General features: G+C 58.0%; 61 protein-coding genes (2 of these 61 cut by a window edge). 44 read left to right on the top strand and 17 right to left on the bottom strand.

Annotation, left to right across the window (positions count from 1 at the left end; translation table 11 throughout):
- The 8 genes from B058_RS17280 to B058_RS0108640 form a co-directional block, all read right to left on the bottom strand.
- Positions 1-227, bottom strand: partial view of a 6-pyruvoyl trahydropterin synthase family protein gene (locus B058_RS17280; protein WP_018508073.1) — the start only. It extends 973 nt beyond the left edge of the window; only the first 227 of its 1,200 coding nucleotides appear in the window; its start codon is at positions 225-227; its stop codon lies off the left edge, out of view.
- 38 nt (positions 228-265) lie between these two features.
- Positions 266-778 (bottom strand): formaldehyde-activating enzyme, encoded by a 513-nt coding sequence (fae, locus tag B058_RS0108610; RefSeq protein WP_018508074.1) that lies wholly within the window; start codon positions 776-778, stop codon positions 266-268.
- 109 nt (positions 779-887) lie between these two features.
- The gene (locus tag B058_RS0108615) at positions 888-1,796 is read right to left on the bottom strand and encodes a triphosphoribosyl-dephospho-CoA synthase (protein WP_018508075.1); all 909 of its coding nucleotides are present in this window, start codon (positions 1,794-1,796) and stop codon (positions 888-890) included.
- Positions 1,793-2,704, bottom strand: coding sequence for an ATP-grasp domain-containing protein (locus B058_RS0108620; RefSeq protein WP_018508076.1), 912 nt, complete (start codon positions 2,702-2,704; stop codon positions 1,793-1,795). The genes B058_RS0108615 and B058_RS0108620 overlap by 4 nt, the downstream gene beginning before the upstream one ends.
- Positions 2,701-3,666, bottom strand: coding sequence for a methenyltetrahydromethanopterin cyclohydrolase (gene mch, locus B058_RS0108625; protein ID WP_018508077.1), 966 nt, complete (start codon positions 3,664-3,666; stop codon positions 2,701-2,703). Before mch ends, B058_RS0108620 begins: the two co-directional genes overlap by 4 nt.
- A gap of 11 nt (positions 3,667-3,677) precedes the next feature.
- Positions 3,678-4,859 (bottom strand): ATP-grasp domain-containing protein, encoded by a 1,182-nt coding sequence (locus B058_RS16710; protein ID WP_018508078.1) that lies wholly within the window; start codon positions 4,857-4,859, stop codon positions 3,678-3,680.
- Positions 4,849-5,751: an NAD(P)-dependent methylenetetrahydromethanopterin dehydrogenase gene (locus tag B058_RS0108635; protein WP_018508079.1), complete on the bottom strand. Its 903-nt coding sequence runs from the start codon at positions 5,749-5,751 to the stop codon at positions 4,849-4,851. The genes B058_RS16710 and B058_RS0108635 overlap by 11 nt, the downstream gene beginning before the upstream one ends.
- A gap of 21 nt (positions 5,752-5,772) precedes the next feature.
- Entirely contained in the window at positions 5,773-6,759 is a 987-nt protein-coding gene (locus B058_RS0108640) for a beta-ribofuranosylaminobenzene 5'-phosphate synthase family protein (protein WP_040723888.1), read from the bottom strand.
- Between the two features lie 402 nt (positions 6,760-7,161).
- Here B058_RS0108640 and B058_RS0108645 point away from each other — a divergent pair, with 402 nt between their 5' ends.
- The 28 genes from B058_RS0108645 (at position 7,162) to B058_RS0108780 (ending at position 35,037) form a co-directional block, all read left to right on the top strand.
- Positions 7,162-8,292, top strand: a complete 1,131-nt coding sequence (locus tag B058_RS0108645) for a hypothetical protein (RefSeq protein WP_018508081.1) — start codon at positions 7,162-7,164, stop codon at positions 8,290-8,292.
- Positions 8,279-9,943, top strand: a complete 1,665-nt coding sequence (locus B058_RS0108650) for a formylmethanofuran dehydrogenase subunit A (protein ID WP_018508082.1) — start codon at positions 8,279-8,281, stop codon at positions 9,941-9,943. Before B058_RS0108645 ends, B058_RS0108650 begins: the two co-directional genes overlap by 14 nt.
- The gene (gene fhcD / locus B058_RS0108655) at positions 9,940-10,836 is read left to right on the top strand and encodes a formylmethanofuran--tetrahydromethanopterin N-formyltransferase (protein ID WP_026240768.1); all 897 of its coding nucleotides are present in this window, start codon (positions 9,940-9,942) and stop codon (positions 10,834-10,836) included. The genes B058_RS0108650 and fhcD overlap by 4 nt, the downstream gene beginning before the upstream one ends.
- Entirely contained in the window at positions 10,833-11,633 is an 801-nt protein-coding gene (locus B058_RS0108660) for a formylmethanofuran dehydrogenase subunit C (protein WP_018508084.1), read from the top strand. Before fhcD ends, B058_RS0108660 begins: the two co-directional genes overlap by 4 nt.
- Positions 11,630-12,169 (top strand): histidine phosphatase family protein, encoded by a 540-nt coding sequence (locus tag B058_RS0108665; protein ID WP_018508085.1) that lies wholly within the window; start codon positions 11,630-11,632, stop codon positions 12,167-12,169. Before B058_RS0108660 ends, B058_RS0108665 begins: the two co-directional genes overlap by 4 nt.
- A complete protein-coding gene (gene folP, locus B058_RS0108670; RefSeq protein WP_018508086.1) occupies positions 12,166-12,996 on the top strand; it encodes a dihydropteroate synthase in 831 nt (276 codons plus the stop codon). Before B058_RS0108665 ends, folP begins: the two co-directional genes overlap by 4 nt.
- A 28-nt stretch (positions 12,997-13,024) precedes the next feature.
- Entirely contained in the window at positions 13,025-13,471 is a 447-nt protein-coding gene (locus B058_RS16715) for a copper chaperone PCu(A)C (RefSeq protein ID WP_040723901.1), read from the top strand.
- Positions 13,472-13,665: 194 nt separating this feature from the next.
- Entirely contained in the window at positions 13,666-14,877 is a 1,212-nt protein-coding gene (locus B058_RS0108680; RefSeq protein ID WP_018508088.1) for a sialidase family protein, read from the top strand.
- A gap of 29 nt (positions 14,878-14,906) precedes the next feature.
- On the top strand, positions 14,907-15,374 hold the full coding sequence (locus B058_RS0108685; protein WP_245539278.1) for a TlpA family protein disulfide reductase: 468 nt from the start codon (positions 14,907-14,909) through the stop codon (positions 15,372-15,374).
- A 20-nt stretch (positions 15,375-15,394) separates the two neighbouring features.
- A complete protein-coding gene (locus B058_RS0108690; protein ID WP_018508090.1) occupies positions 15,395-17,659 on the top strand; it encodes a TonB-dependent receptor in 2,265 nt (754 codons plus the stop codon).
- Positions 17,660-17,661: 2 nt separating this feature from the next.
- A complete protein-coding gene (locus tag B058_RS0108695) occupies positions 17,662-18,333 on the top strand; it encodes an energy transducer TonB (protein ID WP_018508091.1) in 672 nt (223 codons plus the stop codon).
- 1 nt (position 18,334) lies between these two features.
- Entirely contained in the window at positions 18,335-19,063 is a 729-nt protein-coding gene (locus tag B058_RS0108700) for a MotA/TolQ/ExbB proton channel family protein (RefSeq protein ID WP_018508092.1), read from the top strand.
- Positions 19,064-19,066: 3 nt separating this feature from the next.
- Positions 19,067-19,486 carry an ExbD/TolR family protein gene (locus B058_RS0108705; RefSeq protein WP_026240771.1) on the top strand — a complete coding sequence of 140 codons (420 nt, stop codon included), beginning with the start codon at positions 19,067-19,069 and terminating at the stop codon, positions 19,484-19,486.
- 232 nt (positions 19,487-19,718) lie between these two features.
- On the top strand, positions 19,719-20,354 hold the full coding sequence (locus B058_RS0108710) for an OmpW/AlkL family protein (protein ID WP_245539279.1): 636 nt from the start codon (positions 19,719-19,721) through the stop codon (positions 20,352-20,354).
- 313 nt (positions 20,355-20,667) lie between these two features.
- On the top strand, positions 20,668-20,982 hold the full coding sequence (locus tag B058_RS16720; protein WP_245539280.1) for a hypothetical protein: 315 nt from the start codon (positions 20,668-20,670) through the stop codon (positions 20,980-20,982).
- Between the two features lie 14 nt (positions 20,983-20,996).
- Entirely contained in the window at positions 20,997-21,296 is a 300-nt protein-coding gene (locus tag B058_RS0108720) for a hypothetical protein (RefSeq protein WP_018508096.1), read from the top strand.
- Positions 21,297-21,414: 118 nt separating this feature from the next.
- Positions 21,415-22,578, top strand: a complete 1,164-nt coding sequence (locus tag B058_RS0108725) for an acyl-CoA dehydrogenase family protein (protein WP_018508097.1) — start codon at positions 21,415-21,417, stop codon at positions 22,576-22,578.
- Positions 22,579-22,582: 4 nt separating this feature from the next.
- Positions 22,583-25,054 (top strand): PAS domain S-box protein, encoded by a 2,472-nt coding sequence (locus tag B058_RS0108730; protein WP_018508098.1) that lies wholly within the window; start codon positions 22,583-22,585, stop codon positions 25,052-25,054.
- Positions 25,032-25,667, top strand: a complete 636-nt coding sequence (locus B058_RS0108735; RefSeq protein ID WP_018508099.1) for a response regulator transcription factor — start codon at positions 25,032-25,034, stop codon at positions 25,665-25,667. The genes B058_RS0108730 and B058_RS0108735 overlap by 23 nt, the downstream gene beginning before the upstream one ends.
- A 278-nt stretch (positions 25,668-25,945) precedes the next feature.
- A complete protein-coding gene (locus B058_RS0108740) occupies positions 25,946-27,226 on the top strand; it encodes a fatty acid desaturase (protein WP_018508100.1) in 1,281 nt (426 codons plus the stop codon).
- 78 nt (positions 27,227-27,304) lie between these two features.
- Positions 27,305-27,670, top strand: a complete 366-nt coding sequence (locus tag B058_RS0108745) for a group I truncated hemoglobin (protein WP_018508101.1) — start codon at positions 27,305-27,307, stop codon at positions 27,668-27,670.
- 55 nt (positions 27,671-27,725) lie between these two features.
- On the top strand, positions 27,726-28,793 hold the full coding sequence (locus B058_RS0108750) for an NADH:ubiquinone reductase (Na(+)-transporting) subunit F (RefSeq protein WP_018508102.1): 1,068 nt from the start codon (positions 27,726-27,728) through the stop codon (positions 28,791-28,793).
- Between the two features lie 268 nt (positions 28,794-29,061).
- Entirely contained in the window at positions 29,062-30,915 is a 1,854-nt protein-coding gene (gene dsbD / locus B058_RS0108755) for a protein-disulfide reductase DsbD (RefSeq protein WP_051082087.1), read from the top strand.
- A 159-nt stretch (positions 30,916-31,074) separates the two neighbouring features.
- On the top strand, positions 31,075-31,581 hold the full coding sequence (locus B058_RS16725; protein WP_018508104.1) for a DsrE family protein: 507 nt from the start codon (positions 31,075-31,077) through the stop codon (positions 31,579-31,581).
- A gap of 11 nt (positions 31,582-31,592) precedes the next feature.
- Entirely contained in the window at positions 31,593-32,177 is a 585-nt protein-coding gene (locus B058_RS0108765) for a hypothetical protein (RefSeq protein WP_018508105.1), read from the top strand.
- Between the two features lie 67 nt (positions 32,178-32,244).
- On the top strand, positions 32,245-32,724 hold the full coding sequence (locus B058_RS0108770; RefSeq protein WP_211208667.1) for a TlpA disulfide reductase family protein: 480 nt from the start codon (positions 32,245-32,247) through the stop codon (positions 32,722-32,724).
- A gap of 413 nt (positions 32,725-33,137) precedes the next feature.
- Positions 33,138-34,415, top strand: coding sequence for a sensor histidine kinase (locus B058_RS0108775; protein ID WP_018508107.1), 1,278 nt, complete (start codon positions 33,138-33,140; stop codon positions 34,413-34,415).
- Positions 34,408-35,037: a response regulator transcription factor gene (locus tag B058_RS0108780; protein WP_018508108.1), complete on the top strand. Its 630-nt coding sequence runs from the start codon at positions 34,408-34,410 to the stop codon at positions 35,035-35,037. Before B058_RS0108775 ends, B058_RS0108780 begins: the two co-directional genes overlap by 8 nt.
- 164 nt (positions 35,038-35,201) lie before the next feature.
- Here B058_RS0108780 and B058_RS17845 read toward each other — a convergent pair whose 3' ends face one another.
- Positions 35,202-35,444 (bottom strand): integrase core domain-containing protein, encoded by a 243-nt coding sequence (locus B058_RS17845; protein ID WP_157265707.1) that lies wholly within the window; start codon positions 35,442-35,444, stop codon positions 35,202-35,204.
- 367 nt (positions 35,445-35,811) lie between these two features.
- Here B058_RS17845 and B058_RS0108790 point away from each other — a divergent pair, with 367 nt between their 5' ends.
- The 11 genes from B058_RS0108790 to B058_RS0108845 all read left to right on the top strand — a co-directional run bounded on the left by B058_RS0108790 (position 35,812) and on the right by B058_RS0108845 (position 44,611).
- A complete protein-coding gene (locus B058_RS0108790) occupies positions 35,812-36,621 on the top strand; it encodes an ABC transporter permease (protein WP_211208669.1) in 810 nt (269 codons plus the stop codon).
- 2 nt (positions 36,622-36,623) lie between these two features.
- Complete coding sequence (locus B058_RS0108795) at positions 36,624-37,511, top strand: ABC transporter ATP-binding protein (protein WP_245539281.1); 888 nt, start codon at positions 36,624-36,626, stop codon at positions 37,509-37,511.
- 47 nt (positions 37,512-37,558) lie between these two features.
- Positions 37,559-38,344: an ABC transporter permease gene (locus B058_RS0108800; protein ID WP_169335087.1), complete on the top strand. Its 786-nt coding sequence runs from the start codon at positions 37,559-37,561 to the stop codon at positions 38,342-38,344.
- 13 nt (positions 38,345-38,357) lie between these two features.
- Positions 38,358-39,152 carry an ABC transporter ATP-binding protein gene (locus B058_RS0108805; RefSeq protein ID WP_018508113.1) on the top strand — a complete coding sequence of 265 codons (795 nt, stop codon included), beginning with the start codon at positions 38,358-38,360 and terminating at the stop codon, positions 39,150-39,152.
- Positions 39,153-39,231: 79 nt separating this feature from the next.
- A complete protein-coding gene (locus B058_RS16730; protein ID WP_018508114.1) occupies positions 39,232-40,326 on the top strand; it encodes an ABC transporter substrate-binding protein in 1,095 nt (364 codons plus the stop codon).
- A 73-nt stretch (positions 40,327-40,399) separates the two neighbouring features.
- On the top strand, positions 40,400-40,804 hold the full coding sequence (locus B058_RS0108815) for an OsmC family protein (protein WP_081616764.1): 405 nt from the start codon (positions 40,400-40,402) through the stop codon (positions 40,802-40,804).
- Positions 40,805-40,830: 26 nt separating this feature from the next.
- Complete coding sequence (gcvH, locus tag B058_RS0108820) at positions 40,831-41,223, top strand: glycine cleavage system protein GcvH (RefSeq protein ID WP_018508116.1); 393 nt, start codon at positions 40,831-40,833, stop codon at positions 41,221-41,223.
- A 568-nt stretch (positions 41,224-41,791) separates the two neighbouring features.
- Positions 41,792-42,334, top strand: a complete 543-nt coding sequence (locus B058_RS0108830) for an OsmC family protein (protein WP_018508117.1) — start codon at positions 41,792-41,794, stop codon at positions 42,332-42,334.
- 59 nt (positions 42,335-42,393) lie between these two features.
- Complete coding sequence (gene lpdA / locus B058_RS0108835) at positions 42,394-43,809, top strand: dihydrolipoyl dehydrogenase (RefSeq protein WP_018508118.1); 1,416 nt, start codon at positions 42,394-42,396, stop codon at positions 43,807-43,809.
- Positions 43,790-44,185 carry a glycine cleavage system protein GcvH gene (gene gcvH / locus B058_RS0108840; protein ID WP_018508119.1) on the top strand — a complete coding sequence of 132 codons (396 nt, stop codon included), beginning with the start codon at positions 43,790-43,792 and terminating at the stop codon, positions 44,183-44,185. Before lpdA ends, gcvH (B058_RS0108840) begins: the two co-directional genes overlap by 20 nt.
- A 30-nt stretch (positions 44,186-44,215) precedes the next feature.
- Positions 44,216-44,611, top strand: a complete 396-nt coding sequence (locus B058_RS0108845) for a rhodanese-like domain-containing protein (RefSeq protein WP_018508120.1) — start codon at positions 44,216-44,218, stop codon at positions 44,609-44,611.
- 114 nt (positions 44,612-44,725) lie between these two features.
- Here B058_RS0108845 and B058_RS16735 read toward each other — a convergent pair whose 3' ends face one another.
- From B058_RS16735 to cysB, 8 genes are all read right to left on the bottom strand, one after another.
- The gene (locus B058_RS16735; protein ID WP_051082060.1) at positions 44,726-45,430 is read right to left on the bottom strand and encodes a Rieske (2Fe-2S) protein; all 705 of its coding nucleotides are present in this window, start codon (positions 45,428-45,430) and stop codon (positions 44,726-44,728) included.
- A 77-nt stretch (positions 45,431-45,507) separates the two neighbouring features.
- The gene (locus B058_RS0108855) at positions 45,508-46,863 is read right to left on the bottom strand and encodes an FAD-dependent oxidoreductase (protein ID WP_026240780.1); all 1,356 of its coding nucleotides are present in this window, start codon (positions 46,861-46,863) and stop codon (positions 45,508-45,510) included.
- Positions 46,864-47,029: 166 nt separating this feature from the next.
- Complete coding sequence (locus tag B058_RS17535; RefSeq protein WP_018508123.1) at positions 47,030-47,206, bottom strand: (4Fe-4S)-binding protein; 177 nt, start codon at positions 47,204-47,206, stop codon at positions 47,030-47,032.
- 142 nt (positions 47,207-47,348) lie between these two features.
- Positions 47,349-47,888, bottom strand: coding sequence for a formaldehyde-activating enzyme (fae, locus tag B058_RS0108865; RefSeq protein WP_018508124.1), 540 nt, complete (start codon positions 47,886-47,888; stop codon positions 47,349-47,351).
- A gap of 305 nt (positions 47,889-48,193) precedes the next feature.
- Complete coding sequence (locus tag B058_RS16740; protein WP_081616765.1) at positions 48,194-49,399, bottom strand: cytochrome-c peroxidase; 1,206 nt, start codon at positions 49,397-49,399, stop codon at positions 48,194-48,196.
- Positions 49,396-50,151, bottom strand: a complete 756-nt coding sequence (locus tag B058_RS16745) for an SCO family protein (RefSeq protein ID WP_051082064.1) — start codon at positions 50,149-50,151, stop codon at positions 49,396-49,398. The genes B058_RS16740 and B058_RS16745 overlap by 4 nt, the downstream gene beginning before the upstream one ends.
- 4 nt (positions 50,152-50,155) lie before the next feature.
- Positions 50,156-51,541, bottom strand: a complete 1,386-nt coding sequence (gene mtoX, locus B058_RS0108880; protein WP_018508126.1) for a methanethiol oxidase — start codon at positions 51,539-51,541, stop codon at positions 50,156-50,158.
- A 524-nt stretch (positions 51,542-52,065) separates the two neighbouring features.
- The gene (cysB, locus tag B058_RS0108885; RefSeq protein WP_018508127.1) at positions 52,066-53,040 is read right to left on the bottom strand and encodes an HTH-type transcriptional regulator CysB; all 975 of its coding nucleotides are present in this window, start codon (positions 53,038-53,040) and stop codon (positions 52,066-52,068) included.
- A gap of 139 nt (positions 53,041-53,179) precedes the next feature.
- Between cysB and B058_RS0108890 the strand changes: the two genes are divergently transcribed.
- The 5 genes from B058_RS0108890 to B058_RS0108910 all read left to right on the top strand — a co-directional run.
- Complete coding sequence (locus tag B058_RS0108890) at positions 53,180-53,539, top strand: TusE/DsrC/DsvC family sulfur relay protein (protein ID WP_245539282.1); 360 nt, start codon at positions 53,180-53,182, stop codon at positions 53,537-53,539.
- A 268-nt stretch (positions 53,540-53,807) separates the two neighbouring features.
- Entirely contained in the window at positions 53,808-53,969 is a 162-nt protein-coding gene (locus B058_RS0108895; RefSeq protein ID WP_157265710.1) for a hypothetical protein, read from the top strand.
- Between the two features lie 852 nt (positions 53,970-54,821).
- The gene (locus tag B058_RS0108900; protein ID WP_018508129.1) at positions 54,822-56,021 is read left to right on the top strand and encodes an aromatic ring-hydroxylating oxygenase subunit alpha; all 1,200 of its coding nucleotides are present in this window, start codon (positions 54,822-54,824) and stop codon (positions 56,019-56,021) included.
- A gap of 79 nt (positions 56,022-56,100) precedes the next feature.
- Positions 56,101-56,562, top strand: coding sequence for a nuclear transport factor 2 family protein (locus B058_RS0108905; protein WP_040723919.1), 462 nt, complete (start codon positions 56,101-56,103; stop codon positions 56,560-56,562).
- Between the two features lie 24 nt (positions 56,563-56,586).
- A protein-coding gene (locus tag B058_RS0108910) for a 2Fe-2S iron-sulfur cluster-binding protein (protein WP_026240783.1) crosses the window boundary here: on the top strand, positions 56,587-56,675 show its 5' portion. The gene runs 949 nt beyond the window's last position; 89 of the gene's 1,038 nt are visible here — the first part of the coding sequence; the start codon lies at positions 56,587-56,589; its stop codon lies beyond the right edge, outside the window.

A 56,675-nucleotide genomic window follows, 5' to 3' on the forward strand; every position in this document is an offset into this window, starting at 1 on the left:
CCGGCATCATGGACCTTGCCTGCCAGGCGTAAGCCGGCCAGCACGGCCCGTGCCGTCTCATCAGGCACGGCGACAGGCATGAGCGGGAGCTCCGCCTGCGCGGCGCCTGCCTCGATCCTGTCCGGCGATACCAGCAGGTCGAGCGGCAAGGCGTGACGTAATGCATACTCCTGCAAGGTGAGGCCGCTGCAGGCGAGCAGGTGCCCGTTGTCGAGTTCGCTCACCATGGCCCCACATTCCTTGCAAATCACGCCCGCTCTCCCGATTAGATATGCGCGGCGAAGGGGTGGCCGGCCTTCGCTTTCTGGGCAACCACCTCAGCCGCCTTGGGTACGCCGGCAATAGCGCGCTTGATGGATTGCTTGGTAGCTTCGTAGTTGTAGTCTTGGATTTTGGCGTCGTCCTCGGCTTCCCAGTGGATGAACACGCCCACGCAGATGAACAGATTGTCCGCTTCATCGGCCGGAATGGTGCCGTCTTCCACGCAATCCGCGACAGCCATCGCCACGCCGCGCTGGGCCGGGCCGAACATCTGAACGGCCTGCTTGGCACCCTTGATGGTCACCTTGTTGAACATCATGGTGTTGGGCTTGCAGGGCAGATTGGGCGCCACGACAGCCAGCAGGGAAGTGAAGCCGTCCTTGTTGTTGACGAGGCCATTGCAGAACGCCGTTTCAACGGCGCTGCCGCGCGGGCCCATGATCAGATCGATATGGGCCACTTCGTTGCCTTCGCCAACCAGGGACTCACCGACCATTACGCTATTGATTTTCGCCATCATTTACTCCTTTAGTTGAACAGACTCGGTTTGGTTATAGCGGTTCGCCAGCGCCGAGTCGTCCGTCGGCTGACCACTTGTTGCATGACCAACCAGGTGCTTCAGTAAATCAAACAAACTGAGAGTCCCCCTGGATATGGTTTGGAATACAGGTTGCTTCCCCGTGCAGCAGCCGATCCGCCAGCCATGCCGCCACGGTCAGATCGGCACTCGTGCCAGGGTTGAAACCTGTGGATTTGAGAGTCGTGTCCAGACCCGTCAAATGGGTTTTGGCGCAAGACCAGTCGGCGCATTGGCCCAAGCGGGCAATGCAGTCGAAGGCCATTGTTCGCACGGCGCTCGCTGCGCTGCGACCGTGTTTGCGCCAGATGTGGCTGTCGGAAAAACCGGCCAGAAATCCGAGGTAGGCAGTCGTGACTGCCGCCGTCTCGCTACCCCAGTGCACGCGTCCCTGATGCAGGGAAAGCAGTCCGGGGCCGAGGATGTCGGCATAGCAATGGGTGTACTGATAAGCGATGCGATCCCAGGCAGCGGCTTCCTGCATGGCTTCCAGCAGCGTGACGACCGGCGCTTCCCGGACATCGTGGCGCGGGCTTTCACCGAGTCCTCCGGGTGCGGCCAGCCGGATGGCCCGGTAGACCCATTCCGCATCATCGCGGGTGAGTGCAGCCAGGCTGCGCTGGAGCCGGTGCGCCAGGATGTCTCCCGGCATGCAATGCTGGGCGGCATGAATGAGCGGCACAGCCAGCAACACGATGCCGAGGTTGGTATTGCAGCCGACTGCTTCCCGGGTTGCTTCGACCGCGCGGTAGATCCGTTCGCCGATCTCAAGATCGGGATCGGCCACATGCGGCGCGGCCACCTTGGCGCTGATCAGGAAATCCTCAGCGGTCATGCCGTGCCCCGGGGATTCCCAACTCACGTTGCCAGGCTTGAAGGCGGCCACGTCCATCTCGCAGGCGGCAAGAAACAGGTCGGACATCGGCTCGGCGACGGGCATTTGCAGCAGGGCGTTCATGCGCACTGCTCCCGGGATTCCCTGACCACGTGCCGGTTGAGAAAATCATCCACCAGCATGGCGGCGATGTTGTCCTTGACGACGCTTTGCAGGCCGTGCCAGGCCGGAATACTGTTCACTTCCAGCACGTTGAGGCGGCCTTCCGGATCGCGTATCAGGTCGACCCCCGCATAGTCCATGTCGAGTGCACGGGCGGCGTCCTCGGCCAGTCTGGACAATTCCGGGTCGATGGGGGCAGGCCGGCAAGCGGCACCCTGGGCCACGTTGTTGATCCAGCTGGTGCCTAGGCGCGTCATGGCGGCACGGCTGCGGCCACCGATCACGAGTACCCGGTAGTCCTCCCATGAGCCCGACTCGCCGCCGATGTAGCGCTGCAAGTAATACACGCCCCGGTACGCTTCTCCCGGCGGGAGATCGGCGGGAGAAGCCAAGCGCTTGAGACCCGCTCCCTGGGAACCGAACAGCGGCTTTAGCACCAGTTCGTGTCCCAGTGCGATTTCGCGCATGAGCAGGGTACGCGCCTGGGATTCGGACTCTGTTACCCACGTGGGCGGCGTCGGAATACCTGCGCGATGCAGAAGCAGGCTGGTCATGGCCTTGTCCACGCTTTTCTCGATGGCGCGGACCGAGTTGTAGACGGGCACGCCCAGCAACGGCAACACGTGCAGAAAATCGAGACGCAGGATGACCTGCTCCAGGGTTCCACCCGGCACGCCGCGAACGAACACGCCGTCGGGCAGTTCATGCTCGAAACCGGGTATCGCCACGCCGCCGCTCTGCCCCAGATCCACCCGACAATCCGTCAGCGACAGGTAGTTTGCGACATAGCCTCTGCGCGCGAACGCACGCTTGAGCTGCTTGCCGTGCCAGCCCGGATCGTCAGTAAAGATCGCGATGCGGCGTGTCATGAGAACGAACGCTCCAGCAGGTCTGCGTTGAGCTGGCCGGCGCGGAAACTGCGCCCTGTTCCGAGGCTGGTCACGATGATCTGTGCCGGCGCGAACAGCAGCGGGTCGATCTTGTAGAAGTCGTGTCCGGCATTCTTGAAAACCTGCGCGAAAGGCTGGCCATAATCCTTGGATGCCTCGCTCGGCATGCGCTGCGCAAGCGCCTCCGCTGCCGTTTCCTCGCCGGCGACAAACAGCTGCACGCGGCCGCCGAAGAGGATCGCATCGTTGGTGCGGCCCATGGCAGTCAGGAAATCCGGCGAGGGCGGACAGACCGGGGCCGTGCCCATGCCGTCGACGATGTGATCGAGCGGGAAGCCCAGGAAGTGCGCCTTGTGCAGGGCCACTTCGAGTACGCGGGCCACCACCTGCACGCTGCCGGCCAGGCTGGTGGTGGGCGTCAGGATCAAGGTCAGACGGTCGGGGGAGACGTCGCATTGGCCGGCGATCTTGTCCAGCAAGGGCAGCGGCGGGATCTTGCCGGTTTCCAGGACCAGGCAGGCCGAGTCCGCGCGATCGCGATAAGCGAGTTCAGCGAAGAGTTCTTCCTTGCCGGCCAGCGCGCGGCCAGGACCCGATCCCAATGCAAAGAAACCGCCCTTGCCTTCACCGTGCGACAGACTCCATCCGGCGTACTGGCTGCCCAAACAGGCCAGCACCGGCTGCGCGGTGGAAACGGACAACTCCCAGGGCCAGGCGGCCTGGGCGGCGGCCGGGACTAGCGTGACGCGTCCGAGGCCCCCGAGGCAGATTTCGGCTATGCGTCGACCCGCCTCGATGCCACCCGTCGCCTGGATGCCGGCATCGACGATACGTACGCCATTGGCTTGCCGCGAAACCGCCAGGCGCAGTTCCGCGGCATGGTCCACCAGGTATTCGACCAAAGGGGCTGCGAGTTGGTTGACGCTGGGAACGTGCTTCATCGGGTGTGTCATCAGGCCGGGAACATCTGAGTGGATTGAGCGACGGCAGGGTCATTCCAGCCGGTTGCGGGGGAGGCGAAACGATCCAGCCATTGGAGGATCTCCTGACGCCTGCCGAGCGCCTGGTGCCGGGCGGTGGCTGCATCCGGGCCATCCGCACGGACCGTGCAGACAGGGTCGCCGGCCTCGATCACGCTGTCCGCCCAAGGCAGATCCGCACACCAGGAAGGCCATGCGAAATCGGTCGGGATCAGCAAGCGGGTTTCGGCGTAGACCACCGCCACGGCCATGCTGCTGCCAGGATGAGGCAGACGGGCAGGCAATCGACCCTTGCAGGCTTCGACGTGCAGATCGAACAGGCAGGGCAGCAGCGGCACATCCCATAACTCCAGCGTGGCGGGCGGACGCGGATTCAGTTCCAGCAATACCCAACCGGAGTGGGTGACAATGAAGTCGAGGCCGTTGAGGCCGACCAGGCCGAGCCGAGCGGTGAGCGCCCGTGCCGCATGCATGACGGCTTCATCAACCTCGGCCGGGCCGGCATCCATGCGTGTCGCACCGGCATAGCTCCAACGTCCGGATGCCTGAGGCGGGGTCGTCAGGGGCTGGTTGAAACCGATTGAGCAGATGTCGCGCCCATTGGCCAGAAACAGGAAGGACCATTCCTCGCCGGCGACCTGCCGCTGGAAATAGCGTCCCGCATCGCTTTCGGGCAAGGCGGATGCGAGGCGTACATGCGTGCCGCCGCACGCACCGGCCTGTTTGGACAGCCAGCCGGCAACCTCTGCTGGACGTGACATGCGGGTTGCCGGATGGGGAATGTCGAGCGCCGCGAGCAAGCTGCTGAAGCGTTCCGGATCCGCAACGGTTTCCAGGACCTCCGGCGAGTTGCCCAGCACGATCCGTCCCTCGGACAGCTCGCGCAGCAGCGCAGGTTGGGCTTCAAGTCCAGATCCATAGACCAGTCCGAGACAGGCGGCAGGCGGACAGACCAAGTCGGCCGCATCCAGCATCGCGGTCGCGTCGAATATGCCGTTGCGATCCAGGGGCGAGCGTGTCCATTTCAAGGCCATCCCGCAGGTATCCTGGTCGGCGAAGGCATCGATGCCGACGACCGAGCGCTGCGCGCGCGCCGCTGCCTTGGCCAGCACGCGCCCGGACAGCGAAGTGAGCAGAAAGGCCTTAGGCGGCATGCAACCTGGCCTCGCGCAAGCAGTCGGCGAAGCCCAGATAAAGCGGGCTGTCCGTGCGCAGCATGGCTTGCAGCAGGCCTTGCTGAACCTTGTATTTGATGTTGCCGATGGCGAGCGGCCCGATTCCCACGGCGTGCCCGGATGCGGCCGCAAGCGGCTTGCCATTGTCCATGACGCCGATGCCCTCGATTCCGGCTGGTGGGACTGCATTGATGTCGGCCGCCACCATCAACCGCGCCGCGTGCGCGAGATGCGCCGGGCCCAGTACCTGGACGCCGGCCTTCGCCGTGGCGAGCGCGATTTCAGTATCCGCGATGAGCGCCGCCTTGGCATCGTCGGAACTGGCGTCGATGGGAGATACCGCCACGCCGAATCGAGCCTGGATGGCCTCGGTGGCGGACTGCGCCCGGAACAGGCCATCGTGGCCAGGAAGCGTGACTTCGGCGCCCGCCTGGGCAGCAAGCACGGCTGCAATCATGCCGACCGGGCCGGTGCCGCCGAAAACGGTGACGCGGCGGCCGGCAAGCGTGGTGCCATGGGTACCGGCCAGGGCTTTTTCCACTGCGGCGATCATGGCCGCGGCGGTGGTGAAGGCGCCGCTCGGATCGGCGAAGACCGACACTTCGAAGGGCGGCACCATTGCCTTGCGTGCGGCGTCGAGCATGCCGGCGGCGAGCATGGGGTCGCGTCCGCCGATGAAGATGCCAGTGTGCTTCGCGCCTTTCGGGCCCCGGGAAAAAATCGCGTCCTGGGTAAAACCTGCGATGTCTTCCAACCCCACGCCCGAATACGGGATCACGGCGTTCCAGCCGGCATCGTAGGCCATGTTCACGTCAAACGGGCTCACCCGTGTGCCGGGCGTGGCAAAGTGCAGCAAATAGGGTTTTTCCATTGTTTTCTCCAGCCGTTGTTATCAGGAATGCGCCTGGGCCCGGTACGCTTCAGTGCGGATTTCTGCGCCGCGGTTGCGGCCGGAACACACCATGAACTCCAGCCCTTCGGTACCGAACTCGTTGTACGCGGCGCGTGCCAGGGAACGCGCCTGAATTTCCGAGTCAGTCAATGCAAAACCGGTGGGGCCCCACGAGCTTTGCCCGATGCCTTCGGCGCCGTTCCGCGCCAGCCAGGCCAGCGCGCTGGCCACGTGGTGGCTGGCGAACCGCCCGCCTTGGGCTGGCGCGAAATGGTCGCCAACCGTCTGCTGGATGGCGTGGATGGCGGCGCCGAATCCAGGAAGATCCTGCTCGACCAAGGACGGCATGGCCTGCATCAGTGCGAGCCGGCACAAGTGAGCGGCTCGCGCCTCGGGAAATTTGGGCAGAGCGGCGAAAGCCTGCTTTTCCTGCTCGCCGTGCAAGCCCTTGTAGGTCTTGTCCATCACCAGGATCACGCGCCACTGCGCGGGAAACTCGATGCGCGAAATCACCAGGGGCGGGTCGCCTTCGTCCTTGCGTCCGCCATCCACCACGAATCCGCCCTGCGTAAACAGGCCCAGGCCGATTCCTGAACGCGCGCCTCGATTCAGCTTCCTGGCCATGTCGTGGACAGGCCAGTCCACGCCATACAGCCGTGCGAGCGCCGTGCCGACGGCCAGGGCGAGTTGGGTGCCCGAGCCGAGGCCGGCGTGATCGGGGATGGCCTGGTGGATCTGGACATAGGTGCCGTCCGTAATGCCCATGGCCGCAAGTGACTGGCGTGCGAACGATTCCACCCGCTCGGATTGCGGACCTTCCGCCGAAACCTGTTCGGCTGGATAGGCGGTCAGCGTCGTGGCCAGTTCATCCAGCGACAGGCCCAGGCTGCCGAAGCGCCGTCCCAGTCCGCCGTTGAGGTCAAGAAATCCCATATGAAGCCGTGCGGAGGCTCGTACGGTGACGCTGATCGTGGAGGTATGCGGCATGTGTATATAGTGTGGTGCAAAGCGTGTAAGCCTCTGGAAGCAATTGCTATGCCAGTGGGAAAATGCATAAATAATCAATCGTCTAGCCTTGCATGCGGGGAGTGCCGATGTGACAGACTGTCACGCCGCTCGCATCGGCCGCGTGACATCTTTTATGGAGGGAGGCGACATGCGCCGACAGGAAACTGCCTGCCTGACCAGACACATAGGCGCGGGCATGACCTGCATGGCATGGATCCTGCTAAACGCCTTAGCACTTCAATCTTTTTGAGATATCTATACTCTGTGTCCAGCTCCTCGGTTTGTTGTCCTTTTTGCGGTTTGCTTTGTGACGACCTAGAAGTCTCGCGCGAGGGGGATGGCGTGCGGCTCGAACGCCCGGCGTGTCCCCGCGCATCGCGGTTGTTTTCCATCCCGGACCCTGGCCAGGCCACGATTGCCGGCTTGCCCATCAGCCTGGATGAAGCTTGCCGGTCGGCGGCGATCATCCTGTCAGGTTCGCGCCGCCCGCTGATCGGCGGACTGGGATGCGATGTCACGGGCCATCGTGCTGCCCTGTCGCTGGCGGAAAAGCTGGGAGGGGTGGTCGACCACATGCATGGCCGTGCACAGTTCCGTAATGTGCAGGCTTTCCAGGATGGCGGCTGGGTGACGACCACCCTGTCCGAGGTGCGCAACCGTGCCGACCTGATCGTGCTGGCGGGCACGGATGCCTCGCGTTATCCGCGTTTCTTCGAACGCTGTCTGGCTCCGGCGTCCCAGTTTGGCGAGTTGACGCGCAAGGTCGTGGTTCTGGGCGATCCCCTGCTGTCCATTCCAGATATGGACGGCGTATCCGTTTCGTCCATCCCGATCGATGCGGGCCACCTGGGCGAATTGTTTGCCGTCATGCGTGCCCGGTTGGCTGGGATACCTCCGCGTGCCACAGACGTAGCGGGCGTGTCGATCGGGCAGATCGAGGCTCTGCTGGCCGATATGCGTGCGGCCCGCTATGGCGTTCTGGTCTGGAACGCAGCGGAACTGGATTTCCCGCATGCCGATCTGACCATCCAGTCGGCCGTGAATCTGGTCAAGGATCTCAACCAGGCGACGCGATGGTCCGGGTTACCCCTGGGAGGCGACGATGGTGGCACCTCGGCCGCGCAAACCTGTACCTGGCAGACCGGCTACCCCTTGCGCACCGCGTACGAAATCGCCGGTCCGCGCTATGAGCCGCTGCTGTTCGACAGCGACCGTCTGCTGAAAACAGGGGAGGTGGATGCGCTGGTCTGGATATCGGCATTCGATCCAGAACGTACGCCGCCCGCCGCGGATTGCCCGACCGTGGTGCTGGGTCGGGCCGACATGCGATTTGTCCAGGCGCCGGATGTGTTCATTCCGGTGGCCGTTCCGGGCGTGCAGCACGCGGGTTTCCTGCATCGCATGGACGCGGTGGTGGCCTTGCCCTTGACCGCGCCCGCGCCTTCCAGCCTGCCGAGCGTGGCCCAGGTCCTCGCCATCATCCAGAGGGAGACGAATCATGCTGCGGCTTAAGAATGGCCGGATCTACGACCCCGCGCACGGTGTCGACGGCGAGGTGCGCGATCTCTACATCGAGGATGGCCGCGTCGTCGCCGCACCGGGACCGGACGCGAGAATCGATCGCGACATCAATCTCGCCGGCCGTGTGGTGATGGGCGGCGCCATCGACCTGCATACGCACATCGGCGGCGGCAAGCTGAACATCGCGCGGGCACTGTTGCCGGAAGACCATCGCCAGGATCCGGTCCCGACCAGCGGCGGCATGCATGCCGGTTGCGGTCACGCCGCACCTTCCACTTGGACCACCGGCTACCGCTATGCCGAAATGGGCTATACCGCCTGCTTCGAACCTGCCATGCAGCCCATCAACGCGCGCCACACTCACCTCGAGATGGGCGATACGCCCATGGTGGACAAGGGCGCCTACGCCATGCTCGGCAGCGACGACTTCTTCCTGCGCATGCTGGCCAGCGGGGCGGACCAGCGACTGATCAACGACTATGTGGGCTGGACGCTGGATGCGAGCCAGGCCATGGCCATCAAGGTGGTGAATCCGGGCGGCATCTCCGCCTTCAAGTTCAATGCCCGCAGCCTGAACCTCGACGAGGCCCATCCCTATTACCGCGTGACGCCACGGCAGGTGGTGCAGGCGCTGGCGCGTGCCGTGCACGACCTGGGTGTGGCGCACCCGTTGCACGTGCACGCGAGCAACCTGGGCGTTCCCGGCAATGCCGACACCACCCTGGCGACCATGGCCGCAGCGGAGGGGCTGCCCATCCATCTGACGCACATCCAGTTCCACAGCTATGGCACCGAAGGCGAGCGCAAGTTTTCCTCCGAAGCCGAGCGCATCGCCGATGCCATCAACCGCATGAGCAACGTGTCGGCCGATGTCGGACAGGTTCTGTTCGGTCAGACGGTGACCGTCTCGGGCGACAGCATGAAGCAGTACGGCAACCATCGCCATGCCAGCCCGGACAAGTGGGTGGTCATGGACATCGAGTGCGATGCCGGCTGCGGCGTGGTGCCGTTCAAGTACCGCGACAAGAATTTCGTCAACGCTCTGCAATGGGCGATCGGTCTGGAACTGTTCCTGCGGGTCAGCGATCCCTGGCGCATCTTCCTGACCACCGACCATCCCAACGGTGCGCCCTTCACCAGCTATCCGCACCTGATTCGCCTGCTGATGGACAAGCGCTTCCGCGATTCGAAGCTGGACGAGATCAACGCCGAGGCCGCCGCGCACAGCCAGCTGCGCAGCCTGGATCGGGAATACAGCCTCTACGAGATCGCCATCATGACGCGCGCGGCACCGGCCCGTTCCCTCGGCCTGACCGATCGCGGCCATCTGGGCCAAGGGGCGGCGGCCGACATCGTGGTCTATCGCGACGATGCCGACCGCGAAGCCATGTTTGCGAAGCCCGAGTATGTGTTCAAGGACGGCCAGCTCATCGTGCGCGACGGCAAGGTGGTGAACGTGGTCAATGGTGCACTGCACGTAGTGAAGCCCGAGTACGACAAGGGTATCGAGAAACCCCTGAAGGATTATTTCGATCGTTACATGACAGTCAGGATGGAAAACGTCCGCATAAGCGACGACGAGGTATGCACGTGCGGCGCCAGCAAACTGATTCCCCATGTGTGCAAGGGGAGGGCGACGTGATCATCAATGGCGTATTCATCGACGACACTTATGCGGAAGCCTTCGGCATGAAGGCAACCCGTATTGTCATCACCGCGGACAATCTGACCTGGGCAAGACATGCGGCCAACGCCGCCTTCGGCTTTGCCACCTCGGTCATCGCCTGCGGCTGCGAGGCCGGCATCGAGTGCGAACTTTCTCCGGCGGAAACGCCGGACGGCCGTCCCGGCGTGGCCGGCCTGCTGTTTGCCGTCTCCACCAAGGAGCTGGCCAAGCAACTGGAGCGGCGTGTCGGCCAGTGCGTGCTGACCTGTCCCACCACGGCCGTGTTCGCCGGCTGCGAAGGCGAAGAGTCGCTGCCGCTGGGCAAGAACCTGCGCTATTTCGGCGACGGCTGGCAGACGTCCAAACTCATTGCCGGACGGCGCTATTGGCGCATCCCGGTGATGGATGGCGAGTTTCTGGCCGAGGAAACGACCGGCCTGATGCGTTCGGTCGGCGGCGGCAATTTCCTGGTCCTGGCACGTTCGCGCAGCCGGGCGCTGGTTGCCTGCGAGGCTGCAGTGGACGCCATTGCGCGCGTCCCCGGCGCCATCGCGCCGTTTCCGGGCGGCGTGGTCCGCTCGGGCTCCAAGGTGGGCTCCAAATACAAGGCGCTGCCTGCCTCCACCAACGATGCCTTCTGTCCGACCCTGCGCGGCGTGGCGAAAACCGAGCTCAGTCCGGGCGTGGACGCCGTGCTCGAGATCGTGATCGATGCCGTCACCGACGCCGACATGCGCGTGGCGATGAAGGCCGGCATGGATGCGGTCTGCGGGATCGGCGCGGCAGGCGGCATCGTACGTCTGTCGGCCGGCAACTACGGCGGAAAGCTGGGCCAGTTCCACTATCGACTGCGGGAGATTCTGGCATGACGACACTGAGCTTGCGCGCCGTACCGAACGGGCGTGTCGACATGACCGGCGTACTGCCGGAAACGCTCGCCGAGCGGAGTGCGGACGACATCGCGAAGCAGATCGTCCATCTGGCAGGCAGTCCCCTGATGCTGGGCGATCTGTTCGAGGTGGACGTGGACGAAACCGACATGCTGGTGATCCGTACCGATAGCGATCGCCTCGATTGCCTGGGCAAGGGCATGAACACGGGCAACGTGCGGATCGAAGGACCGGCAGGACATTACGCCGCGCAGGGGATGCGCGGCGGCGAACTCGATATCCACGGCGATGCCGGAGACGGCGCCGCCAACGGCATGACGGGCGGCCTGCTACGCATCCGGGGCAATGCCGGCGACTGGCTCGGTGCCGCATTGATCGGCGATCGTACCGGCATGGCGGGCGGTGTGGTGGCGGTCGAGGGCAATGTCGGCGATCGTCTCGGCGATCGCATGCGGCGTGGGTTGATTCTCGTACGCGGCCAGGCGGGCGATGCCTGCGGTGCGCGGCTTCTCGCCGGCACGCTCGTGGTGGCGGGTGGCTGCGGCACGCTGCCAGGAGCCGGCCTGCGACGTGGAAGCCTGATCCTGGGCCGCAGGCCCGAATCCATCCCACTGAGCTTCAATGATTCGGGCCGGGTCGACCTGAGCTACCTGGGATTGCTGCATCGCCATGCGGAAAGTTTCCTGCCCGGGCTGCTGCCGGCTTCCACGCAAGCACAGCGCTATATGGGCGATCTGGCCTTCGGCGGCAAAGGAGAGATCCTGGTGCTGGCATGAAAATGGTGTTTCTGCGCCACGGCGAATCCGAATACAACCTGCGCGGCCTGTGCAATGCCGATCCGGCCGTTCCGGTGTCGCTGACGCCGAAGGGCCGGTTGCAGGCGGCGGCGGCGGCACAACGCTTGCGGGATGTGCCGATCCGGCGCGTATATGTGTCGCGCCTGAAGCGCGCTCACGAAACCGCGGCGATCGTCAACGCGTCCCATTGCGCCGACATCTATGTGGATGAACGGCTCGACGACCGCAACACCGGCTACGAAGGCCAGCCGGTCGCGCAGTATCTGTCTGCCATGCGCGGCGCAACCGATCCGTTTTCATGGAAGGTGCCTGCAGGCGAGTCCTATGCAGAGATGGTCGGGCGCGTGCACAGCTTTCTGGAAGAGATCGAGCACGACGACGCGTCCGCGGTGCTGGTAGTGGCGCATCACGAGATCCTGCAGGCCGTGACGGGACATTTCCGGAAACTGAGCCTGCCCGAGATGTGGAATGTCTGGGTGGATCACTGCGAAGTACTGGAATTTGAATCGGCATGACGGCTTTCGTTTGCGGCCGCTTTCACTTCACGCTGGCACGCCCCCTGGTCATGGGCATCGTCAATGCGACGCCTGATTCGTTTTCCGACGGCGGGCTTTATGCAGCCCGTGAGCGTGCCATCGAGCATGGATTGCGTCTGCGCGAAGAAGGGGCCGACATCCTCGATATTGGCGGCGAATCCACCCGGCCCGGAGCGGCCCCGGTGGAAGCCGAGGAGGAGTTGAGGCGGGTGCTGCCAGTGCTTGAAGGCCTGCGCGACTGCGGCGCCGCACTGTCGATCGACACCATGAAGACGCCGGTGATGGCGGCCGCCCTGCACGCAGGAGCCGACATGATCAACGACGTCAATGCCTTGCGCGCGCCCGGTGCGCTTGACGTCGTGGCGGCTTCGCAATGCGGCGTCTGCCTGATGCATATGCAGGGTACGCCGCAGACCATGCAGCAGCAGCCGCGGTACGGCGACGTCGTATCGGAGGTGCTGGAGTATTTGCACCTGCGCACGGAGGCGGCGACGCGGGCGGGCATCGCCCGGGAACGCCTGCTGTGGGATCCCGGCTTCGGCTTCGGCAAGACGCCCGCGCACAACATCGCCCTGTTTCAGGCACTGGACCGTTTGACCCAGGCGTCGCCGACCCTGGTGGGCATCTCGCGCAAATCATTGTTCGGCACGCTCACCGGCCGCCCCGCGCCGGAACGGCTGGTCGCAAGCATCACGGCCGCCACGCTGGCCGCGCTGAAAGGTGCGGCGATCGTGCGCGTCCACGATGTTGCGGCCACGGTCGACGCCCTGAGGGTCCTGCACGCATTGGGCATGGAATCCAGGTAATTCTTTATCAACCTCAGGAGTCCCTCTCATGCGCTCACGTCGTCATCCCCGTGTTTTTTTATTGCTGGCCGCCCTCGCTTGCCCCGTCTGGTCCTGGGCCTGCGATGTGAAGATCGACAATGCCTGGGTGCGTGCCACGGCACCCGGCCAGAAGGTGGCGGGTGCGTTCATGGAGATCACATCCGACCGGGACATGGAACTCGTCGCGGGAACGACCCCCCGCGCAGATCATGTCGAACTGCATCTCATGCGCATGGACGGTGGCGTGATGGAAATGCGCGAGCTTGAATCGATCAAGCTGCCGAAAGGCAAAACGGTCAGCCTGGAACCGGGCGGACTGCATGCCATGCTCATCGGTCTCACGTCGCAAGTCGTGACGGGCGAGAAGGTGCCCATGACCTTGACGTTCAGGGACAGCCAGGGCAAACAGGAAAACATCGGCATCACGCTGGACGCCATCTCGCCAGGCCATTGACCGCGGCGACGCTGCGGCAATTTGCCACATTGTCGCGGCACGCCACTCGCCATACACTCGGCCCGAATAGAAACCAATAAATTTCCTGAATGTTTTTCAGGCTGGCACGGATTGGCCGGGCGATTATGCAGTAGCGGCTACTGCGTATTCGCCTGCGTCCGGCCAAGGGGACGAGAGATGTCATGATGAGCATTATGAAAACGGCTCCCGGCCGCAGTCGCCTGGCGCAGACCGCAGCTGCGCTATTGCTGTCGGGGAATGCGGGAACGGCCTTGCCGCATGAACACATGCCGCCGGCAAATCCGGGACAGGCCGTCGCGTCCCGGCCGGCAAAACCCACGCTGGCGATCGGGGCCACCGTCGACTCGCAGGGCCGGATATGGCTCGCCAGGGTCGAAAACCGGGCGCTCCTGGTTTCGCATTCGGCCGACGATGGCAAGCATTTTTCTGCTCCGGTCGTCGTCAACGCCGAGCCGGAAAACATCGGGGCGGAAGGTGAAAACCGGCCCAAGATCGCCGTCACCCGAAATGGCACACTGCACCTGACCTGGACGCTGCTGCTGCCGCAACCCTACACCGGCGAGATTCGTTACGCGCGTTCGACCGATGGCGGCAAGACCTACTCGGCGCCCATCACGATCAACGACGACAAGCGTCTGGCCAGCCACCGTTTCGATTCGCTGGTTTCGGATGGCGGCGACCGACTGGCCATCGCCTGGCTGGATGGGCGCGACCGGGATGCCGCAAAAGAGAAGGGCGATGCATTCGTCGGCGCATCGGTTTATTTCTCCCGCTCCGACGATAACGGCGCCAGCTTCCGGGCCAACCGCAAACTGACCGACCACACCTGCGAGTGCTGCAGGACTGCACTGACCTGGACGACGAACGGACCGGTCGCGCTCTGGCGCAATGTATATGGAACCAATACGCGCGACTTCGCCTTGGCCCATCTCGATTCGGGCGAGTTGCAGCGACTGGCCGACGACGAATGGAACATCGATGCCTGTCCGCATCATGGAGGCGGGATTGCAACCGGCGGCGACGGTACGCTGCACGCAGTTTGGTATACCCACGGCAAGAACCGCCAGGGTCTGTTTTATCGGCAGGTGAAAGGCGACCGGATGTCGGCGCCGATGGCGTTCGGCAATCCGCAGGCACAGGCCGGCCACGCTACCGTGGCGGCGAACGGGCAGACCGTGCTGGTCACCTGGCGCGAGTTCGACGGCCAGGCTTATGGCGCAATGGCGATGCTGTCGAGGGACGGCGGCATCAGCTGGAATGAACCACGCCGCATTGCGACAACAGAGGATGCCGCCGATTACCCGATTCCCCTGATCCATAGCGACCGGATGCAAGTTGTGTGGAACACGCTCCGCGAAGGCGTCCGAATCATGGAGGTCGAGTGATCATGTTGTGCCGTCTGTGCCTTCTTCTCATGTGCCTGTCCACATGGCCCGCATCGGCAGCCGAGCCTGCACGTTTCGATTCGGGCAGCCTGGCAAAGATCGAGGCGCGGTATGCGGGCAAGCCGTTCATTCTGAGCATGTGGTCAGTCAACTGGTGCGGGCACTGCATCGACGAACTGACCATGCTGGGCAAACTGTCGAAAAACGAAAAGAACCTGCCTCTGGTACTGGTTGCGGTCGACAGCCCGGAGGATAGCGACGCGATCCGGAAAACCCTGCGCAAGCTCGGATTGGGCCACGCAGAGTCCTGGGTCTTCGACGATCCCATTCCCGAACGCCTGCGCGCCACCATCGACCCCACGTGGCAGGGAGAACTGCCGCGTTCGTATCTGTACGACAAGGCGCATCGGCGCCAGGCGGCAGTGGGTACGCTCGATGAAGCCAGACTGAAAGCCTGGCTGGAACAACAGGGCCAGCGATCCGGCGCTGCCAAATAGAAAATCCACAAGAGAGCAACATGAAACGCAAAACTCTAGCGCTCGCCCTCGCCAGCACGCTGGGTCATCCTGCCGCCTGGGCTGAAGAGCAGACCTTGCCGGAAATGATCGTCAGTCTGCCGCGTTCTGCCGTGGTGACGAACAATCCTTCGCCCTCGGCCGAAGTGACCCAGGACCAGATGCGCGAAATGAACGTCATCAACGTCGAGGATTCGCTCAAGTACTCACCGAGCATCTTCATACGCAAGCGCTATGTCGGCGACCGCAACGGCATCGTCGCCAGCCGCACGGCCGGCAGTCTCCAGAGTGCGTGGTCTCTGGTTTATGCGGACGGTCTGCTGCTGTCCAACCTGCTGGGCAATTCCTACAATTTCCCGCCGCGCTGGAACATCGTCGGCAGCGAGGAAATCGAGAACATCCAAGTGCTGTACGGGCCGTTCTCGGCGTTGCTGCCCGGCAACTCGGCCGGCGCCACCATCCTGATCAATACGCGCAAGCCGCAGCAGTTCGAAGCCCATGCCCGGGTCCAGGGATGGTCCCAGGACTACAAGCATTACGCCACGGACGACACTTACCGGGGCCACCAGGAACAGCTTGCGCTGGGTGCGCGGGTGAACGGCAGCCTGAGCTGGTCGTTCCTGTTCAACCATCTCGATACGCATTCGCAGCCGATCAACTTCGCCACGGCAGCCATCCCTGCAGCCAACAACGGCGCAGGGACGCCGGTCACAGGCGGCGTACCCTACACCAGCCCGACGAACGTCCCCAGCATGATGTTCGGCGCGACCAGCCTGGACCATTCGGTGCAGGACACGATGAAAATCCGGCTGGCATACGACTTCACGCCCGACACGCGCGCGGCGCTCACCTATGCCTACTGGCAGAACGACAGCTTCAGCGATACCCGGACTTACTTGCGCGATGCAGCGGGCCAGCCCATATGGAGCGGCAGCGTCAATATCGACAACAAGAACTACACCGTCAGCACGAGTGCGCTCGCGCCGTCGGACAGCAATACGCAGAACCAGCTGTTGGGCCTGAGCCTGGACAGTCGCCTGTCGCCGGACTGGTCGGTCGAACTGAGCGCCTCGGATTATTCCACCCCCCGCGACATCACACGGACGCCGACCACCGCAGTTGCAGGCGGGCTTGGCCAGCCGGGCTCGGCAGGCGGGGCAGGCACGATCACGTTCGGCGACGAGAGCGGATGGAAGACCCTGGACGCCCGTGCAATCTGGAAACCCGGCCAGGGCAGGAAAAACCACACCGTCACCTTCGGCTACCATTACGACCGCTACACCTACAGCAGCGCCAAATACGCCGCATCCAGCTGGACCGACGACAGCAGCATCGGCGCCTCTCCCGTCAGCACCACCATGGGTGACACCCGCACCGATGCCGTTTTCGCACAGGATGCGTGGAAGCTCGATCCGCGCCTGACGCTGACGCTCGGCTGGCGAACCGAGCGCTGGCAGGCCTTCAACGGTTTCATCAGCGGCTACGCACCGATTGCCAGCCGCGACGACACCTACCACTCGCCCAAGGCGTCGCTCACCTGGCGGGCGGCGGGCGACTGGCTGATCCGGGGTTCGGTTGCCCGCGCCTATCGCATGCCGACCGTCACGGAACTGTTCCAGACCGAGAAAATCGGCGTGGTCACGCAGATCAGCGACCCCAACCTGAATCCGGAAAAGATCCTGGCCACCGACCTCACCGCGGAGCATGCGCTTGAGGGCGGCAACCTGCGCCTGTCGCTGTTCGACCAGCACACCGACAACTTTCTCACCAGCCAGCTGAACCTGACAACCAATGTCAACCGCGTCCAGAACATCGGCCGTACCCGCATCACCGGTGCCGAGGCGGCGTACGAAGCGGTGGATGTCCTGGTGCCAGGACTGGATATCAATGGCAGCCTGACCTACACCGACTCGGAGATCCTGTCCGATCCAGGCAATCCCGCCCTCGTTGGCAAGAAGGTGCCACGCATCCCCGACTGGCGCGCCTCGGTCTTCGCTTCCTATCGCTTCGACGAACACTGGACCGGTTCCCTCGGCCTGCTTTACAGCGGACTTCAGTTCGGCAATCTGGACAACTCGGACACCAATCACAACGACACTGGAAGCCTGAGCAAGTACACCACTGCCGATGTGAAACTCGGCTACCGTTTCTCGAAGCTGATTCGCGCTTCGTTCGGGATCGACAACCTGACCAATGAAAGTTATTTCATCGGGCCGCATCCTTTCCCGAAACGTACCTACCAGGCCGAATTGCGTGTGGATTACTGAGCATGCTGCGTCTCCGGCAGAACGCACGTAGCGCGCGCCTGGCAGGCCTTTCCGTCGTGCTCGCTCTGCATGGGGCGTTGCTCTACAGCCTGTGGCACTCCCGTGTCCTGCCGCCGCCCACCGAGACGGCAACGTTGTTTGTCGATCTGTTGACGGATACACCCAAGGTCGAGCTGCCGAAGCCGGACCCGCCCAAGCCCAAAGCCAAACCAGTCAAACGCGAACAGCCCGTTCAACCGCCGCCTCCGCAGCAACTGGCCGCGCAAGCGCCGGTCGTGTCGCCATCCGATCCGGTCGCACCGCCGCCTCCACCGCTGCCTCCCAGAATCGAGGTACCGGCCGAACCCGTGCCGCCCGCGCCGCCGCCAAAGCCCGTGGGCCCGGCCGTGTTGAGCGGTGAACTCGCGCTGACCTGCCCGGACCGCGCGCCGCCGTCCTATCCCGCGATTTCCCGCCGTCTCGGGGAAGAGGGCAAGGTGGTGCTGCGCGTGGAGCTCGACGAAACAGGACAGGTCGACCGGGCGACGATCAAAACCAGCTCCGGTTACGCACGCCTTGACGAGGCCGCACTGGCCACCGTCAAACGCTGGCGCTGCAGGCCGGCCAGCCGCGATGGCGCAGCCGTGCGGGCCGTCGCCATCCAGCCGTTTAATTTTGTACTCGAAGGACGATGACATGGATACGAACATAGGCTTTGCCCATTTCCTGGCCCAGGCCGATGCGCTCGGGAAAACGGTGTTGTTTCTGCTGCTGGCACTGTCGGTTGCGAGCTGGTACCTGATCGTGACCAAGACGATCGCCAACTACCTGGCGAAGCGACGCGTCGAAAGCTTTCTCGAACAATTCTGGGCAGCCGATTCGCTGCAGGAAATCCGCACCGCCTTGCACAGACAGCCGCGCGATCATGCTTTTGCCGAACTGGCGCATGATGCACTGGAAGCCGCCAGCGACAGCGAAAAGCATGGCCTGCACAAGCTGGCGGCCGCAGGCGGCCTGGGCGAATTTCTCACGCGTCTGCTCAGGAACGGTATCGATCAGGAGGCGACACGTGTCGAGCATGGCCTGACCATCCTGGCTTCGGCGGGATCGGCCGCGCCCTATATCGGCTTGTTCGGCACCGTATGGGGGATCTACCACGCACTCGTCAATATCGGCCTGTCGGGGCAGGGCACGCTCGACAAAGTCTCCGGCCCAGTGGGCGAGGCGCTCATCATGACAGCGATGGGGCTGGCCGTGGCGATCCCCGCCGTGCTTGCCTTCAATGCCTTCAACCGGCGGAACCGGGTGTGGCTCGCCCGGCTGGATGCGTTCGCGCATGATCTGTACGCCATCATCACCGTGGGCGAAAAGGCCAACAGTTCCGCCGGCGAACCGCGTCCGCTGCATATCGTGAAGGAGGCCTGAACCATGGCAATGGGAAGCTTTGATCCGCGCCGTGGCCCGGGACCGATGGCCGACATCAACGTGGTGCCATTAGTGGACGTGATGCTGGTGCTGCTGGTGGTTTTCATCATCACCACGCCGTTGCTCACCAACGCGGTCAAGATCGACCTGCCCAAGGCAAGCAGCGCACCCAACGTCACCAAGCCGGATCATATCGAACTCGGCATCCGGGAAAACGGCGATCTCTACTGGGACGGCGAGCGGGTCGCGATGGATCAGTTCGCGCCGCGCTTTGCCGAGGCCGCAAAAAAACAGCCGCAACCTGAGCTGCATATCCGCGCCGACCGGCATGCCGAATACGAACCGGTTGCGAAAGTCATGTCGCTGGCTGCGCAGGCCGGCCTTACCCGTATCTGGTTTGTGACCGAGCCTGATCGGCCCTGATCATTCGAAAGACGGTCGGCCCAGGGTAGAGGGTAAGCCTCCATCCCGATGACGTTACACAATCATTTCAACGGGCAGCCGCGTAATTCTTTCTCACAAAATCGGAAATTTCGCACTCCGGAATTTCCCTTGTCTGACCAAGGGCTCATACGTGAATGTACGGTAGTTCTACCAATTTACACGCTAAGGCCGTGCCCCTGTAATAGAAAGCGGCGTCTTTATCCGGGTTGCGGTGAAGCGCAAGTTTTCATTCTATTTAGGGGCCTTCATGAAAAAACATAACTTTCTCCCGTCTGTTCTGGGTGTTCTCCTGGCCGCCAGTGCCGTATCTGCTCATGCCGACCCGATCGGTCTGGATGTGAGCATCGGGTTGGTGAATGTCCGGCCCGATATCAAATCCCCGGTCGTTGGGGCGGATGCCACCAACGAGGTGGTGCCCATTGCGAACTTCACGTATTACCTGAGCGAGCACTTTGCCCTGAACACGGCGGCCGGCATTACCCGTCACGAGTTCAGCAATGCGGGCGGCGTCCTGGGCAAGGCCTCCATGGCTCCGTTCCACTTGATGGCCCAGTATCACTTCATGCCGAAAGCGGATTTCCGCCCGTATGTGGGGGTGGGGATCCACCATACCGTGTTCTTCAAGCAGAGTGGGCCGGCTTTCAACGGCCTGGAGGATTTCAAGGCGGATACTGGTGCCGTCCTGCAGGCGGGGTTCAGCTATACGTTGAACAAGGATTATTTCGTCAATTTCGATGTCAAGAAGTTCTACCTTGAAACGAATGTGACCCCACAGGGCGGCGCGAAAATCGAGACGATCACGCTCAATCCCTGGTTGATCGGACTGGCGGTGGGCAAACAATTCTAAAACAGGAGAGGCTGCTGGCACTTGGGCCAGGAAGACGGGCGAATGCGCGTCTTCAAGCAAATGCACAGCAAGAAAAACGCCGGGTATTCCGGCGTTTTTCTTCCGTATTCGACGGGTAAACACAGACTCAGGCCATCCGGAAAGACTTGGACAAGAAGGCGTTGAAGTTTTCAATACGTAGTTTTACGTGTTCGATGCCGTGTCGATACGGATTATCGGCAGGTCGGACATTGCGTATAAATCATGGATGTATCCGGCGGAATGTCTTCATGCGAGGGGGGGCCTACGGCGCTTGGATCAGGGCAGGGGCGTCATGCCCCGATACGTCGATGAATCTAAGGAGCTAAACATGTTGAAAGCGGCATTGGAAAGAGATACCCAGAATCGCCCGTTCGAGAAAAGCATCAAACAATTCGGCGAGATTGTCATGGCCGAACCCGCATTGCTTGCCAAATTGGAAGAGCCGCGCGATGCGGACAGCTTCATTGCGATGTACTGCAAGCTGGCTGCGGAAAGGGACATCCATTTTTCTCCTTCTGACATGCGCATCGCCGTTCAGGAGCAGAAGCAGGGCAGCAACTGGGTGATCCCCAAACCTGTTCTCAACATCGTGCGTGAAATCTTCTAAGAAAGGACAGAGCAATGGATGAGATCAAAACCAGTAGCGGCCGAGTCGTAGGCAGTTGGAACGGCGAGCGCGCCCGCGACTTGATGGCCGAAATTGCCCGGATCAAGCAGATGCTGATCCAGGAAAAATCCTCGGAATCGCTGGATTCCAGGTCGATGCCTCACCGCGACCAGCTGCATCAGGACCTGCTCGAATTCAAGGCCTACCATTTATGGGGATGCGACAGGCATGGCGAGTGCGTGGTGGGAACCAACGCCAATCGCATCGAAAGTGTGGACAAGGTGCTTTCGTTTTCGCTGATCGACCACCACTGAATCCAGCCCGACGTGTCCTGCGCCGACGCGGGCGGGTGGGCGTCAGTGCAGGGCACATTGCCGGAGCGGGATTCACGCTGTATGTTTGTCCAGTTGGTCGTCGAATAGAGTCGCTGATATGCACCGTCAAGAAATATCCGCCCTGCTGCTCAAGGTGCAGGAAATCGCCAAGGATGTCGTGGCGCCAAATGTGGAACGCACGGACCGCGACGCGCTCTGGCCCGAGCCGGGTATCCGAGCGCTGCAGCGCGAAGGACTGGGAGGCGCGGTCATCCCGACTGCCTATGGCGGACTGGGGCACGGGCTCATGGCGTTGGTAAGGGTGTGCGAGACGCTGGGGCAGGAATGCGCCTCCACTGCGATCTGTTACGGCATGCATTGCGTCGGCGCTTCTGTCATTGCGGCGAACGCCACGCCGGACCAGCAAACGCGATTCCTGGGGCCAATCTGCGAGGGGCGTCACATCACGACCCTGTCCTTGAGCGAAGCCGGCACCGGCGCCCATTTCTATCTGCCGCAAACGACGTTGGAGGCGGTGTCTTCGGATGAATTCAGCCTGACGGGCAGCAAGACCTTCGTCACCAATGGCGGCCATGCCGATTCCTACGTGGTATCGGCAGTCGCCGCCTCGCCCGAAGCGCCCATCGGACAATTCTCCTGCGTGGTCGTCCCGGCCGACTCCAAGGGGGTCCGCTGGGGCGCCGAGTGGGATGGCCTGGGCATGCGCGGCAATTCCTCGCGCACGATGGAATTGCAGGGTGTGCATGTGCCGCGCAGCAATCTGCTGGGCAAGGAAGGCGACCAGATCTGGTACATCTTCAACGTGGTCACGCCCTATTTCCTGATGGCCATGGCCGGCACCTTCCTGGGCGTTGCCACCACGGCGCTGGACGAGGCCCGGAAACATCTGATCCGGCGCTACCACACCCATACGGGCTCGAGCCTGGCGCAGGCCTCGGTATTGCAGCATCGTCTGGGGACCCTGTGGGCGACGCTGGAGCGTACGCGCCAATTGACTTACCACGCCGCCGCCAGCTTCGATGCAGGTGAGCCGGATGCGCTCACGGCAATCATGGCGGCCAAGGTCGAAGTGGCCGATTGCGCGGTCACCGTGGTCAACGAAGCCATGACCCTGAGCGGCGGGATCGGGTATCGCAACGGCTCGCGCCTGCACCGCCTGCTGCGCGACGCACGGGCAGCCCACCTGATGTCGCCCACGACCGATATCCTGCGCGTCTGGATCGGCCGCGCCTTGCTTGGCCAACCTTTGCTGTCGGACTAGCGACATGGCCACTGCCCATTCGGAGCTTGGTGGGATTCTGCATCTGGTCGGCGTGGCGCCCGCGATCAATACCTTGTTGCGAAGCGCACTGGAGCCCGAGGTGACGGTCGAGGCAATGAGCAGCCAGGATCGGCTGTACCATCATTTTCAGGAAGGGTACCAGCCGGCCGATACCGTGCTGCTGGGCATGGACATCGAGGACCCGGTGCGCATTGCCCAGCGCATCCATACGTATGACCACCATGTTCCCATCCTGATCCTGACTGCGGCCTCACGCTGCGACCAGTTGAAACGCACGCTGATGTTCAGCCCTTTTCTGGGCAATGAGGTGGTGCCATGGTCCACCGCCGAGGTGGACGAACTGCCGTCCGTCATCCGTGATGCGGTGAATCGGCGGCGACAGCGCGTGCGTTACCTGAACACGATCTCGCGTGCGCAGATCCGGCTGGAAAAGCTGCCGCTGCTCCAGCCGGAGGCGACCTACTATCTGGATCAGCTGCTCGATCATGCGCCCATCGGCGTGCTGACGGTCGATCTGAACTGCGCCATCCTGACCATCAACCGTCAGGCCCAGACCATTCTGGGTGTGAGCGAGCGTGGCGCGCTGGGGCGGCCGCTGGGGGAACAGTTTCCGTTGCGCGAGCAGGGGCGCCTGGCCGCCTTGCTGCAGCAGGGGCTGAAAGGCATGGAACGACATAAGCCGGAAATTCTCGAGGTTGACGCCCGGAGTGGGGCCGTCCGCTTTCTGGAAGTCACGCCGGCACCGCTGGCCTACCGCACCGGCCAGCGCGGCGCCATGCTGATCTTGCAGGACGTGACCGACCGTGTGGCGGCGGAACGCGAGCGGCAACGTGCGGAAGACGACTTGCGCTATCACGCCACGGTGCTGCGTTCGTTCCATGAAATCAGTTCCGACCAGGAACTCAGCCTGGAAGAGAAACTGCACCAGCTGCTGAAACTGGGGTGCGAGCAATTCGGTCTGCCGAACGCAGTTCTGTCGCGCATCGACGGCCAATGTTTCCAGATCCTGGATTCCGTCAGCGACCATCCAGCGTACGTGGTGGGAACGAGCAAGGATCTCGATCAGACCTATTGCAGCGCCACGGTTTTCACCAATGAGCCGGTGGCGTTCGAGCATGCCGGCATTACCGAATGGCGACACCATCCGAGCTATCTTGAGCATCGCATGGAGGCGTATATCGGCGTACGTATCGTGGTCGACGGCGGATTATACGGAACCCTCTGTTTTGCCAGCCCCGCACCGCGCCCTTCATCGTTCAGCTCAGCCGACCTGGAAGTCCTCAAGCTGATGTCGCAATGGGTGGGCAACGAATTGCAACGCGAACGCGCCGAGGCCCACATGCGCAAGCTGTCGGGCGCGCTGGAGCAGGCTGCCGATTCGGTGATGATCACGGACCGCGACCGGCGCATCGAATACGTCAACCCGGCTTTCGAACGTCTGACCGGTTATGCCAAGGCAGACGTGATCGGCCACAAGACCTATTTCCTGCGTTCAGGCATGCACGACGAAGTGTTTTACCAGGATCTCTGGCAGGTGATAGAGAATGGCGGCGTCTATCGCGGTGTCCTGGTCAATCGCAAGAAGGACGGCAGCATTTTCCATGAGCAGAAGACGATCTCGCCACTCAAGGACGTGCAGGGCCGGATCACGCATTTCATCTCGACCGGCCACGACATTTCCGATCGGGTGAAAGCCGAGGAACTCGACCGCCAGCACAAGACGGAACTGGCGCACGTCGGCCGCCTGAGCGTCCTGGGGGAAATGACCTCCGGCCTGGCGCATGAACTGAACCAGCCCCTGTGTGCCATCACCACCTATGCACAGACATGCCTGCGCATCATCCAGTCCGGCAACTGCAAGCCGGACGATGTGCGCTACGGACTCGAGCAGGTGGTGAAGCAGGCCGAACTCGGCGGTGCGATCTTCCGTCGTCTGCGCAACTTCGCGCGCAAGGGTGACTTGCGCCAGCAGCGCATCGACCTGCGCGAGGTGATCCTGGAGGCCGCCAGTTTCGTGCGTGCCGAGGTGCAGCAGAACCAGGTTCAGCTGCACATGGATATTCCACGCCAGTTGCCTGTCGTCATGGCGGACCCGATCCAGATCGAACAGGTCCTGCTCAATCTTGTCCGCAACAGCCTGGACGCACTGTCCGACGTGGACGAGGGGCGACGGCAGATCACCATCAAGGCAGCTCGTCACGAGCGCCATGCGGTCAAGATATGCATCAGCGACAGCGGATGCGGCTGCCCGCAAGAAGTGGTGGATCGGCTGTTCGAACCTTTTTTCACCACCAAGGCAACCGGACTCGGCATCGGGCTGGGCATCAGCCAGAGCATCATCGATGCGCATGGCGGACGTCTCTGGCTCGAGGAAGGGACCGCGCCGGGGGCCACGTTCTGTTTCGTTCTACCTGGTTCCGGAGAGTCCCGACATGAAAAGTACCCAGTCCGGTAAGGCGACCGTTTTTATCGTCGACGACAACCCAGCGGTACGCGATGCGATCCGCTGGCTCGTCGAGCAGATCGGCCTCAATGCAAAAACCTTCGCTTCGGCGCGCGATTTCCTGACGGCTTTCCAGCCCGGCATGCGCGGTTGCCTGGTGCTGGACATCCGCATGCCCGGCATGAGCGGCATCGAACTCCAGGAAAAGCTGTCCCGCGAGCAGGCGCATCTACCGGTCATCATCGTGACCGGCCATGGCGACGTGCCGGTCACGGTGCGCGCCATGAAGACCGGTGCCTTCGAATTTCTGCAGAAGCCTTTCAATGACCAGGTTCTGATCGATGCCATCCAGGCCGCGCTGGGCAAGTACAGCGCAGTCTGGGAACAGGAGGACAAACGCAGCCAGGCCAACCGGAGTCTGGCGGCGCTGACACGGCGCGAGCGCGAGATCCTCGAACTGTTGCGCCGCGGCAAGCCCAACAAGGTGATTGCCGCCGAGCTGGATTTGTCCGTGCGCACGGTAGAGGGACATCGCGCCAACATCACGGAGAAGATGGGCGTCAAGTCCCTTGGCCAGCTGATCGAGTTGCTGCTCAAATCCGATCCGGACAACGTGCCCAACTGAATCTTCCCGAGACATATCCTGCCCCGAACGGGGCGCCACGTACCTGCAGCAATGTCCTGGCGCGGTTCGTCATCCGGATCCACTGCTAGATGCGCCAAGACCCACGTATTTCCACGTGTTTCATCGTATTTTTCCGGGTTACCCCGAGCGCATCCTGTCGGTATAAATCGCCTCAGATGGTGAGTTTGCGATTCGGCCTTCCCCTCCTTCGCAGGTCGATTTGCCGGCTCACCATCACCTTAAATCCACAAAACGAGGCATATAAAAGGAGCTACATCATGCGCAGTCTCATATTCGGTCATCTCGTCTACATGTATACGCCGCTCGGCATTCTGGCCACCATCGCCGGGATACTGCTGGGCGGTCCCTGGGTGTGGATCGGTATTGGCATCTTCGCCTTCAATATCACCATGGACACCCTCACGTCCGGCATTCACAGCAAAGGCGCGGCCGTCAACAAGAAAGGGCAGCCCGTCGGTTCGCCCGCCATCCTCAACCTGATGATGTACGCCCAGCTACTCAGTTTCATCGCGCTTCAACTCGCAGTGGTCTGGCGTATTTACCAGTATGTGGCCGGCGTTCCCATCGAAACCATGATGTGGAACGGTTACGCCTACCAGAACGGAATAACCGGTCTTGAGCTGGTTGCCGTCGTAGTGGGCGCCGGCATGCATCAGGGCCTGGGCATCATGTTCGGTCATGAACTCTCCCATACCAAGGGGATCGGCTTCCTGATCTCCCGGATGATGATGAGCCTCTCCGGCGCCGCCGCATTCTGCTACGCCCACGTCTACAACCATCACCTCGAACTGGGACGCGCCTGGCTGGGCCCCGAAGGCAACAAGATGATGGAAGACACGGATCCGGCAACCGCACCGCGCGGACGCAGCCTCTACAAGCACTGGGTGATCTCGACGATCGGCCAGTCCTATTTTGGTTACCGGACCGAGCAGCGTCGCCTGAAGCGTATGGGCAAATCCTTCTTCTCCTTCTCCAATCGCTGGATCCGAGGCTATCTGCTGAGCATCCCGACCGTGGCGCTGTTTGCCGGCGCCGGCTACGTGGCGGGCGGCCAGGACGGTGCGTTGCTGAGTTTGGGATGCATGCTGTTGATCTGGGCGATTTCCACCTTTGAACTGGAAGCGCTCAACTACATGGAGCACTACGGGCTGATCCGCGTGAAGGATCAGCCGATCGAGTATCGCCACTCCTGGGACAACGACAACGCTTTCACCAGTTGGGCCTTTATCGAGATCGGGCGCCAAGCCGATCACCATGACCGCGGCGAAACCCATTTCTGGGAACTCACCAGCGTGGGCCAACCCTCGTCGCCCGCAGGCGCACCCAATGCACGTATCGGTTACTACACCGAATTCGTGTTGGCACTGATCCCGCCGCTGTGGCACGCCGTCTACAAGAAGAAACTGGCGATCTGGGACCGCGATTTCGCATCGCCCGAAGAGCGCAAGATTGCCAAGGAGATCAACCGCAAGGTTGGCTACGAGGTCAATCCTGAATCCATCAGCGGCCAGCGGCTGGAAGTCAGCTACGCCCTGTAACCCCGAGTGCCGGCCACATCGGTGACCGGCATATAGAGCACGACATTGCGGCGGACTGCCGCGTATGAGGAGATCAACATGAACACCGAAGCCACACTTTACGAACGTCTTGGCAAGCGGCCTGGCATCGAAGCCATCGCCACCGACATTTTCAACAACCATGTCAAGAATCCAAAGGTCAAAACTCGCTATGCAAACAGCGACCCGGCCAATGTGATCCGCCTGGTAACCGAAATGTGCTGCGCCGGGTTTGGCGGGCCGGAGACCTATACCGGCAAGGATATGATCACAGCACACACTGGCATGAACATCAACGAAGAAGAATTCGTTGCGGTGTGCGACGACGTGCTGGCCGCACTCGACAAGAACAACGTGGGCAAGCGCGAGAAGGATGAAGTCCTTTGCATTCTGTATTCCTTGAAGAACGAGGTCGTCCACCTGTAATTGCACAGGGGTGCCCCAGCCGGCACCCCTAACGTTTCGCACAAGGAGTTGCATCGTGTTTGGATTTTTTGCTCGCAAGGGGCCCCATCGGGCTCGTATCACCACCAGCGGCGACACCATCGAGGTCGGCGCCGGTGACAATTTGCTCAAGGCGGCGTTGAACCAGGGTCTGGCCTGGCCACATAATTGCCGGGTCGGCAGTTGCGGGCAGTGCCGATGCCGCTTGGTAAGCGGCAAGATCAAGCCGCTCAACGATTTCAGCTACGTCCTCACCGGCGAGGAGATGGATGCCGGCATGATCCTGGCCTGCCAGACCAGCCTGCGTAGCGACGTCGAGATCGAGGTCGCCCTGGACAAGCCGGCAATCGCATTGTCGCAGCCGAAGAGCGTGGGTGGCGTGATTGCCCAAGCGCGGCCGCTGACCCATGACATCCTAGAGGTGCGTATCCGTCTCGATGAAGCCATGCCTGCCTACCTGGCAGGACAATATGCCGAATTGTCGGTCCCTGGCCTGATTGAGAAGCCGCGTTCCTATTCCTTTGCCAGCGCACCCGAGAACGAGCAGTCCGGCCATGTCAGCTTTTTCATCCGACATGTGCCTGACGGCGAGATGACCAGCTGGCTACATACCGCCAATCAGGAAGGACAACGGGTCAGCGTCGCGGGCCCCTATGGCTCCTTCTGGCTGCGCGACTCCACGGCGCCCATGTTGTGCATTGCTGGCGGCAGCGGCATGGCACCGATCAAGGCCCTGCTGGAGCAGGTGTCGAGTCAGGGCTTTCAGCGACAGGTCACCTATGTGTTCGGCGCACGCACGCGCGACGATCTGTATTGCCTGGATGAGATGAAGCAGATCAAGGCACGCTGCAACGGCCACTTCAACTTCATTCCGGTATTGTCACGCGAGCCGGACGACAGCGACTGGAGCGGCCTGCGCGGCCACTGCACCGATATTCTGTCACCCGATGCATTTGACTTGCCGAACAGCCATGCCTATCTGTGTGGGCCGCCCGCCATGATCGATAGCGCGATTGAGTGCCTGAGTCGTGCCGGAGTGAAGTCTGAGCATATTTTTTACGACAAGTTTATCGACGCATCGCATATGCAGGGCGGGCGCGTTTAATTGTTTCGAAGGTTCTAAGCCAGTTCAAATGGTGCATCAGTACCAGTCGGGGACATAAGTAAATTCCCTGATTCAACTACAGGCTCGTCCCTATAGACGGGCCATCATCGTCAGCGCGTTAATGGTGTAGGGGTTTCATGTGCGTTCTACGTGAAATTACGTGGAATCCCTGCACGCGATTACGAGCGCGTCAAAGCAGCAGCTGCGGCTGAATGTGCATCCTGGCCGCAAACATTACATCAAAAAATGCGGAGAGCTTTTTTACAATATGAGAATCATACGGTTTCTTATCGCATTGCTCTGCTTGATCCCGCTATACGCACATGCGATAGAAGAAGATTCCTTGTTGGATCCTCAAGAGGCTTTCAAGTATTCAGTCAGAGTATTGGATGCACAGAGCATTGAAACTCGCTTCCAAGTCGCGAAAGGCTATCACCTGTATCGCGACAAGGTGAAGTTTGAAGTGACGACCAAAGGCGTTGAGCTTGGATCGGTACAGCTCCCTCCAGGAAAGGTCGAAGAAGATGCCATCTTCGGTCGTACGGTGGTCTACCGTGATGATGTAAGAATCAAACTTCCCTTAAACCGTATAGATCCCGATGTTGGGGAAATCACCTTAAAGGTCGTTTCGCAGGGCTGTGCCGACGCTGGGGTGTGCTATCCCCCTCAAACGCACGAAAGCCAGCTCGATCTTCCTACTTTGCCGGGCAGGAAAGGAGCGGGTGTCTCCAGTCAAGGCGGTACGCCCTTACCCTTGCTGGAAGGGAAGGTGGCATCCGATCCAGGAACTGCCCTGATCAAGTCTACGCAGTCCGAATCTACGCACATTGAGAACCTGTTCAGAGGCGGAAGCTTTTGGCTGATTGTCAGTTTCTTCTTTGGAGCCGGACTGTTGTTGGCGCTGACCCCTTGCGTATTCCCTATGATCCCGATTCTGTCTGGCATCATCGCGGGCCAAGGACAGCAACTGACCAAAACCAGGGCATTCGTGCTCTCGCTATCCTATGTGTTGGGCATGGCGATTACCTACGCGCTTGTCGGCATCGCCGCAGGCCTATCGGGCAGTCTTCTTTCTGCCGCTTTGCAAAATCCCTGGGTATTGGGTTCCTTCGCACTGGTCTTTGTCGTGCTCGCATTCTCGATGTTCGGTTTTTATGAGTTGCAATTACCGAATGCCATTCAGAGCAAGTTCTCGAACGCAAGTAACAAAATGAAAGGGGGCAGCACCATCGGTGTATTCGTGATGGGTGCGCTCTCGGCCGTGATTGTCGGGCCTTGTGTGGCTGCCCCCTTGGCCGGTGCATTACTTTACATCGGACAGACACATAACGTATGGCTTGGTGGCTCGGCGCTGTTCGCCATGGCGCTCGGTATGGGCGTGCCGCTAATCCTTGTGGGCATATCCGCAGGCGCTCTACTGCCTAAAGCAGGTGGCTGGATGCACACAGTGAAGAGCTTCTTTGGTGTATTGCTGCTGGGCGTAGCTATTTGGCTCATCTCACCAGTCATTCCTGATGTTATGAATATGTTCCTATGGGCTGCACTCTTGATTTCCTCCGCGATTTATCTTGGTGCAATTGATCCTTTGCCTGCAAAAGCGGGGGGTTTCACCAAGTTTTGGAAGGGCATTGGCATCATTGCATTGATAAGCGGCGCGTCTATTTTGATAGGCGCTTTGAGTGGTGGCCGCAATATTTTGCAGCCACTGGCCAACTTGAGTGTGAGTGTGGCGGGTGCCGATTCAGACGCGAACGCCCATGCATCCATGAAGTTTGTGCGCGTCAAGAATGTCGCCGACCTGGAAAGCCACATCAAGCAATCCGGTGGAAAGCACATAATTCTGGATTTTTATGCCGATTGGTGCGTTTCATGCAAAGAGTACGAGAAGTTTACCTTTAGCGATCCAAGAGTCAAAGAGAAACTGGCAACTGCCGTGCTTCTCCAAGCCGATGTGACAGCCAATACCGATGCGGATAAGGAGTTGCTTAAGCGTTTCTCTTTGTTCGGACCTCCTGGAATCATCTTCTTCGACAAAATGGGTGGCGAGCTTAAGGCGTCCCGTGTAGTGGGTTATCTCCCTCCCGATAAATTTCTAGACAACCTCAATACGGTTATTCAGTAGATAAATTTCGAAGTAATGCAAATTATTTACAGGAGGTCGATATGTACATGCGAACACTGTAATTATTCGGTTTGTAGTGCGTAATTGGAGGTATGCCTTATAAATTCGATACCGGTCACAAGGTATGGAATTCTTGCTGTCAACGATAAGGAGCACAAAATGAAAATGAAATCATTTCTTGCAGCGTTGTTTTTTGCGTTTAGTGCACTGGCCGTAAATTTCCCTGTTTATGCAGCAGATGCTCCAGAAGATACGGAGGCGTTGAACGGGTTACATGAGGTTAAAGTGATTTTCGATATCACCACCGGGGATGCAAAAAAACTCCTGTCTCGTTTAGGGCTCATTGAAGAGACGCGTGATGGGATGTTGAAACAAGGCGTTACGCCTCATTTTGTTCTTGCCTTCCGTGGACCCGCAAGCCTGTTTATCCAGAAAGATCAGAGCCGGGTCAAATTGGAGGATGTCGAGCTGATGGAGAAAATTCAACTGAAACTTAAAGAGATGAGCAAGGACAAGAGTTTCAGCCTTGCGCAGTGCGCGGTAGCCAATCGCTATTTGAAGATCAAGAACGAAGATACCATTCCTGAAGTTCATGTAGTTGGCAATAGTTTCATCTCGATGGCGGCATATGAAAACAAGGGATACGCTTATATCCCGATTGATTGAAAGACATAAACATGGCATTGGGTAAATTGCAGTTAATAACAATTGCCGTACTGGGTCTCGTCTCGACTTCCACCATTGCCGATGATGGTGGAAGCAAGATTCAACACCTTGTCGATCCAGTGACCAGCATTGAGTCCTGGGTATTGCATGACAAGGGTTTTGAGGTTGAGTTGATCCAGATCAGCCCGGATCAGGCACGCGGCTTTTTTCTTGCGCGTGGCTTCGATCGGAAGAATGCGGATTTTTATGCGGAAAGTTGCGTGCTGGCGTTAAGAGTGCGGAATAAATCGCCGGAGACCATTTCGTATGATTTGGCCAATTGGCGATATATGACGGCAGATGGCGTAAATCGGAAGCTGAAACTTAAAGACAAATGGCTGCATGAATGGCAGCAGCGCGGCGTTTCCAAGAGCGCTCAAATCGCTTTCGAGTGGTCGCAGCATCCGCTCGCGCAGACACTGGATCCCAAGGACTGGAATCAAGGCATGACTACATACCAGATTGCCCACGGCAGCGTGTTTGACTTGACTGTGAAATGGAATAGAGGAGACAAGCAGTATGTGGATACAATTAAGGGGGTTCGCTGTGCAGATTAGTGCGCTTAGACGTATTCTGTTCACGTTAGCAATCGTTTCCGGCCTGCTGCTTAACGCTAGAGTTGGTTTGGCCGCCGACGAAGAGGCTTTCAGCCCTGTTTCGGGCAATCCGGTTGCGCCAAAGCTTACATTGCATGATATGGACGGTAAGCTGGTCGATCTTAAGCAACTAAAAGGTAAAGTGGTTATCGTCAATTTCTGGGCGACATGGTGCCCGCCATGTCGGGCTGAAATGCCTTCCCTGCAGCGGCTTTGGAAAAAGCTAGGCGCATCGAAGATTCAGATCGTGGCCGTAAATGTGGGAGAAGATGCCGATACCGTCCTCGGTTTCATGGGGACGCTGGACGAGTCGCCCACCTTCCCGATTGTGTTTGACAAGGATAGCGCCACTTTGCGTGCCTGGCCGGTCAGGGGCTTGCCCACGACTTTTCTGATAGACAAAAAAGGTCACATTGCTTATCGGGCAATTGGCGGTCGACATTTTGATAGTCCCGAGAATATTCATTTTATAACCGAGCAGATTGAGGGTTCAAGTACGGGGAAATAATTCCTCTTGATGAAATAAAGCGAATACAGAACTCATGCGAGTTCTGTATTCGTGCGTTTCAGGTGCGGCTGTTCAGAGGCGTTGCACAGGAGAGGGATAAGGGCCCGTTCTATCAAGTTGTTCAGATATATGTTTGTCTGTGCCTACCGTGGTATGCAGGGGATATCAGGATGGCTTCGATTCTCTGCTATGGGTTTAACCATATGCTTGCTATTGTGGGCATTACGAAGTGTCATTTTACTGTGTTGCTTTTGTGACATTTTGGTTTTTCCTTGACCCGTCTCCGTAAGCTGTAAGCCCGTTTGTATGGGCTTTCCACGTAATTTCTTCGAGATGGTTAGGAATTTGCTTGTGTCAGTGGATGAGGGCTGCTTTGACGGTTCCAGCCTACCCCGTTCCGATCGGAGCAATGCATGCAACTTATCGCCCATTCTTCTATCTGGGCATTACTGATTGCCGTTCTGGCCCTGATGGGAGGGCTGGTGCTCTATGTGAGTCATCTCAACCGGAGGTTGCGCCATTCCAAAAAGGTGCTGGAGATGGAAATCGGCGAACGGCGCCGAGCTGAAGAAAAGTCTGCAGAGAACGAGAATAGGCTGCGCCAGATCATCGCATCCGAGCCCGAATGCGTGAAATTGCAAACTCAAGACGGGATCCTGCTGGAAATGAATCCGGCTGGGCTAACCATGATGGGCGCCAATCAGTCAAACGAGATCATCGGGACTTCCGTATACGATCTCATCGTGCCGAAATTTCGGGACGAATACCGTGCGCTGACCACACGTGTCTTTTCCGGCGAGTCTGACGCCATGGAGTTTCAGATCATCAGCCTGAGGGGCCGCCGTCTTTGGATGGAGACCCATGCCGTACCTTTGCGTGACGGACGTAATCGAGTCATTGCCCTGCTTGGCATTACACGTGATATTACCGTGCGCAAGCACGCAGAAGAGGAAATCCGCCTGCATTATCGTGAACTGGCCCATGCTTCCCGGGTGAATACCATGGGTGAGATGGCTTCCGGTCTGGCGCACGAACTGAATCAACCCCTTGCGGCCATCGCCAACTACTCACATGGGTGCCTGCGCCGCATTCGCTCCGGTACAGGCACGGTGGACGACCTGACACGTGCCATCGAGCAGGTCTGCAGCCAGGCAGACCGAGCCGCTGAAATCATCAGGAGTTTGCGGAGCTTCGTGAACAAGGAGGACAGCCCCTTCAGGCCGCTGGAGCTTAAGACCATCGTGCGCGAAGCCATGCTGATCGTGGGGCCGGAAGCGTACGCGCATCAGGTGGACGTCACGCTTAAATTTATGCCTGACATGCCTAAAGTGCTGGGCAATGCCATCCAGATCGAGCAGGTGGTCCTGAATCTCATACGCAATGCGGTCGAGGTCATGGACGAGATTCCATTCATGCTGCGCTACCTCGAACTGCACACCTTTATGGAAGACGACCTGGCCGTCGTGGAGGTGCGCGACACCGGCCCCGGTCTGCCAGCTGAGATGCTGGCGCGCATGTTTGATCCTTTTTTCACGACTAAAGAGACGGGAATGGGGATGGGCTTGGCGATCTGCCGGTCGATTGTGGAAGCGCACGGTGGCAGCTTGTCTGCCTTCCCAAATAAGGAAGGCAATGGGCTGACTCTCCGTTTCACCCTGCGTCTGGCTATGGAGGAAATATCTCATGAATGATCGGCAGCAAACGGTCTTTGTAGTAGACGATGATCAGGCGGCACGTGAGTCATTGCGCTGGCTGCTCGAGTCGGTTGGCCATCAGGTGTGTTGTCCTGCTTCGGCGCTTGAATTCCTTGAAAGCTATGACGGTAGTGTGCCGGGATGTCTGGTCCTGGATGTCCGTATGCCCGGTATGGGGGGCCTGGAATTGCAAAACCACCTGCTCGAACGCGGCTGGTGCTTGCCAGTTATCCTCGTCACAGGGCACGGTGATGTCCCGATGGCAGTACGCGCGATGAAAGCGGGAGCAGTCGATTTTCTCGAGAAACCCTATAACGACCAGGTGTTGCTTGAACGTATTCAACGCGCGCTTGAATTATGCCGGCAGCGTAGCCATGACCACGAGAAACTGGCCGAATTTCAGGCCAGTTTTCAGAGTTTGACGTTGCGCGAACGGGAGGTTGCCGCACTCGTCGTGTCCGGCAAGGCGAATAAAGTGATTGCCATCGAACTGGGGTTGAGCCCGAAAACCATCGAGGTCCATCGCGCCAATGTCATGTTCAAGATGCGCGTGAAATCATTGCCCGAACTGGTGCAGATATGGATGCGTCTGGAAAAGTCGAGTTTAAGTCAGGAATAGAGCGTCCACTTCTCGTACACGAAGAGCGAATATGTGCCGGTTTTCGGGGTCGCGTTGGCCTGTGGTAATCCGGCTACCGTTTCTCCTTTCAGGCGTGGAATAAGGCCATGGCATAACTGGAGTTTCGGGAACGCCCTATATTGCCGACGACGTCTCTCTGCGCCTCAGTAGCCAATGGAACTGATTTGACGGCGCATTGCCCTGCTTGGGCAGGAGGCATCAAGCGGTACAGCGATGCCATTGGCCATTCTTGATTGTATTTGCTGCACCACGCCTCGATCACCGCCATTGCATCGGTCAGGCTGACAAATCCATTCGATCACCGCCATTGCATCGGTCAGGCTGACAAATCCATGCTCATTCAGGCACACGTCGTGTATACGCCCGTTGCCTTCTGCAAGAAACATTGAACGGTGCTTCCGTGAATCGCTACGTCGTGTCCAATCTCTTTCACGATCTGGATCCGGTCCCAATTTCAGGGGCTATTCAAATCGAGAGACCAACGTGGGTCTAGGTGTATTCCCTAATTAATCTACATACTGGTACCAATAGACGGTTGTTGGTATCTGCGCATTTAATGAGGACATGCGTAAGGGAAACTACGTGGTCCATTGCACGTGATTTCGTTTGCATCAGGCAGCAGGTAGATGGAAAGCCGATTGCAGTCACTGCGCTAAAAAAGCGAAGTGTGATTTTGAAACATGCAAATCGCGAGATTTTTTATCGCGCAATCCGTTTACTAAAAATACGACCTAATAAAATTGCGGAGGTTGAATGGAAGCATCCTGGTGGAAAAGCAGCAAGTTCTGGCTGATGTGGGTTGGCTACATCATTGCAGTGGCCGCTTGGTACGCGAGTGTCAAGTGGTTGCCGCTTGATTCATTCAATCGTCTGCCCGATCCATGGTCGGTTATAACGGAGTGGTTTAGTCCTGAACCCGTTTATGGGGTATCCATTTTTACCCCGATCTACTATCAGCATATCTTCTACAGTGTCTATCGAGCGACGGCCTCATTTGTTCTCGCAGTTGTACTGGGCGTTCCACTGGGTATCCTGATGGCGTGGAGCCCAAAGTTTGATGCATACGCATCCGCACTCGTGGGTCTGTTACGCCCCATCCCTCCGCTTGCTTGGATCCCGTTGGCGATCCTCATGTTTCCTGGAATTGAGCTGGCAGTTATCTATGTGACGTTCCTGGTTGCGTTTTTTGCCACAGTCATGAACACCTACGTTGGTGTCAAATCCATTGATCCGGATTATTTCAGGGCGGCCTTGTCGCTGGGCTCCAAACCACGCGACATATTGCGTCACGTGATCATACCCGGGGCACTCCCCAACATATTTACGGGATTGCAGATCGCGATGGGCGCCGCCTGGTTCTCACTTGCTGCTGGAGAAATGATCGCGGCCCAGTATGGGCTGGGCTTCATGATTTTCGAGTCTTATAACTTGATCCAGTTTCCGACGATCGTGATAGGCATGGCCACGCTCGGCATTGCGGGCTTCATGAGCAGTGCAATCATTCGCGTAGTGGGCAATAAGCTCATGCGCTGGCGTGTACAGAGTTTTGGAATAGGGGGCTGATCATGGGAGCATCTGAAGAAGTCGTCAAGACAGTTAAGACATCCCAAACAGCGATGACGCCACGGCCAAATGAGGGGCGTCTTTCTATTCAGCATGTAGGTAAGATTTACGATCCGAACGGCGCACGCGTAGTTGCTGTTCAAGATGCGAGCATGGAAATCGAGCCGGGCGATTTTGTTGCAATTGTGGGCCCGTCCGGTTGCGGCAAGAGCACATTGATGAACATCATCGCCGGGTTCGACAACGTGACAGAAGGGCAGGTACTACTGGACGGACAGCCACTGGCTACCGCGACTACGCCGCCAAAGCCAGGTTCGGATCGTGTCGTTGTCTTCCAGAACGGGGCGTTGTTCCCATGGAAAACCGTCCTTGAAAACGTCATGTACGGGCCTGTGATTCAAAACATGATGACGCCTTCTCAGGCAGAGGAAAGGGCGATGGATCTCCTCGCCAAGTGCGGTGGCCTGAACAAGGTGGCGGCCTCCTACCCGCCCCAACTCTCTTCGGGTATGCAGAGACGTGTCGAAATTGTACGAGCCCTGATCAACGAACCGAAGATACTGTTATTGGACGAGCCGTTCCGTGCAATGGATACGGTCTCAAAGACCGTTATGCACCAGCATTTGCTAGAGATGTATCGGGTGTGCCGCAAGACGATCGTTTTTATCACACACGATCTGGAAGAGGCGATCTATCTGGCGGACAGGGTTGTCGTGATGACGTCACGCCCCGGTACGATCAAATCGATCATCAATGTGAAGCTGCCTAGACCGCGTACGCCAAACATGATGCTGAGCGCGGAGTATCTGGCATTGAAGGCCCAGGCGATCGCAGGTGTGCACGAAGAAGCCAAAAAGGCTTTCGAGCGCGGCGAACGTGAACACGCATAAGTGAGAACAAGATGAAAGCGGCTCAAGAAACCATAAAAACCCCAATCATGGCTCAAGACATCAAATCCAAATTCCGCTGGCCCCAGTTCAACTGGCGAGGAGCCATTGCCATCGTCGGATTTTTTGCTGCCTGGCATTTTTTTGTGAAGCTTGGCGTACCTGGATTCAAGGAGATCGCTGCTCCTTTCGATGTGCTTCAGACTTTCCTGACGCGCTATGTCAACAACCAGGAATACTGGAGTTCCTGGGTGTCGAGTTTCAAGCGTGTGCTGTATGGCTTCCTGATCGCGCAGGTGTTAGGGATTCCATTGGGTCTGATGCTTGGGACCCGGGAGGTTTTTCATAATCTGGCGTACCCCGTGATCGAAATCCTGCGGCCTATTCCTCCGCTTGCATGGGTGCCAATCTCAATTCTGTTCTGGCCGACTACGGAGATGAGCATTATCTTCATCTGTTTCATTGGCGCGTTCTTCATTATCGTGATCAATGTTCATGATGCAGTTAGAAGTATCAAGAATGAACACATTTGGTTAGCTCAATCGCTCGGCGCCAGCAGTGGCCAGATATTCCGTCGCATCATGATTCCTTCGGTGATCCCGTCCATTGCCGTCGGGATGACACTCGGCATCGCAGTGACCTGGAACGTTGTGATTGCGGCGGAAATGATATCGGGCGGAAATGGGCTGGGACGCCTGACCTGGGAAGGGTATGTCAGCCACACAGTCACGGTGGTCATCATCGGCATGATCAGTATCGGGCTAGCCGGCTATCTGTCGACGATTGTCGTCGACTATCTGGAAAAGAAAATGATGCCGTGGCGCGTCGTTCGTTAAGGGAGGCATCACGATGGAGACGATGGCACTAAGCGGAGAACTGGTGGCGACAGGCCTGCGCAAGTGGTACCACCCAAAAGGGCAGGCGCCAGTGCATGTGCTTGACGATTGCTCACTCAATATCGAACCGGGAAAACTTACGGTCGTAATGGGCACGTCGGGATGCGGAAAATCGACACTGGCCTATATCTTATGTGGTTACCTCAATCCGGATGGCGGGCAAGTGACCATGGATGGCCAGCTTGTTAAGGAGCCTGGATCAAGCCGCATCATGGTGTTTCAGGAAACGGCGCTGTGGCCATGGATGACTGTCCTGCAGAACGTCGTTTTTGGCCCGTTGGCCAGATCCAGCGTCAGCAAGGAAGTGGCTACCCAGAAAGCTCTGGAACTGCTTCGAAAGTTCGGCTTGTTGGAGTTCAAGGATAAATATCCAGGGCAACTCTCGGGCGGGATGAAGCGACGGGCAGAATTGGCACAAGCCTTGATCAACAGTCCTAAGGTCATGATTCTGGACGAACCGTTCAGAGGGCTGGACGTCATGACACGAGAGTTGATGCAGGAGTATTACATCAAGTTGTTCGAGGAAACCCGCCTTACGACCGTATTCATCACATCCGAATTGGAAGAAGCGATTTTCCTCGCGGATCGCATTCTGATTATGGGTGGAACACCCAGCAAAATCACGCATACGCTTGAGGTCGACTTGCCGCATCCGAGAACGTTCGATGTACTGGCAAGCGAACGCTATCTTGAAATCAAAAAAGAAGCTCTGGAAGTACTTTATGGGGACAGTATGCAGGACATTTGATCACTGCTTTTTCGTCAACCGCGAATAGGCGCGCGGTAAAAATTCGCTTCGCTAATTTATTAATTGTGGAGGAGAAATTATGAAAACAGTATTGAAATTGATGGCTGTCGGTCTTGTGGCTGGCCTGCTAATCGGCGGACAAACGACGGCACGCGCAGATGGGCCCGTGAATATTACCTACGGGTATCACCCCTACTGGACGGGGGGCTGGAGCGGCGTGATTATCAAGGAAAAAGGTTTGTGGAAAAAATATCTTCCGCCAGGGAGTACGGTACGCTTCGAGCCACAGCTTACGGGACCGCCCATGGTAGCGGCATTGCTCTCCAATAAAATGCAGATCGGCACAATGGGAGACATGCCTTCACTTGTTGCGACGACCAAATACAAGGTTGCCGATATCCGCCTGGTTTCGGTCCCGATGTATAGCAATGGACAGGTTTGCAACAAGATCCTGGTAAGGAAGGATGCACCGCAGTTCAAGGACTATAAGGAAGCCATGAAATGGCTTTCCGGCCGTCCGTTTGCTGTGCACCGGGGAACCTGCACAAACCGTTTCGTGGAATCTCTCATCGATCAGGGTGTCTTCAAACCGTCCGAAATCCTCAGCACCCCCATCGAAGTGATCGCCAGTAATTTTGAAGCCGGAAAGCTTGATGCCGCTGCGATGTGGGAGCCGCATGCCCGCAGACAAGTGGAGCTTGGAAATGCCCGGTATGTCGCTACCGGCGCGCCATGGAATGAAAGCGATGCGGACTTCACGCTGATGCGTCAGGACTTCATCGAGAAAAATCCACAGGCTGCTACAGGCTGGATCAAGGCTGAGATCGAGGCAGTTCAGTTCATGGCCAAGTATCCCAAGGAAACGGCTGAAATCATCGCGAAAGAGCTGACAGGCTACACTCCGAAAACTGCCTGGCTGGCACTGTATGAGGAAAATCCTGCTTCAATCGGTGGCGACCCGGTGAATTACGTGGGCAAGATGGTCTTCGACAAGGATGTCCTCAACCTGATGAACAAGGGATATGGATTCTTGAACAAGCTCAAGGTTACCGATACGCCCGGTATGCCGCCGCATCCCATTAATGATGGCCCCGTTAAGCAAGCCCTGAAGGAGATGGGCCTTACGGCCCCTGTGGCCGTCATCAAAGGTATGCCGGCAAGCGCATACAAATAATAAACACGGTGCGGTCGTGGAAATTTGATCTCGACCGTGCCGGTATTTTCATTTTTTTACGAGAAGAGCAGTGATGAGCAAGCATTACGCCACTTGTTCCTGGACACCTGAGGCAGGTTATCAGGCCAAGACACCTTATGGTGAAATCAAGATGTTTGAAGAAGATGGGCATCGTGCAGTCGAATTGATGTTACTCGCTGCTGCGGCCTGCCTAGATTACTTTCTGGCTGAATATGTACGTGAACGTAAACTTCCTGTGACACGGCTTCATGTGACTTGCGATGGTGAAATCAGTCCTTATCCGGAACGCGTGTCCGCGATCAGGACGACTGTCAAGATAGAAGGTGGGCTGAGTGAAGCAGAGGAACTCAAGATGGTCGGCATGTGCGAGCGTGCCTGTAAAGTCATGAACACGTTCAAGCATTCACCTCAAATCCATGTCGCCATCGAACACATGCCTGCATTGGCCCAGCAGTAGATCGGCACATTAAAAGGAGAAGTGAGATGATGCCTGCAGACTATCTATGCCATAAAGAACATCTGTGGGCCAAGCCACTAGGAGAAAACGTGGTCCTGGTTGGTGTTACCCACTATGCGCAGAACAACCTGGGTGAAGTTGTTTACGTGGAGTGTCCTAAAGCGGGTACCGAGATCCGTCAGGATATCGCTTTCGGAATCGTTGAATCGGTCAAGATTGTGTCCGATCTCATCAGCCCTGTATCGGGAACAGTGCTCGAAGTGAACGAACAGCTGACAACTGATCCATGTTGCATAAATCGTGATCCCTATGGCGAAGGGTGGCTTTTGAAGGTTCAACTTCCGGATAACGGTGGGTTGGGTGGATTGATGTCTGCGACAGACTATAAAAAATATACGTCCGGCTCAGACGACGCATAGTTTGTCGTCTGCCACTTTTCCCCGCTGTCACGGGGACCAGGTAGTCCGTTACTTTTTGCACCTAGTTTTTTCGTAAGCGTTGTGCCAGTCCGATATGTATAACTATTATCTGGACTTGTCAGATACGTTATTTCCAGGCGCTGGTCTGTAATGGCCGGTGCTGCCAGCGCAGTATTCGATATAGGCCGGCCGGCCAATATAAACCACCTTGAACAGCGCACTGAACTTCGGTTTACGTTTTCCGTGCTAGTTCTTATTGGCAGGCGCCGGCTCGAGATGGTTGGCCTCGGCGGCCTGTTTTTCACGACTCTCAATCTTACGTATTGCTGTTTTCGAGCGGGCCGGTGTCGCTCGTCCACTGCATCCGGAGCCTGAAAAAGTTTTCAACGCTCATTTCCGGATACAGCAAGGTTTTTTGCTGTAGAAATGAGATTCCTCTGTATAGGGATTGTACTTAAGTGGATACGCGCTCATCCGTATGTTTCTTTCCGGCGTAATGCCCTTTAATTCAAACTAAGGCATACGACGCCGTGTGCTAGGACTTCCACTTATTTAAAGGAGATCAAATATGTCGCAAGAGACCGTCAAAGCCGCCCTGATGCAATCGATAGCAGGCATCCAAGGCAACCCCGGTGCCGCCAAGGTGGTGTTCCGTGCGGATACCCAGCTGGAAGAGGATGTGCGCTGCAGCGCAAAAGTGCGCGATTTCGCTCCGATCATTGTTGATGAACCGCCCGATCTGGGAGGGGCCGATGCGGCAGCCAATCCGGTCGAGCTGTTGCTGGTCGCCCTGGGCGCATGCCAGGAAATCATGTACAGCGCCTACGCATCAGTCATGGGCGTACAGCTCAACAGCGTCAAGGTGAATCTGCGTGGCTATCTCGATCTGCGTGGCTTGTTCGGCCTGGATGCAGCCGTCCCGCCGGGCTATCAGAAGATCATTTTCGAAACTACGGTGGACAGCCCGGCCGATATAGAGACCCTGAAAAAGCTGGTGGAAACGGTGGAAAGCCATTGCCCGGTGCTGGATACCTTGGTGCGCGCCATCGAGGTCAGCGGCCAAGTCACCCTCAATGGCCAACTTATGGAGGTAGGCGCCGTGCCTGCCTGATCTGGAGAAGTCATCCACCCAGTGCCACATGGCCGGGCGGATGACGGAGGAGTCATAACATGACCAAACATATCGTGATTGTCGGCGGAGGCCCTGCAGGTTATGTGGCGGCGTCGCACGCCGCTGCAGAAGGCGCGCAAGTAACGCTGATAGATCCACATCCCCTTGGAGGAACGTGCCTGCATCGCGGCTGCATTCCGACCAAAACCCTGGTGGAAGTCTGCAACCTGCTCGACAAGATGCGCCGGGCCGAGTCCTACGGCTTACACATGTCAGGCACGGTAGAACCGGATTGGCCGGCGATACGTGCCAAAGCAGGCAAGGTGATCGACCTTCTCAATACCGGCATCAATAGCCTGATGGCAGACCGCCGGGTGGCCCATGTACAAGGACGCGGCCGCATACTGGACGGGCATCATGTGGAAGTGGCAGGCCATGGCGTAATCGAGGCCGATGCCGTGCTGATCTGTACGGGCTCCAGCCCGATATTGCCGGAAAGCTTTGATGCCGACCGTGCCCGCGTGGTGACCAGCGACGATTTGTTGCATTGGGATACCTTGCCGCGATTCCTGCTTATCGTCGGAGATGGCGTCGTGGCGTGCGAATATGCATTCATCATGAATGCGCTTGGCGTCCAGGTCACTCTGGTCGCCATGGGCGAGCGTCCCTTGCCCTTCATCGACAGCGACATCTCTGCCATCGTGCAGCGCGAAATGCGCCGGCGTGGAATCGAATTCATCAACAAATGCGCAGTGGAAAGCCTCATGGCCATTCCGGATGGTGTGGTCGCCCTTGCAGACGACAAGGTCGTGGCCAGTGCCGAACGCGTGCTGGTTGCGATCGGCCGGCGTCCCAACACGCAGGGCATGGGTCTGGAGGAAGCGGGCGTTGAACTCGGCCCTCGAGGCGAAATCGTGACGAATGGCTTCATGCAGACCTGCCTGGATGGCTTGTATGCGGTAGGCGACGTCAACGGCAGGCTGGCGCTGGCCCATGCCGCCTCGGCCCAGGCGCGCCTGGCGGTGGATCACGCCCTCGGCGTGGAATGCGCGCCGCTGGACGAATCGATCATTCCATGGGCTGTGTTCACCATGCCCGAGATCGGTTGTGTCGGCATGACCGAGCAGCGCGCCATCGAGACAGGGCATGCCGTCAGCGCAGGACGATTCGACCTGCGCGGCCTCGGCAAGGCGCAAGCCATGAGCGAATTGACCGGGATGGCCAAGGTGGTCGCCGACCGCGTGAGCGGGCGACTGCTCGGCGTTCATATCATCGGTGCCCACGCGTCTGACATGGTGCATGAAGCCGCCGTACTGCTCCGCCAGGGCGCCACCGTCCATGCTATCACCCAAACCGTCCATGCCCACCCCACACTTTCCGAAGCCATACACGAAGCGGCAGAGGATGCGCTGGGGCAGGCTGTACATAAACCTATGAAACGAAAAAAGACGCATCATGCCGAAGCATTATCCTGAAGACCGCCTCTACCATCGCGATGCCCTCTGGCTACGACTGCTGGAGAACGGCGAAGCCCTGATTGGAATCAATCACTATGCCCAGGACAGCCTGGGTGAAGTCGTATTTCTCGATTTGCCGCGCGTAGGCACGACCATTTGCCATGACACGTCCCTGGGTACGGTCGAATCTCGCAAGGCCGTGTCGGACATGATCGCCCCGGTCGATGGCACGGTACTGGAAATCAATACCCGGTTGCGCAGTGAGCCAACCTTGATCAACAGCGACCCCTATGGAGAAGGCTGGACATTGCGAATTCGCTTGACCTCGCCAGGCGAGACCGAGCATCTGCACGATGCATCGGCCTATCTCTCGCTCATGGGCTTGACCAATTGAAATGTCACTCTCCGAACCAAGGAACATGAAATGAATTTTACGACTCAGGAATTGATCGCCTACGCCAAGAGCCACATCGTCGAATGGGATGCGGCCACTGCAGCACGTGAACTGGCCGCCCGCCGTGATATCGTGCTGCTGGACGTACGCGAACCGGCCGAGTTCAACGAGGGATGCATCGGCAATGCCTGCAATGTCCCGCGCGGCGTGCTCGAATTCAAGGTCGACCCCAGCTACCCAGCCTGCGAGCAGGCTCTATTGGATCGCAACCTAGAGATCCTCGTGTACTGCAAAACTGGCGGACGTAGCGCTCTGGCCGCGCACACACTCAAGCAGCTGGGGTATGGCAAGGTGATTTCGCTTGCTGGCGGCATCGAATCATGGAAGGGAGGCGGCTTCAATGCCGCTGTGCCACAGGCTTACTGAGAGTCTCCGTGCTGCTGGGCAAAATGTCACGCTGGAGGCATTGGGGACTTCCAATGATCCAGGCGAACGACGGGCAGGGATACCGGTCGGGCAGGTCAACCGAGTGGTGTTTGCTCAGCAGGTGGGAACCAGCCCGCTGTATTGGCTGATCGGTATGCAGGCGATTTTTTCGCCGACTGCCTGGCGATAGCCGCCGGGTCCGAAACGGGTGATGAGGTCTGCCTTGTAGGTTGTGAAGAAACGTTTGATGTAGGCCATGCCCATGATCCCGTCGGCGGACAGTTCGTCGGTGCCCGGGTCATAGACCAAACGGATCGGCATCAGGGGCATGGGGGCCGGCCCAATCACGACCTTGGCGCCATCGGCGGGATCGTACACACTGCCATGCGCGCAGCACACGATTCTGCCGGGACCGCCGGCCAATTCGCTACCGCTGGCTGCATAACGCAGATAGGACACCTTGGGTTGAGGATAGCTCATCTGGTGGGTGCAGATGGCCACGAAGGCCACGAACTGTCCCCTGGGACCTACTCCTCCCTGCCAGTGGTAATCGCCCTCTTCATTTTTCAGGGCGATATTCGGCTTGGTGGGCCGATCTCCCAGATTGATCAGGAAGCAGGGCACGCCCGCGAGTGGGTAGGAAAAAACCAGCGCCTCGCCGGTGGGGATGACCGCTCCTTTGAGCGGGGCGCCGGATTGGTCGGTCAGTTTGGCGGCGGGAAATGCTTCGAAGTCGGCAGCAACAGCCATCTGGCCCCAGTTGGCTGAAGCCAGCGCAGCACTACCCGCGCACACTTTCACGAATCCACGTCTGTCCATCTTGTTTTGTTCTCCCGCAGGAAAAACCGCCCCGAAGGGCGGTTGTATCGATTACCGGCGAGATCCGGTATTCCGGATCAGGCGTTAAACATATCGCGATAGATACCGCGTGCCCATTCCAGCGTTGCCTCGCCTTTGGCGGCATCGCGGTTCTCGAAGGTCTTGGTGTCCTTGGAGAAGCCCGTGATGATGTCCTTCTCGGTGCTGTAGTCGTAGCCGGCATCGACGCTGATGGCCTCCATCGGGTTGGCATTCACCATCGAGTAGCAGATGGTGCGCGGACTGACCCAGGAGATTTCCTTGCCTTGGGCGCGCGCCGCCAGCACCTTGGCGATGAAATGGCCTTCGGTGTTGGAGGTGTTGGCGCTCTTGGAATAGGGATGCGGACGCGAGTCGCCGGTCACGTAGACATGGGGGTCGCCGATGATGTTGTAGAAGCGGGTGTCGATGTGGGCTTCCTTCTGGTTGCTCTTGCTCGATGGCGCCATCAAGCCGAGATGTTCGATCAGCGTGGAACCGCGTACGTTGGCATAGATGGCCGCGTCGTCGAACTTGTATTCATCGAATTCGGTCTTGATGATTTTCCTGTCCACATCGACGCCCGTCACTGCCTTGGACGGCAGCCATTCGATGTAATCCCGGTACAACTCATTGAAGGCCGCATGGAAGCCATCTTTCTTGATGGTGATTTCCGGGTTGGCATCCAGCACCAGAACCTTGCCCTTGACCTTGTTCTTTTTGAAGGTCGAGGCGAGCAGGCAGGCGCGCTCGTAGGGGCCGGGCAGGCAGCGGTAATTGCCGGACGGCACGGTTTGCACGAAGACGCCGCCCTCGAACTCCTTGACCTTGCGATGAATGGTGACGTGTTCGGTAGGCGAGATGAAGCCGCCCGGGTAGATCTGGCGCAGAGCGGCCATCGTGTCCACGTCCGTTACGCCGATCTTGTCGTAGTCGTATGAGATGCCGGGTGCCAGGACCAGGAAATCGTACTTGATGTCACCTTCGTTGGTGGTCAGGGTCCGGCTGGTCCGATCCAAACCGGTTACCGTCGCGTTGAAATAGGTGTAATTGTTGTTGACGGCAGCGTCCAGGAAGCTGTGGTCGGCCAGAAACTCCAGGTTGATGAGACCGGCGTACCATAAGTTGCTGGAAAAGCAGGACGAATACATGTCGCGTTTTTCCACCAGGACCACGTCAAATTTCGGATATTCCTTCTTGGCGTATTTGGCGATGGTCAGGCCGGAGGTCCCTCCGCCCACAATGACCAGGCGCGGGCCCTTGGCTTTCGGGAGTGCCGCCATGGTGCGGGTGGCAACCGCGGGTGCGGCGTTGGCCACGGTCGATCGCGCTGTGCCGGCAAGACCCGCTGTTCCCGCAGCGAACATGGCGCCGCCCATTTTCATGAAATTACGTCTACTGTTATTCCCTTTCATTCTTGTTTCCTCCCAAAAGACGACAAGTAAATGCTCGGCGTCCGGACACCGGAACCAAGCTACGCAAGCTGCTAGGGGCAAAAAATGCGGGCCCAGATGGGCCCGCCAAAATTAACGGGCAGGAGGAGTTATAGGAGAGGCCGCCCGTCAAAACAAAATCGATCGCTCATTCCATTTGCAAGGCTTTCGCCGGACACGCCGCAACCACCTGGCGCACCTGTTCTTCCGTGGCGTTCTCGGGCTGGATCACGAACTTGCCGTCTTCCACTTTGAATACCTGCGGCAGCGTCTTGACGCAATTTCCGCTGTGACAGCAGGCTTTTTCATTCCAGACAACTTTCATCGTGCCTTCCTTTCGTTGATTAACCAGTCGAAACTCTTCATGAACAGTCTTTGCAGACCACGCCGTTATTCTGCGCGCTGGCAGGAAAATTCCTATCCGGGGAACTACCTACCCCCTGGCAGGAAATTACCTGCAAGTGGCCTCAGGCATCGGGGTCGTACATGTCATGGCGAATACTGTTCCGATTGGCGATCAGTTCGTCGATGCCAGGTTCGTCGTTGAGCGCACGCTTGATTGCGAGCTTGGTCGCTTCGTAGTTGGTGCGATAGAGATCTTTGTGATCAAGATTGGGATCGGTCGCGCAACGCGGATCGATCCATACCAGGCTGACGATGCACAGATCGTTGACCTGATCGCGCGGCAGGATGCCTTCGATCACGCAGTCCAGAACGGCGTCTGCAGTGGCCGCCTGGACCGTGCCACCGAACAGGTCGACGTAGGCCATGCTTTTCATGGTGACCTTGGGCACCATCAGGGTGGCGGGACGCACCTGCTGATTGCAGGCCCGGATGGCGAACATGCGGGTGTGGCCTGCGGTCTGTCCCATCATGTTGGCGAAGGCGTGTCCGACGGGTCCGTCGACGGTGCCGATCAGGATTTCCGGCATGGCGTCGGTGAACTGACCTTCCCGGGCGAGGATGGTGGCTTCGCCTGTTTTGAAAATGATCGTGTTGTGATCCATGTTTTTCCTTTCGACATTCAGTGCAGTTTGATGGTGGGTTTGTTTGGGGATTTGATGATGTTGGTGAGGGTGCCGAGTACGACTTTGAATAGCAGGCGGCACAGTCGCCGACCGCGAAGATGCGGGCACAGTCGATCAGGGCGACTCCGGCCTGGCCACGCCGACCAGGCGGTCACCCGAGCGTGTGATCAACTCGAGTCCCCCTGCACCGCCGCCGATCGCGATGATGCGGTGGGGGCTCTGCGGGTCGGGCAAATTCTTCTCCTTTATATTTCGAGAGGGGCCGGGATGGAATGGCGCCCAGTTCAGGGCTGGCTGGCGTTGATCAGGTCCAAGTATGTGTCGCTCGGATCTTGAGCCGGAACAGGCAGATTTTCTGGCGCTTGCCGTGCATCGCGCACTAGCGCGGCGACGTTGTCGCCAGTCAGGCTCTTCAGGAATGCAACCAGAGCAGATTTTTCCTCTGATGTCAGATTCAAACGCACTATAAGGGGAGATTTTTCGGGATTGTCGATTCCACCCTTGTCGTAGAAATCGACGACTTCCTCCAGCGTGCTCAGCGAGCCGTCATGCATATAGGGGGAGGTCAGTTCCACGTCGCGTAGGATAGGGGTCTTGTAGGCCCAGCTGTCTTTCGGGTTGAACGTGACTTCATAGCGCCCTACGTCAGGCAGTGGCGGCTCGAACGGCTTGAGATGCTTGGCATTCACGTCGACGAACACATTGGGTGCAAGTTGTACGCGATAGCTCTTGCGATCGGGAAACATGGTGCGTTCCCAGCCAAGCCCGGTGTTGTGGAATTTGTGATCGGTGAACAGCGCGCTTTTCTCGCCTACCGAGTGGCAGGTGACGCAGCGCCCCTTGCCCATGAACACCTGGAAACCACGCTGTTCCTTGGTATTCAGCGCATTCTTCTCGCCTCCGTAGTACCAGCGGTCGAAACGGGAGTTTCCGGAAACCAGAGTGCGCTCATAGCTGGCCAGGGCCTGACCAAGGCGCTCGGCATTGACCGGGCCATTGAAAGCAGTTTCGAATAGACCCTTGTATTCGGGCAGTTGGCGCACTTTTTCAACGACATAGCCGATCGACGGCATGTCCATTTCATTCTTGCTCAGCAGTGGACCCCAGATCTGGTCTTCCAGATGCGGTTCGCGTCCATCGTGGAACAGACTGCGCTGATAGCCCACGTTGAATATGGTGGGCGAGTTACGGCGATGGCTGCGGCCTTCGAGGCCAATCGCAGCACCCAGTTCGTGTGAGGTGAATCCTTGCTCGGGCACATGGCACATGCCGCAGGACATGACGTTGTTGTGGGAAAGACGTCGATCCATGAACAGGCGGCGTCCGAGATCGATTTTTTCTTGAGTCAGAGGATTGGATGCAGGAATGACGAGAGGCGGCAGACCCAGCGGGATGGGCAGATTGACAGGGGTGTCGGCATGTACGATTGGTGATAGAGAGGACAACACGCTGGCCATCGAGAGCCAGCGCAGGGCACGAATTACTTTCATGGCAGTTTTATACCTTCTTCCATTAACAAAGTGAGAATGTCGTTGTAGACGACGTCGGGTCCTAGATAGGAGGCGGTGTAGATTTCCCGGATGACATGGTTAGGGTCAATCAGAAAGACCTTCAGTACATGGCTTTTTGCGTTGATAGGCTTTAGGGTGACGGGGTCGACACCGACATAGACATCCTGGCCGTATGCATCCAGTATCGGGACAAGATCGCGTAGCGATGCCGTGGTGAGAAAATCCCACTGCACATCATGATTCCCGTGCGCATTGTCGCCTGCGTAGAGCTTGAGCACTTCAGGCGTATCGTGCTCGGGGTCGAACGAAACACTGACGAGACGAACTTTTCCCTTCAGTGCAGGTAGTGCCTGCAAGCGGCTCTGCAAATTGTGAAACACGAGGTAAGCATAGGGACATCCTGCCGGGTCGGCACAACTCGAGTAAATAAATGACAATAGCGTGACTTTGCCTCCGGTGAACTCGGATAGCGCGCGTGTTTTGCCATTTATATCCAGTACCTTGCCATCTGGCGCGGGTTTGATCGCATAAAGCTTGTAGCTACCAGGCGGATGGGGCTTAAAGTCCATGATCACCCCGGCTTGTTCGGTAATTTCCTTGGACTGATCGCCATCAGAAGCATTGGCGATGGAAGCACCAGTCAAAACCAGCGTCATGAGCACGGAAAAAAAACCGCCCCCCCGCAAGGGGAGGCGGAGAGCCCCAACAATGTAAGCGCTCAGTTTGGACATCAAATTATTTACCCTTCGGCTCGGTCAGTGCGAGCTTGAGGCTGTCCAGATTCTGCGATCCTGCAGCCAGCGGCTGCAACTTGCTCAAGTCGAGCGCCTGGAATTTCATGTGGTGGGCGCGACCGAGCTTCTCTTTGTAGAAGTCGATACTGAAGCCGAGCGTGAGTTTCTTGCCGTTCCAGTTGTACATCTTCAGGAACTGCTCGTCGTCCTTGCCCTTCTTGTCCCAGTTGCCCAGCAGGGAGGTGGTGAAATATACCCGCTTGCCGTCGAAGGATTGCGACACCATGTTGACTTGGGAGCCGATCTTCTTCGAATAGACTTCTTTCGGCTTCATCGGGTTGCTGAAATCGTAGAAGCGCGTCATGCCTTCCATCATGGTATTGACCCACAGGCCCTTGCCGTTGGCGGTCATGGAAATATCCACCGGCAACGGAACATCCGCGGGGTTGCCGATGGTGCCGACGTCGTACGACTGCCATTCACCTTGCTTGTCCTGCTTGATGACATACAGCTTGGAAGTCAAGGCGGTGGCGGTCACGGCCCAGTTGTCGCCTTTTTTCAGCGACCAGCGGATTTCCAGTGGCGCACCGGGCACATCGAAGATTTTCTTGGGCTCCATGGTCTTCAGATCCCATATGGCCATGGTCTTGCCAAAGTGCTTCATGGCGTCGGGATCCTTGACCATCTTGCCGAGATCCATCATATAGTTGTTCCAGCCGGTGAAGCTAGACGTCAGCAAGACGTTCTTCTGCGGGTTGATGCCGAGGTCATAACCATAACCATCGCCCATGACGCCGCCAATCTTGGTGGTGGGCATGTCATGCTTGGAAATCAACGCGCCCTCGTTGTTGTAAATGGCGATGCCGGTCACGCCGCCATGATCCTTGGTATTGGACAGGGCCTGTACCATCATGCGGCCGGGTAGTGCGTAGAAGGTGTGCGGACCGACATAGCCAGTCTTCTCGGCGAAATCTGTGATGGTCTTGACCAGCGTCGGCTTGGCCGGGTTGGTGTGAATGTCGAACACGAAAATCTTGTTACTGTCCAGAGCACCCGCCCACAGATAACGACGGTCATCGGTGAAGCCAGTATGGTGTGCTTCGCCACGGCCACCTACGGACAGGTAGTTGATCACTTTGCCATAGGTTTTGGAGCCAGGGCGCACGTCCACGGTTACGAGTTTGTCTGAGCCGTCGCCGACGCCTTCGACACCCAGTGTCCAGACATAGACTACATCTTCTTGGCCTTTGATGAGTGGCGTGAACGGCGAGTTACAGGTCTCATCCGCATAAGTAGTTGCCGGCAGGGTGGTCACACCCAATGCAACAGTGGCAGAAACGGCGGCCGCCAGGGCCTTCAGTGAAAAGCGGTTATTACATTTGGGCATATCGGTCTCCTTATCTTTGAACGGACAAACTCAGCGACGCAACGCTCTCTAATAGATCATGGATAAGCTAGAGCGAAGTTCGCGCCTTACGTTAAGCAATGCTCATGCCATGCATTCTTTTTCATATAAATCAAAATGTTCCGTTGTTTATATAAGGGTTTACCCTTATGTCTTTTGCGTATAAATAATTATCTTTCCGTGGATTGTTAGGGGTTTACCCTTAGTCCGATTGTTACTGAACGACTCGGGACGGTGTGACAATCTGTCTCACCCCCAGGTCACTATAGTAGTCAGCGCTTCACCGACAACAGATCAATGGAAGGAACCAGGCTGATTCGATGGGCGCCAAGCCTGGATATGGGTGCATTTTCCTGATAGACGAGAATGCCAATGATTTGGTTGCGGCAGGATGCGATGCCTTGCAAATTGCTGCCATTCGAGCGCGAGAGAATTCAATTCTTGATTTCTGCCGATGGATGACAAATTGCTTGATAGGCCCATCAAGCCGAATCAATCGCGTGGTATTAATAATTCCGGATGGCTAAAGTTGCGAATAGTTCGTCCCGTTCGACTGGCGTGCTGACTTTCGCGGCTCGATCTACAACTTCTCGCGACAGGTGACTGGAAAAAGTCCTGATGAAGTCGTAATGACAAGCGCGCAGGAACAGGCCTTTGCGGAAACCGATGCGGGTAATACTGGGTTCGAACAGATGGCTGGCATCCAGAAAACTGAGATCGCTATCATGGCTTTCATCTTCTGCCATCTCCGCCAGAATACCCACCCCAAGCCCTAGGCGGATGTAGGTCTTGATCACATCCGCATCGGTGGCGGTAAGCGCTACGCGGGGCGCGAGTCCGCGTCGTTGGAAGGCATCGTTGATATGAGAGCGATCGGTGAAACCGAACACATAAGTGAGAATGGGATATTCCCCTACTGCCTCCAGAGTTAATGGTTCAGCCATCTCTAGAGCATGTCCCCTGGGTACCACTACAGCGCGATTCCAGCGATAGCAAGGCAGCATGATCAGTTCATCGAAGAGATGCAGGGATTCCGTGGCGATGGCAAAGTCGATTCCGCCACTGGCTGCCATTTCCGCGATCTGGGCCGGGCTGCCCTGGTGGAGATGTAGGCTCAGTTCAGGGTATGTGCGCCTGAAGGTCCGGATGACGGGGGGCAGCACGTAGCGGGCCTGCGTATGAGTCGTGGCAATAGACAGTTCACCGCTACTCGGGTCACTGAACTCGAGTGAGACTCGGCGGATCGCCTCTATGTTGGCAAGCGTGCATTCAGCCAATTCCATGACTGCCCGTCCAGCTGCGGTACATCCAATAAGTTGGCGTCCAGCGCGTTCGAATAGAGGTACGCCCAATTCTTCCTCAAGCAATCGGAGTTGTTTACTCAAACTAGGTTGCGACTTGAACAGCCGTTCAGCAGCGCTGGTGACATTGAACCCGCTGTGGGCTAGCGCTAGAAGATAGCGTAGCTGTTGTAACTGCATGGGCCACTCCTCTGGATAACGGTAACAACATAGCGCAATTAGCGCCAATCTCCGGTGACCATAGCTTTTAGCCATGGGACCATGGCCAAGCGTGATTTCACAGTACCGCTGTAGTCCGTTACCTTGCAAACTTGAATTCATGAGCAAGGAATGGGCCATGAGTATTATCCTGATCACACAACCCGTTGCAGGCGATATTTCCGACTGGTTCGACGCCGATGGTTTCTTTGCCGAACCCCATCTCTGGGAGCGTCAAGTGGCGGTACGTATCGCGCTGGAGGATGGCATTCCTGTTCTTACCCCCAAGCACTGGGACGTGATTGACCATGTGCGCAGCCACTATTTCGCACTGGGTAGCTTGCCGGTGATGCGCCTGATCTGCCGGGCCACCGGATTGGATCGCCACAAGGCCCACAAACTGTTCAGCAGTTGCAAGATATTGTGGCGGGTAGCCGGTTTGCCCAATCCTGGGGGAGAAGCCGCTGCCTACATGAACTGACGTACGTTTTCTTGAGGGCCTCTTTCGTGCCTTGGCAGCAGGCTCTCAATTATTGCGAGGTTATCCTGCGGATCTACAATTTGCATTCCGGATGGCGTTAGCGATCGGGGGCGATTGGGCATTGACGAGCACACAGAAATTGGCGCCAGGGCAAACTATTATGTGGTAGTAGGCCGATGTTTGGGTTTGCCAAGCCGGGGTTTCGTGCCGTTTTCCATATAGAGAACAGATCGGCTTGGTTCAAGCTGGCGAGCATCAGATTCTGTTCGTGCGTACTGAGGACCTCGCCGAGGTGTATTGGCCGGCCAAGTCGGCCACCGCGTTCAACGGGTCGGCAGTGATGTCGCCCGGCGCGATACCGGTCTTCTTCAGCGAGCAATACCATACTGGTGTAGTGGTCAACTCTGTTTTCCAATGCCTCGGTGTGTGACGGACCTGATCCAGCAATACCTGGCTGATCAAAGTTTTCTCGCTCGGCTCGAGCGTCTGTCGGCCGACCTGTACCTTGGTCGGCGAGGTCGAGAAGCGGGCTTGGGTGTAATCTGATGGCGTTCTTTCCTGAGTCGTCGGCGGCAGAAGCCTATGTACGCACGCACGGCATCATGCTTTCTGGACTCGAGGGAACTGTATTTCCGCTCAACAGCGCCCAAACCCTTGCCGCTATCCGTCACAAGAATGGGCATCGCGCGCAAGGATCGGCTTGAGCACCGCCCCGATTGCCCCTTATCTGACTTCTCCAACACAAAGCCAGTCGTTCGCGGTGCGGCCCCGGCAAATCAGCTCAGGAATCTTTCACCGGACAGGCCGCTTTTTTCAGCTTGCTGCCCTGCTTATGGGGCATGCGCGTCATTCCGCATTTCTTTATTTCTGGACGGTTCAAGAATACCGTTTCATCCACTCGGGGAACGCCCGGCAGACTGACCACCTGTAGGGTGTTAGTCTCGCTCAAGGAAGCGATAAACGTTGAGGATAATTGTTTCGTCCCCGCAAGAAAGCCTCTCTTACCAGGCCATCTGGGCGCACTACACGAGGCCGCCAGTGATTCAGTTCAGGAGGATGTAGCAAATTTGGCGCACACTGTTTCAAAAAATACCTTGATCGTTACAGGGTAAAGGTTATTTTGAATGAGTGCCTCGATCGGGCATTCACTCTTTTTATTATGACAGACGTGATTTTACGCATTGCGCGTGAAGTCAAAATTCATTTTTTAATGCCTGGCACGGCCTATGCTTAACCTTTTTTAAAAAATGTTTTTACCTTGCCACACTCATAGGAGACAAGAATGTCGCGTAATGAAATTGCATGGAAAGAGCAGCCCAAATTTCCGTCTACTCATTTTGTAGATACCCGGATTTATACGGATAACGAGATCTTCCGTGAGGAGCAGGAAAAGATTTTCAATAAATGCTGGATTATTGGCTGCCACGAGTCGGAATTGCCCAACGCGTTCGATTACCGCACTTTTCATCATCCTGGCGGGGCACAGCTCTTTATGATCCGCGGCGAAGACATGAAAGTGCGCGCCTTCTACAATATCTGTCCGCATCGTGGCAACACGCTCCTTTACGATCCTGTCGGAAACGCCAAACGCATCACATGTATTTTCCATGCCTGGTCATTCAGCCCGAAAGGCGATTGCACGGATATCCCTCGTGGCAAGGAAGGTTACCAGGAACGTTACGGCTGCAAAGACGCGAGTTTGCGTGAAGTGAAAAGCGAAGTGGGTTACGGGGGCTTTGTTTGGGTCAACGTGGACGACGATAGCTGCACACTCAAGGAATATATCGGCGATGCGCTGGGCATGATGGAAGAGAATCTCAGCATGCCTTTGGAAGTCTTTACCTATCATAAGGCGATCGTCAATACGAATTACAAGTTGTGGCATGACACGAACAGCGAGTTCTACCACGACTATATGCATTACTTCAACCGTATTACGGGAATGATGCAACCAGGCTACTTTGATCGCAAGTACAAGGGGTATCCGAACGGCCACGCATCGGTGGGTTCGATGGCGATTAAATACGATGCTTACGCAGGTAGCCAAGAGCGCGCTGTGGGCTGGCCGGGTTTGGCGCCTGGCGGTTGGGTCCTGATTGACCTTTTTCCTGGAATGACCTTCAACCTTCGTACGTCGGTGCTACGAATGGATACGGCTATCCCGTTGGGGCCGGACAAACTGATTATCGAATTCCGTGGATTAGGGCTAAAGAGCGACACGCCGGAGCAGCGTGCTGAGCGAGTGCGTGATCACAATACGATTTGGGGGCCGTTTGGTCGCAACTTGCATGAAGATCTGCTCGGTGTGCATGGACAAGGATTGGCCATGCGTGAGCGAAGCGACAGCAAATGGGTTTTGCATGGTCGTGAAGAAAACTCGACGATACATGATGAGGTTGGGATGCGGCACTTCTACGCTGAGTGGGGCAAGCGCATGGGGCGTCAAGCATCCGATCCCTTCGGTGACAACAAGTTGGCTTGAGCCATGTTGATTTTTTGTGCCGCAAGTGTGACGACAACCATTTGCAGGCTTTCATTACTTCAATACGAGGACTATTGGCGTGACGCCCAAACAATTAATTGATGAACTGATTTACCGGTCCTCCCTTGCGATGGACAGTAAGAACTTTACTGGATTCCTTGACTTGTGCGATCCGGCATTTCGCTATGCCATTACTGCTTACATTCCGGAAATCCGCAAAGAAATGACCTGGCTTGAACATGATAAAGACGGCATGAAGGTTCTGTTCGACAATTTGCCCAGACACAACAGCGATCATTCATCGCTAAGCCGTCACGTCACAGTGTATACCGTCGAACAAGACGAAGCCAAACAACAGGCCAAAACGGTCAGTGCGTTACAGGTCTTTAAGACATCGCTGGATGGTGGTGCGACTGAGTTGTTCGCAGTTGGAAAAGTCTACGACACCATCTCCATGAATGGGGGCAATCCAAAGTTACTGGACCGGAATGTTCGTCTAGATACGCGGATGCTCGGTATCGGTTACCACATCCCGCTTTGATGGCTTTAATGGACTAACAGCGCTATGAAAATCCAGGTCAATGCCAGAAACCGCGCACATCATTTTAATGCGACCGAAGGGGAAAAATTACTTTACGCTGGATTGAGTGGTGC

The sequence above is a fragment of the Thiobacillus thioparus DSM 505 genome, assembly GCF_000373385.1.
In the GTDB taxonomy this organism is placed as follows: Bacteria; Pseudomonadota; Gammaproteobacteria; order Burkholderiales; family Thiobacillaceae; genus Thiobacillus; species Thiobacillus thioparus.

Excerpts from the sequence above, each read along its gene's own strand:
- B058_RS0108690 (WP_018508090.1), top strand. The coding sequence starts at position 15,395 with ATGAAACGCAAAACTCTAGCGCTCGCCCTCGCCAGCACGCTGGGTCAT.
- B058_RS0108620 (WP_018508076.1), bottom strand. The coding sequence starts at position 2,704 with ATGACACGCCGCATCGCGATCTTTACTGACGATCCGGGCTGGCACGGC.
- mch (WP_018508077.1), bottom strand. The coding sequence starts at position 3,666 with ATGAAGCACGTTCCCAGCGTCAACCAACTCGCAGCCCCTTTGGTCGAA.
- B058_RS17535 (WP_018508123.1), bottom strand. The coding sequence starts at position 47,206 with ATGAAAGTTGTCTGGAATGAAAAAGCCTGCTGTCACAGCGGAAATTGC.
- B058_RS0108635 (WP_018508079.1), bottom strand. The coding sequence starts at position 5,751 with ATGGAAAAACCCTATTTGCTGCACTTTGCCACGCCCGGCACACGGGTG.
- B058_RS16710 (WP_018508078.1), bottom strand. The coding sequence starts at position 4,859 with ATGCCGCCTAAGGCCTTTCTGCTCACTTCGCTGTCCGGGCGCGTGCTG.
- B058_RS0108830 (WP_018508117.1), top strand. The coding sequence starts at position 41,792 with ATGTCGCAAGAGACCGTCAAAGCCGCCCTGATGCAATCGATAGCAGGC.
- cysB (WP_018508127.1), bottom strand. The coding sequence starts at position 53,040 with ATGCAGTTACAACAGCTACGCTATCTTCTAGCGCTAGCCCACAGCGGG.
- gcvH (WP_018508119.1), top strand. The coding sequence starts at position 43,790 with ATGCCGAAGCATTATCCTGAAGACCGCCTCTACCATCGCGATGCCCTC.
- B058_RS0108640 (WP_040723888.1), bottom strand. The coding sequence starts at position 6,759 with ATGCCGCATACCTCCACGATCAGCGTCACCGTACGAGCCTCCGCACGG.
- B058_RS16725 (WP_018508104.1), top strand. The coding sequence starts at position 31,075 with ATGAAAATGAAATCATTTCTTGCAGCGTTGTTTTTTGCGTTTAGTGCA.
- B058_RS0108765 (WP_018508105.1), top strand. The coding sequence starts at position 31,593 with ATGGCATTGGGTAAATTGCAGTTAATAACAATTGCCGTACTGGGTCTC.
- B058_RS0108720 (WP_018508096.1), top strand. The coding sequence starts at position 20,997 with ATGGATGAGATCAAAACCAGTAGCGGCCGAGTCGTAGGCAGTTGGAAC.
- B058_RS16740 (WP_081616765.1), bottom strand. The coding sequence starts at position 49,399 with ATGAAAGTAATTCGTGCCCTGCGCTGGCTCTCGATGGCCAGCGTGTTG.
- B058_RS16730 (WP_018508114.1), top strand. The coding sequence starts at position 39,232 with ATGAAAACAGTATTGAAATTGATGGCTGTCGGTCTTGTGGCTGGCCTG.
- B058_RS17845 (WP_157265707.1), bottom strand. The coding sequence starts at position 35,444 with ATGTTTCTTGCAGAAGGCAACGGGCGTATACACGACGTGTGCCTGAAT.
- B058_RS0108680 (WP_018508088.1), top strand. The coding sequence starts at position 13,666 with ATGAAAACGGCTCCCGGCCGCAGTCGCCTGGCGCAGACCGCAGCTGCG.
- lpdA (WP_018508118.1), top strand. The coding sequence starts at position 42,394 with ATGACCAAACATATCGTGATTGTCGGCGGAGGCCCTGCAGGTTATGTG.
- B058_RS0108730 (WP_018508098.1), top strand. The coding sequence starts at position 22,583 with ATGGCCACTGCCCATTCGGAGCTTGGTGGGATTCTGCATCTGGTCGGC.
- B058_RS0108805 (WP_018508113.1), top strand. The coding sequence starts at position 38,358 with ATGGAGACGATGGCACTAAGCGGAGAACTGGTGGCGACAGGCCTGCGC.
- dsbD (WP_051082087.1), top strand. The coding sequence starts at position 29,062 with ATGAGAATCATACGGTTTCTTATCGCATTGCTCTGCTTGATCCCGCTA.
- B058_RS0108705 (WP_026240771.1), top strand. The coding sequence starts at position 19,067 with ATGGCAATGGGAAGCTTTGATCCGCGCCGTGGCCCGGGACCGATGGCC.
- mtoX (WP_018508126.1), bottom strand. The coding sequence starts at position 51,541 with ATGCCCAAATGTAATAACCGCTTTTCACTGAAGGCCCTGGCGGCCGCC.
- B058_RS0108660 (WP_018508084.1), top strand. The coding sequence starts at position 10,833 with ATGACGACACTGAGCTTGCGCGCCGTACCGAACGGGCGTGTCGACATG.
- B058_RS0108745 (WP_018508101.1), top strand. The coding sequence starts at position 27,305 with ATGAACACCGAAGCCACACTTTACGAACGTCTTGGCAAGCGGCCTGGC.
- B058_RS0108780 (WP_018508108.1), top strand. The coding sequence starts at position 34,408 with ATGAATGATCGGCAGCAAACGGTCTTTGTAGTAGACGATGATCAGGCG.
- B058_RS0108615 (WP_018508075.1), bottom strand. The coding sequence starts at position 1,796 with ATGAACGCCCTGCTGCAAATGCCCGTCGCCGAGCCGATGTCCGACCTG.
- B058_RS0108665 (WP_018508085.1), top strand. The coding sequence starts at position 11,630 with ATGAAAATGGTGTTTCTGCGCCACGGCGAATCCGAATACAACCTGCGC.
- B058_RS0108855 (WP_026240780.1), bottom strand. The coding sequence starts at position 46,863 with ATGAAAGGGAATAACAGTAGACGTAATTTCATGAAAATGGGCGGCGCC.
- B058_RS16715 (WP_040723901.1), top strand. The coding sequence starts at position 13,025 with ATGCGCTCACGTCGTCATCCCCGTGTTTTTTTATTGCTGGCCGCCCTC.
- B058_RS0108790 (WP_211208669.1), top strand. The coding sequence starts at position 35,812 with ATGGAAGCATCCTGGTGGAAAAGCAGCAAGTTCTGGCTGATGTGGGTT.
- B058_RS0108685 (WP_245539278.1), top strand. The coding sequence starts at position 14,907 with ATGTGCCTGTCCACATGGCCCGCATCGGCAGCCGAGCCTGCACGTTTC.
- fae (WP_018508124.1), bottom strand. The coding sequence starts at position 47,888 with ATGGATCACAACACGATCATTTTCAAAACAGGCGAAGCCACCATCCTC.
- gcvH (WP_018508116.1), top strand. The coding sequence starts at position 40,831 with ATGATGCCTGCAGACTATCTATGCCATAAAGAACATCTGTGGGCCAAG.
- B058_RS16745 (WP_051082064.1), bottom strand. The coding sequence starts at position 50,151 with ATGTCCAAACTGAGCGCTTACATTGTTGGGGCTCTCCGCCTCCCCTTG.
- B058_RS0108890 (WP_245539282.1), top strand. The coding sequence starts at position 53,180 with ATGAGCAAGGAATGGGCCATGAGTATTATCCTGATCACACAACCCGTT.
- fae (WP_018508074.1), bottom strand. The coding sequence starts at position 778 with ATGGCGAAAATCAATAGCGTAATGGTCGGTGAGTCCCTGGTTGGCGAA.
- B058_RS0108900 (WP_018508129.1), top strand. The coding sequence starts at position 54,822 with ATGTCGCGTAATGAAATTGCATGGAAAGAGCAGCCCAAATTTCCGTCT.
- B058_RS0108740 (WP_018508100.1), top strand. The coding sequence starts at position 25,946 with ATGCGCAGTCTCATATTCGGTCATCTCGTCTACATGTATACGCCGCTC.
- B058_RS0108735 (WP_018508099.1), top strand. The coding sequence starts at position 25,032 with ATGAAAAGTACCCAGTCCGGTAAGGCGACCGTTTTTATCGTCGACGAC.
- B058_RS0108695 (WP_018508091.1), top strand. The coding sequence starts at position 17,662 with ATGCTGCGTCTCCGGCAGAACGCACGTAGCGCGCGCCTGGCAGGCCTT.
- B058_RS0108650 (WP_018508082.1), top strand. The coding sequence starts at position 8,279 with ATGCTGCGGCTTAAGAATGGCCGGATCTACGACCCCGCGCACGGTGTC.
- B058_RS0108815 (WP_081616764.1), top strand. The coding sequence starts at position 40,400 with ATGAGCAAGCATTACGCCACTTGTTCCTGGACACCTGAGGCAGGTTAT.
- B058_RS0108725 (WP_018508097.1), top strand. The coding sequence starts at position 21,415 with ATGCACCGTCAAGAAATATCCGCCCTGCTGCTCAAGGTGCAGGAAATC.
- B058_RS16720 (WP_245539280.1), top strand. The coding sequence starts at position 20,668 with ATGCCCCGATACGTCGATGAATCTAAGGAGCTAAACATGTTGAAAGCG.
- B058_RS0108845 (WP_018508120.1), top strand. The coding sequence starts at position 44,216 with ATGAATTTTACGACTCAGGAATTGATCGCCTACGCCAAGAGCCACATC.
- B058_RS0108775 (WP_018508107.1), top strand. The coding sequence starts at position 33,138 with ATGCAACTTATCGCCCATTCTTCTATCTGGGCATTACTGATTGCCGTT.
- B058_RS16735 (WP_051082060.1), bottom strand. The coding sequence starts at position 45,430 with ATGGACAGACGTGGATTCGTGAAAGTGTGCGCGGGTAGTGCTGCGCTG.
- B058_RS0108795 (WP_245539281.1), top strand. The coding sequence starts at position 36,624 with ATGGGAGCATCTGAAGAAGTCGTCAAGACAGTTAAGACATCCCAAACA.
- folP (WP_018508086.1), top strand. The coding sequence starts at position 12,166 with ATGACGGCTTTCGTTTGCGGCCGCTTTCACTTCACGCTGGCACGCCCC.
- B058_RS0108800 (WP_169335087.1), top strand. The coding sequence starts at position 37,559 with ATGGCTCAAGACATCAAATCCAAATTCCGCTGGCCCCAGTTCAACTGG.
- B058_RS0108700 (WP_018508092.1), top strand. The coding sequence starts at position 18,335 with ATGGATACGAACATAGGCTTTGCCCATTTCCTGGCCCAGGCCGATGCG.